The organism is Alteriqipengyuania lutimaris (assembly GCF_003363135.1).
GTDB lineage: Bacteria > Pseudomonadota > Alphaproteobacteria > Sphingomonadales > Sphingomonadaceae > Alteriqipengyuania > Alteriqipengyuania lutimaris.
Window position 1 is genome coordinate 168,068 of sequence record NZ_QRBB01000002.1, and the last position, 56,935, is coordinate 225,002.

General features: G+C 65.0%; 53 protein-coding genes and 1 tRNA gene (2 of these 54 cut by a window edge). 36 read left to right on the forward strand and 18 right to left on the reverse strand.

Annotated elements, in window-relative coordinates; all coding sequences use genetic code 11:
* Positions 1 to 2,697, reverse strand: partial view of a DUF3857 domain-containing protein gene (locus tag DL238_RS14030; protein ID WP_115493075.1) — the 5' portion only. It extends 105 nt beyond the left edge of the window; 2,697 of the gene's 2,802 nt are visible here — the first part of the coding sequence; it begins with the start codon at positions 2,695 to 2,697; its stop codon lies off the left edge, out of view.
* A gap of 181 nt (positions 2,698 to 2,878) precedes the next feature.
* Between DL238_RS14030 and purB the strand changes: the two genes are divergently transcribed.
* The 5 genes from purB to DL238_RS14055 all read left to right on the forward strand — a co-directional run bounded on the left by purB (position 2,879) and on the right by DL238_RS14055 (position 6,675).
* Positions 2,879 to 4,189: an adenylosuccinate lyase gene (purB, locus tag DL238_RS14035; RefSeq protein WP_115493076.1), complete on the forward strand. Its 1,311-nt coding sequence runs from the start codon at positions 2,879 to 2,881 to the stop codon at positions 4,187 to 4,189.
* A 106-nt stretch (positions 4,190 to 4,295) separates the two neighbouring features.
* The gene (locus tag DL238_RS14040; protein WP_234031120.1) at positions 4,296 to 4,790 is read left to right on the forward strand and encodes a LapA family protein; all 495 of its coding nucleotides are present in this window, start codon (positions 4,296 to 4,298) and stop codon (positions 4,788 to 4,790) included.
* On the forward strand, positions 4,787 to 5,458 hold the full coding sequence (gene pyrF / locus DL238_RS14045) for an orotidine-5'-phosphate decarboxylase (RefSeq protein ID WP_115493077.1): 672 nt from the start codon (positions 4,787 to 4,789) through the stop codon (positions 5,456 to 5,458). Before DL238_RS14040 ends, pyrF begins: the two co-directional genes overlap by 4 nt.
* Positions 5,455 to 5,976, forward strand: coding sequence for a hypothetical protein (locus DL238_RS14050; protein ID WP_234031121.1), 522 nt, complete (start codon positions 5,455 to 5,457; stop codon positions 5,974 to 5,976). Before pyrF ends, DL238_RS14050 begins: the two co-directional genes overlap by 4 nt.
* A 66-nt stretch (positions 5,977 to 6,042) precedes the next feature.
* The gene (locus DL238_RS14055) at positions 6,043 to 6,675 is read left to right on the forward strand and encodes a phosphoribosylanthranilate isomerase (RefSeq protein ID WP_115493078.1); all 633 of its coding nucleotides are present in this window, start codon (positions 6,043 to 6,045) and stop codon (positions 6,673 to 6,675) included.
* Positions 6,676 to 6,737: 62 nt separating this feature from the next.
* Here the strand turns inward: DL238_RS14055 and DL238_RS14060 are convergent, their stop codons facing one another.
* Positions 6,738 to 7,202: an outer membrane beta-barrel protein gene (locus DL238_RS14060; RefSeq protein WP_115493079.1), complete on the reverse strand. Its 465-nt coding sequence runs from the start codon at positions 7,200 to 7,202 to the stop codon at positions 6,738 to 6,740.
* Between the two features lie 243 nt (positions 7,203 to 7,445).
* Here DL238_RS14060 and trpB point away from each other — a divergent pair, with 243 nt between their 5' ends.
* From trpB to DL238_RS14085, 5 genes are all read left to right on the forward strand, one after another.
* The gene (gene trpB / locus DL238_RS14065; protein WP_181883963.1) at positions 7,446 to 8,690 is read left to right on the forward strand and encodes a tryptophan synthase subunit beta; all 1,245 of its coding nucleotides are present in this window, start codon (positions 7,446 to 7,448) and stop codon (positions 8,688 to 8,690) included.
* A gap of 4 nt (positions 8,691 to 8,694) precedes the next feature.
* On the forward strand, positions 8,695 to 9,225 hold the full coding sequence (locus tag DL238_RS14070) for a hypothetical protein (protein WP_115493080.1): 531 nt from the start codon (positions 8,695 to 8,697) through the stop codon (positions 9,223 to 9,225).
* Between the two features lie 291 nt (positions 9,226 to 9,516).
* On the forward strand, positions 9,517 to 10,305 hold the full coding sequence (trpA, locus tag DL238_RS14075) for a tryptophan synthase subunit alpha (RefSeq protein ID WP_115493387.1): 789 nt from the start codon (positions 9,517 to 9,519) through the stop codon (positions 10,303 to 10,305).
* A gap of 193 nt (positions 10,306 to 10,498) precedes the next feature.
* Positions 10,499 to 11,347, forward strand: coding sequence for an acetyl-CoA carboxylase, carboxyltransferase subunit beta (gene accD, locus DL238_RS14080; RefSeq protein ID WP_115493081.1), 849 nt, complete (start codon positions 10,499 to 10,501; stop codon positions 11,345 to 11,347).
* 436 nt (positions 11,348 to 11,783) lie between these two features.
* Positions 11,784 to 13,079, forward strand: coding sequence for a bifunctional folylpolyglutamate synthase/dihydrofolate synthase (locus DL238_RS14085; protein ID WP_115493082.1), 1,296 nt, complete (start codon positions 11,784 to 11,786; stop codon positions 13,077 to 13,079).
* Here the strand turns inward: DL238_RS14085 and DL238_RS14090 are convergent, their stop codons facing one another.
* On the reverse strand, positions 13,080 to 14,813 hold the full coding sequence (locus tag DL238_RS14090) for an AmpG family muropeptide MFS transporter (protein ID WP_115493083.1): 1,734 nt from the start codon (positions 14,811 to 14,813) through the stop codon (positions 13,080 to 13,082).
* A gap of 478 nt (positions 14,814 to 15,291) precedes the next feature.
* On the opposite strand from DL238_RS14090, the gene DL238_RS14095 reads away from it, so the two are divergent.
* Positions 15,292 to 16,047, forward strand: a complete 756-nt coding sequence (locus DL238_RS14095; protein ID WP_115493084.1) for a pseudouridine synthase — start codon at positions 15,292 to 15,294, stop codon at positions 16,045 to 16,047.
* On the forward strand, positions 16,047 to 16,592 hold the full coding sequence (gene rsmD, locus DL238_RS14100) for a 16S rRNA (guanine(966)-N(2))-methyltransferase RsmD (RefSeq protein WP_115493085.1): 546 nt from the start codon (positions 16,047 to 16,049) through the stop codon (positions 16,590 to 16,592). The genes DL238_RS14095 and rsmD overlap by 1 nt, the downstream gene beginning before the upstream one ends.
* A gap of 124 nt (positions 16,593 to 16,716) precedes the next feature.
* On the opposite strand, the gene DL238_RS14105 is transcribed toward rsmD, so the two are convergent.
* Both DL238_RS14105 and DL238_RS14110 read right to left on the reverse strand, forming a co-directional pair.
* On the reverse strand, positions 16,717 to 17,010 hold the full coding sequence (locus DL238_RS14105) for a hypothetical protein (RefSeq protein ID WP_115493086.1): 294 nt from the start codon (positions 17,008 to 17,010) through the stop codon (positions 16,717 to 16,719).
* A gap of 83 nt (positions 17,011 to 17,093) precedes the next feature.
* On the reverse strand, positions 17,094 to 17,591 hold the full coding sequence (locus DL238_RS14110; RefSeq protein ID WP_115493087.1) for a hypothetical protein: 498 nt from the start codon (positions 17,589 to 17,591) through the stop codon (positions 17,094 to 17,096).
* 134 nt (positions 17,592 to 17,725) lie between these two features.
* Here DL238_RS14110 and DL238_RS14115 point away from each other — a divergent pair, with 134 nt between their 5' ends.
* Entirely contained in the window at positions 17,726 to 20,035 is a 2,310-nt protein-coding gene (locus DL238_RS14115; RefSeq protein WP_115493088.1) for an ATP-dependent helicase, read from the forward strand.
* Between the two features lie 48 nt (positions 20,036 to 20,083).
* On the opposite strand, the gene DL238_RS14120 is transcribed toward DL238_RS14115, so the two are convergent.
* Positions 20,084 to 21,475: a DEAD/DEAH box helicase gene (locus DL238_RS14120; RefSeq protein WP_115493089.1), complete on the reverse strand. Its 1,392-nt coding sequence runs from the start codon at positions 21,473 to 21,475 to the stop codon at positions 20,084 to 20,086.
* Between the two features lie 109 nt (positions 21,476 to 21,584).
* Positions 21,585 to 22,274: a hypothetical protein gene (locus DL238_RS14125; RefSeq protein ID WP_147291024.1), complete on the reverse strand. Its 690-nt coding sequence runs from the start codon at positions 22,272 to 22,274 to the stop codon at positions 21,585 to 21,587.
* A 45-nt stretch (positions 22,275 to 22,319) separates the two neighbouring features.
* Here DL238_RS14125 and DL238_RS14130 point away from each other — a divergent pair, with 45 nt between their 5' ends.
* Positions 22,320 to 23,762 (forward strand): FAD-binding oxidoreductase, encoded by a 1,443-nt coding sequence (locus DL238_RS14130; protein ID WP_115493388.1) that lies wholly within the window; start codon positions 22,320 to 22,322, stop codon positions 23,760 to 23,762.
* A 76-nt stretch (positions 23,763 to 23,838) separates the two neighbouring features.
* Entirely contained in the window at positions 23,839 to 24,624 is a 786-nt protein-coding gene (locus DL238_RS14135) for a SapC family protein (protein ID WP_115493091.1), read from the forward strand.
* Positions 24,625 to 24,823: 199 nt separating this feature from the next.
* Here the strand turns inward: DL238_RS14135 and DL238_RS14140 are convergent, their stop codons facing one another.
* Positions 24,824 to 25,768, reverse strand: a complete 945-nt coding sequence (locus tag DL238_RS14140; protein ID WP_115493092.1) for an N-formylglutamate amidohydrolase — start codon at positions 25,766 to 25,768, stop codon at positions 24,824 to 24,826.
* Between the two features lie 99 nt (positions 25,769 to 25,867).
* Here DL238_RS14140 and cpdR point away from each other — a divergent pair, with 99 nt between their 5' ends.
* From cpdR to DL238_RS14175, 7 genes are all read left to right on the forward strand, one after another.
* A complete protein-coding gene (gene cpdR / locus DL238_RS14145) occupies positions 25,868 to 26,260 on the forward strand; it encodes a cell cycle two-component system response regulator CpdR (RefSeq protein ID WP_115493093.1) in 393 nt (130 codons plus the stop codon).
* An 82-nt stretch (positions 26,261 to 26,342) separates the two neighbouring features.
* Positions 26,343 to 26,417, forward strand: a tRNA-Val gene (locus DL238_RS14150).
* 127 nt (positions 26,418 to 26,544) lie between these two features.
* Positions 26,545 to 27,237 (forward strand): NAD(P)H-binding protein, encoded by a 693-nt coding sequence (locus DL238_RS14155; protein WP_115493094.1) that lies wholly within the window; start codon positions 26,545 to 26,547, stop codon positions 27,235 to 27,237.
* 103 nt (positions 27,238 to 27,340) lie between these two features.
* Complete coding sequence (locus DL238_RS14160) at positions 27,341 to 28,573, forward strand: NADP-dependent isocitrate dehydrogenase (RefSeq protein ID WP_115493095.1); 1,233 nt, start codon at positions 27,341 to 27,343, stop codon at positions 28,571 to 28,573.
* Between the two features lie 4 nt (positions 28,574 to 28,577).
* Complete coding sequence (locus DL238_RS14165; protein ID WP_115493096.1) at positions 28,578 to 30,233, forward strand: GNAT family N-acetyltransferase; 1,656 nt, start codon at positions 28,578 to 28,580, stop codon at positions 30,231 to 30,233.
* 45 nt (positions 30,234 to 30,278) lie between these two features.
* Entirely contained in the window at positions 30,279 to 32,069 is a 1,791-nt protein-coding gene (locus DL238_RS14170; protein WP_115493097.1) for a cation:proton antiporter domain-containing protein, read from the forward strand.
* Between the two features lie 61 nt (positions 32,070 to 32,130).
* Entirely contained in the window at positions 32,131 to 32,319 is a 189-nt protein-coding gene (locus DL238_RS14175) for a hypothetical protein (protein WP_115493098.1), read from the forward strand.
* Between the two features lie 21 nt (positions 32,320 to 32,340).
* Here DL238_RS14175 and alaS read toward each other — a convergent pair whose 3' ends face one another.
* The 7 genes from alaS to smpB form a co-directional block, all read right to left on the reverse strand.
* Positions 32,341 to 35,004: an alanine--tRNA ligase gene (gene alaS, locus DL238_RS14180; RefSeq protein ID WP_115493099.1), complete on the reverse strand. Its 2,664-nt coding sequence runs from the start codon at positions 35,002 to 35,004 to the stop codon at positions 32,341 to 32,343.
* A gap of 186 nt (positions 35,005 to 35,190) precedes the next feature.
* The gene (gene recA / locus DL238_RS14185) at positions 35,191 to 36,252 is read right to left on the reverse strand and encodes a recombinase RecA (protein WP_115493100.1); all 1,062 of its coding nucleotides are present in this window, start codon (positions 36,250 to 36,252) and stop codon (positions 35,191 to 35,193) included.
* 193 nt (positions 36,253 to 36,445) lie between these two features.
* Entirely contained in the window at positions 36,446 to 37,048 is a 603-nt protein-coding gene (locus DL238_RS14190; protein WP_115493101.1) for a phage tail protein, read from the reverse strand.
* 79 nt (positions 37,049 to 37,127) lie between these two features.
* Entirely contained in the window at positions 37,128 to 37,721 is a 594-nt protein-coding gene (locus DL238_RS14195) for a phage tail protein (RefSeq protein WP_181883964.1), read from the reverse strand.
* A gap of 126 nt (positions 37,722 to 37,847) precedes the next feature.
* Complete coding sequence (locus DL238_RS14200; protein ID WP_115493103.1) at positions 37,848 to 40,307, reverse strand: hybrid sensor histidine kinase/response regulator; 2,460 nt, start codon at positions 40,305 to 40,307, stop codon at positions 37,848 to 37,850.
* Positions 40,304 to 40,912 (reverse strand): DUF2062 domain-containing protein, encoded by a 609-nt coding sequence (locus DL238_RS14205; RefSeq protein ID WP_234031122.1) that lies wholly within the window; start codon positions 40,910 to 40,912, stop codon positions 40,304 to 40,306. Before DL238_RS14205 ends, DL238_RS14200 begins: the two co-directional genes overlap by 4 nt.
* A gap of 178 nt (positions 40,913 to 41,090) precedes the next feature.
* On the reverse strand, positions 41,091 to 41,573 hold the full coding sequence (gene smpB / locus DL238_RS14210; RefSeq protein ID WP_115493104.1) for an SsrA-binding protein SmpB: 483 nt from the start codon (positions 41,571 to 41,573) through the stop codon (positions 41,091 to 41,093).
* A 163-nt stretch (positions 41,574 to 41,736) separates the two neighbouring features.
* On the opposite strand from smpB, the gene DL238_RS14215 reads away from it, so the two are divergent.
* Positions 41,737 to 43,635, forward strand: a complete 1,899-nt coding sequence (locus DL238_RS14215; protein WP_115493390.1) for an alpha/beta hydrolase family protein — start codon at positions 41,737 to 41,739, stop codon at positions 43,633 to 43,635.
* Between the two features lie 60 nt (positions 43,636 to 43,695).
* Positions 43,696 to 44,760 (forward strand): succinylglutamate desuccinylase/aspartoacylase family protein, encoded by a 1,065-nt coding sequence (locus DL238_RS14220; protein WP_115493105.1) that lies wholly within the window; start codon positions 43,696 to 43,698, stop codon positions 44,758 to 44,760.
* 19 nt (positions 44,761 to 44,779) lie between these two features.
* Here the strand turns inward: DL238_RS14220 and DL238_RS15945 are convergent, their stop codons facing one another.
* Positions 44,780 to 45,142 (reverse strand): hypothetical protein, encoded by a 363-nt coding sequence (locus DL238_RS15945; RefSeq protein WP_147291025.1) that lies wholly within the window; start codon positions 45,140 to 45,142, stop codon positions 44,780 to 44,782.
* Positions 45,143 to 45,167: 25 nt separating this feature from the next.
* Positions 45,168 to 46,049, reverse strand: coding sequence for a 4-hydroxy-tetrahydrodipicolinate synthase (dapA, locus tag DL238_RS14225; protein ID WP_115493106.1), 882 nt, complete (start codon positions 46,047 to 46,049; stop codon positions 45,168 to 45,170).
* Between the two features lie 115 nt (positions 46,050 to 46,164).
* On the opposite strand from dapA, the gene DL238_RS14230 reads away from it, so the two are divergent.
* The 3 genes from DL238_RS14230 to DL238_RS14240 are packed head-to-tail and all read left to right on the forward strand — an operon-like array spanning position 46,165 to position 49,123.
* Entirely contained in the window at positions 46,165 to 48,117 is a 1,953-nt protein-coding gene (locus DL238_RS14230) for a lytic transglycosylase domain-containing protein (RefSeq protein ID WP_115493107.1), read from the forward strand.
* A gap of 20 nt (positions 48,118 to 48,137) precedes the next feature.
* A complete protein-coding gene (gene greB, locus DL238_RS14235) occupies positions 48,138 to 48,635 on the forward strand; it encodes a transcription elongation factor GreB (protein WP_115493108.1) in 498 nt (165 codons plus the stop codon).
* A complete protein-coding gene (locus DL238_RS14240) occupies positions 48,632 to 49,123 on the forward strand; it encodes an invasion associated locus B family protein (RefSeq protein WP_115493109.1) in 492 nt (163 codons plus the stop codon). Before greB ends, DL238_RS14240 begins: the two co-directional genes overlap by 4 nt.
* Before the next feature lie 88 nt (positions 49,124 to 49,211).
* Here the strand turns inward: DL238_RS14240 and DL238_RS14245 are convergent, their stop codons facing one another.
* Positions 49,212 to 49,883, reverse strand: a complete 672-nt coding sequence (locus DL238_RS14245) for an outer membrane protein (protein WP_115493110.1) — start codon at positions 49,881 to 49,883, stop codon at positions 49,212 to 49,214.
* 305 nt (positions 49,884 to 50,188) lie between these two features.
* On the opposite strand from DL238_RS14245, the gene DL238_RS14250 reads away from it, so the two are divergent.
* The 9 genes from DL238_RS14250 to DL238_RS14290 form a co-directional block, all read left to right on the forward strand.
* Complete coding sequence (locus DL238_RS14250; RefSeq protein WP_115493111.1) at positions 50,189 to 50,695, forward strand: hypothetical protein; 507 nt, start codon at positions 50,189 to 50,191, stop codon at positions 50,693 to 50,695.
* 26 nt (positions 50,696 to 50,721) lie between these two features.
* A complete protein-coding gene (locus tag DL238_RS14255; RefSeq protein WP_115493112.1) occupies positions 50,722 to 51,039 on the forward strand; it encodes a PRC-barrel domain-containing protein in 318 nt (105 codons plus the stop codon).
* A 145-nt stretch (positions 51,040 to 51,184) separates the two neighbouring features.
* Positions 51,185 to 52,438, forward strand: a complete 1,254-nt coding sequence (rlmN, locus tag DL238_RS14260; RefSeq protein WP_115493113.1) for a 23S rRNA (adenine(2503)-C(2))-methyltransferase RlmN — start codon at positions 51,185 to 51,187, stop codon at positions 52,436 to 52,438.
* The gene (locus DL238_RS14265; protein WP_115493114.1) at positions 52,435 to 53,082 is read left to right on the forward strand and encodes an MOSC domain-containing protein; all 648 of its coding nucleotides are present in this window, start codon (positions 52,435 to 52,437) and stop codon (positions 53,080 to 53,082) included. The genes rlmN and DL238_RS14265 overlap by 4 nt, the downstream gene beginning before the upstream one ends.
* Before the next feature lie 101 nt (positions 53,083 to 53,183).
* Entirely contained in the window at positions 53,184 to 54,164 is a 981-nt protein-coding gene (locus tag DL238_RS14270; RefSeq protein WP_115493115.1) for an acyl-CoA thioester hydrolase/BAAT C-terminal domain-containing protein, read from the forward strand.
* Positions 54,161 to 54,781, forward strand: a complete 621-nt coding sequence (locus DL238_RS14275) for a class I SAM-dependent methyltransferase (RefSeq protein WP_115493116.1) — start codon at positions 54,161 to 54,163, stop codon at positions 54,779 to 54,781. The genes DL238_RS14270 and DL238_RS14275 overlap by 4 nt, the downstream gene beginning before the upstream one ends.
* Before the next feature lie 37 nt (positions 54,782 to 54,818).
* Positions 54,819 to 55,589, forward strand: coding sequence for an SDR family oxidoreductase (locus DL238_RS14280; protein ID WP_115493117.1), 771 nt, complete (start codon positions 54,819 to 54,821; stop codon positions 55,587 to 55,589).
* Positions 55,586 to 56,320 carry a cytochrome b/b6 domain-containing protein gene (locus DL238_RS14285; RefSeq protein WP_115493118.1) on the forward strand — a complete coding sequence of 245 codons (735 nt, stop codon included), beginning with the start codon at positions 55,586 to 55,588 and terminating at the stop codon, positions 56,318 to 56,320. The genes DL238_RS14280 and DL238_RS14285 overlap by 4 nt, the downstream gene beginning before the upstream one ends.
* A protein-coding gene (locus DL238_RS14290; RefSeq protein ID WP_115493119.1) for a molybdopterin-binding protein crosses the window boundary here: on the forward strand, positions 56,317 to 56,935 show its 5' portion. The gene runs 134 nt beyond the window's last position; the window shows 619 of its 753 coding nt (coding positions 1–619); its start codon is at positions 56,317 to 56,319; its stop codon lies off the right edge, out of view. Before DL238_RS14285 ends, DL238_RS14290 begins: the two co-directional genes overlap by 4 nt.

The window sequence follows — 56,935 nt, forward strand, 5'->3', positions numbered from 1 at the left end:
GCGCTTGACGACCCCGCGCAGGTAGCGCGAGCCGTGCTGCGCAGGCTCCCGGGCGAGCGCGACATCGAGATCGCGCAGCGCCTCTTCGTATCGGCCGAGGCGGTAGAGCGCGAGCGCCCTGCTATCGATGGCCCCGGCACCATTGCCCGATTCTTCCACTGCGCGGGTGCAGATCTCCAGCGTCTGCTCGGTCACGCGGTCGAAAATTCCGCTGTCCCAGCATAGCGAGTTGAGCAGCCCCGCATCGTCCGGCTCGATGGCGAGCTCGTCGCGCAGGAGCGCCAGGCCCTCATCCTGACGGTCCGAGAAACCGAGCGTGTAGGAGCGGGCCATCGCCTCGTGCTTGGGCTCTTCGAACAGATACGCATGCTCGTCGAGCAGGGCGATCGCTTCGTCGTTGCGACCGAGCAGCGCAAGAACTTCGAGCCGCGTCCCATTGAGGGAGTAATCCGGATCGATCTGCGCTGCGGCCTCGTAATCGGCCAGCGCGGCCTCCAGATCGCCGAGCTGCCACGATGCAGCGCCGCGCAGGATGTAGCTGTCGGCGGTGGCATCGCGCGCGATCGCCGCGTCCATGTCTGCCCGCGCGCCTTCGAAATCGCCGGTGTAATATCGGAATGTGGAGCGGTTGGCATACACATCCGCATCATCGGGGTCGGCGTCTGCGATCAACTGCGAATAGAGTTCGGCAATCGGTTTGAGCCGTGCGCGATCGGCACCGCGATATTCGAACGCCCTCTTGGCCTCGCCCGAAGCGCGCAGGCGCGGAAGGCCCCTTTCCACGCGGAGCGTCCGGCGACGAACCTCTGGCAGGTCGCTGGCCGGCACTTCCCATGCGAGGCTCTGGACCTCCTCCGCGATGGACAGGCGGCCGTTGCCCAGCTCCGCTTCCGAGAAGAGCCGCGTGCCGCCGACGACTTCGTTCAGCTCGGTCTGGCCCAGCAGCCGGAACTCGCCCTCGCCCTGGGGCAGAAGCCACTCGATATTCCGCCGGAAGAAGACCGGGCCTCGCACCATGACCGGCAGCTCCGCGATTTCCGGTCGCGAACGGTCGACGTCGAAATCGAAGCCTTCGATCACCTGGTACGGTACGCCGAGTTCGAAACGTCCATCGGTCTTTTCCCATGGCGAAGTCACGAGGCCGCGTGCGCTCAGGTTCGCCATGCCGGTGTCGCGATCGAAGGCAAGGTTCATCTCGGCCGGCTGATGATCGCCGATGACGTTGCGTACCGCCTCGGTGAGGACCGCCTCCTTCTGGTCGGCATCTTCGACCAGCGACAGCGATTCGTAACCCTGCGCCGACACGCCGCTGACGCGGATCGTGATGTCGTAGATCGCGGGCACGTCGATCCCCGCAGACTGGTCGATTGTGAGCGCGATCGCCTCGTCCGGGATGGCCTGCGGGCGCATCGCCATTTCCTGCAGGTCCGTGCCGCCGTCGCGCAGCGGCAGAGAATAGCGGAAACGCGGCACCTCGATCATGTTGCTCAGGCGAAGTCCGCCGCTGGTCCCGTCGAGCCAGTAGGCAGTGCCATCAATGTCGGCGCGCACGATCATGTGATCGAAATTGCCCAGCGCAGGCAGCAGCTCGGGCAGCGCATCGCCCGTCTGGCTATGGACCAGCACCGCCTCGGCGGAAATGCCGAGTTCGCGGAGCATGGCAAGCAGCAGCAGCGATTTCGCCTTGCAGTCGCCGGTCCGCGCCTCCCACGTTTCGGCCGGGCTTTGCGGGATGTAGTTCCCGCCATCGAGGCCGTTCAGCAGGTAACCGATCTCGTCCTGCACGAATTGTGTGGCGAGCGCCGCTCGCTCGCGCGGATCGGGGGTGCGCCCCGCAATCTCGGCGACCTTGTCGGCAAGTGCGCCGCCCGGCTCGATGGTGCCGCCGGTTGCGAAGTATGGAGCGATGACGTCGGAAATCTGGGCGTAATTCTCGAATGTCGAGGCCCGGACGGAAGGAGGCAGCCGGAACCGGGCGGGCGCATCCTCCGGAATGTCCTTCGCCTCGTCCACCGGCAGGGAAATCGTCACGTAGCGATAGCCACCACTCTCTCGCGTCGCGGCGTCGGGCGAGACCTTGTCCGTCCGCCAATGCACCGCTTCGTCCACGGGCCAGGAGAGGATCGTGCGGCCCGCTGCGATCGGCGCGGGCTTCGCCTGGACGATACTGGCGAATTCCATATCCTCGTCGAGGATCTGTTCGTCCTTCGAACTGGTAAAGGAATAGCGCAGCACATCGCCGATCTCCGTCCCGGAGACGGACATCGTGGCGGTGAGGACGCCATCGAGGATGCGCTCTTCGAGCCTTTCCTCGCGCCGCAGCACCTCGAACCGGGCGCCGCCCGCAAGCAGGTCGATGACCTCGCCGTCGCGGACCAGCTCGACCCGGTGAACGGTCAGGTCGCCCTTGTCGGGCAGCCATTCGAGCGAGATCGTCCCCAGGGAATTGAGCGCCTCCGGACTGTCGAGCGCGAAGGCGATGTCGCCGTAGGTGGAGACCAAACCGTCCTCCATCCGCGTCTGCGTTTCGATCAGCCGCAGAGGCAGGCCCTGGCTCTCGCTGGCCGGCGGGAGGTCGGCGACATCGACCCATGCGGCCTCGTCTTCGTAGAGGATCGTCTCGCCGGCTTGTGCAGGCACGCTGAGCGCAGCAGCGACCAGCCCGGTCGCTGCCGAGGCGAGATAGATATGACGCATTGTTCCCCCGAGGATCCCTGTCTGTTTGCCGGATCAGGTGTACAATGGCCTGTCGCGCTTTCAATGCCAAGAATGCGCGCCTGAGCCGCCGCAGCAAGGTTGGCGCCATCGCACTTGCCATTGCAGCCGATGCGTTTTAGCCGCGCCCCGTTCCCCACAGCCCGAACCGGAGCCCCCCTCAATGGTCCCCCGCTACGCCCGCCCCGAAATGACCGCCCTGTGGGAGCCGGAGGCGAAATATCGCATCTGGTTCGAGATCGAGGCGCATGCGACGCAAAAGCTCGCCGATCTGGGCGTGGTGCCGCAAAGCGCGGCCAAGGCGCTGTGGGACTGGTGGGAGACCAATCCCGAAATCGACGTCGAGGCGATCGACGCGATCGAAGCCGTGACCAAGCACGACGTTATCGCCTTCCTGACCTGGGTGGCCGAGCATGTGGGCGAGGAAGCGCGCTTCATGCACCAGGGGATGACCAGTTCGGACGTGCTCGACACGACGCTGTCGGTCCAGCTCGTCCGCGCGAGCGACATCCTGCTGGCCGACATGGACGAGCTGCTGGCGGCACTCAAGCGCAGGGCGGAAGAGCACAAGCTCACCCCCACCATCGGACGCAGCCACGGCATCCATGCCGAACCCGTGACCTTCGGGCTCAAGCTTGCCCAGGCCTATGCCGAGTTCGACCGTTGCCGCGCGCGCCTGTGGGACGCCCGCACCGAAATCGCCACCTGCGCGATCAGCGGCGCGGTCGGAACCTTCGCCAATATCGATCCGCAGGTCGAAGCCTATGTGGCGGACAAGCTGGGACTGGTCCCGGAACCCGTGAGCACACAGGTGATCCCGCGCGACCGCCACGCGATGTATTTCGCCACGCTGGCGGTGATTGCAGGCAGCATCGAACGGCTAGCGGTCGAAGTGCGCCACCTGCAGCGCACCGAGGTGCTCGAAGCCGAAGAGTTCTTCTCGAAGGGGCAGAAGGGTAGCTCGGCCATGCCGCATAAGCGCAACCCCGTGCTGACCGAGAACCTGACCGGCCAGGCGCGCATGATCCGCGCCTATGCCATGCCCGCGCTGGAAAACGTCGCGCTGTGGCACGAGCGGGACATCAGCCACTCCTCGGTCGAACGCTTCATCGGGCCCGATGCCACGATCACGCTCGACTTCGCGCTCGCTCGCCTCACCGGCGTGGTCGACAAGCTGCTGGTCTACCCCGAGCGGATGGAGGCCAACATGAACCGGATGGGCGGCCTCATCCACTCGCAGCGCGTATTGCTGGCGCTGACCCAGAACGGTGTCAGCCGCGAGGATGCCTATGCCATCGTCCAGCGCAACGCGATGAAGGTGTGGGAATCGGACGGGCGGCTGCAACTGCTCGACCTGCTGAAGGCGGATGACGACGTCGCCAAGGCGCTGTCCGAAAACGAGCTGACCGCGCTGTTCGACCTCGAATACCACCTGAAGCATGTCGATACGATTTTCGCGCGGGTGTTCGGCTGAGAGTGTAGGCTGGAGGTGTTCGGCTGGACGCCTTGCGCTGGACGGGCCGGATTGCGCGGCCTAGGCTTCCGCTCGTTGCGGCAGGTGCGCTCCAGGGGGGATTGAGATGCAAATTGTACGGACGATTATCTGGGTACTCATCCTGGTGGGCGTGGTCCTGTTCTCGTTCTTCAACTGGCGCGAGGTCGAGGTTACGATCTGGGACAACCTGGTCCTCGAAACCAAGGTGCCCGCGCTCGTCATCATTTCGTTCCTGCTCGGCTTCCTGCCTACCTGGCTTTACGCGCGCGGCGTGATCTGGAGCCTCAACCGCAAGATCCGCAGCCTCGAAATCGCCGCGAAGGCGAACTCCGTTTCCGCAGCCGCACGCGAAAGCGACCGTGAGGAAGCGGCGCGCAGCGATGCAGCCATCTCCGAGCCGGAGCCGGAAGCAGAACCCCAGCCCGAACCCGCAACGCCGTCCGAGGACGAGATGAAGGGACAGGACGCGACCGACGATCGGCTTTCGGCGGACGGCGCAGCTGCGGATGGCACCAACCCGTCGGCCGGCCCGGAAGAAACCGGCGAGTCCGGCTCGCAGGACAAGACGACGACACTGTGAACCCTGTCTATCTCGCCCTCGACCTGCCGCGTATCGAAGCGGCGCGCGCACTGGCCGAGAAGGTCAAGGGGCATGTCGGCGGGCTGAAGCTGGGCCTCGAATTCTTCTGCCAGCACGGCCACCACGGCGTGCACGAGATTGCGCAGGTCGGCCTGCCGATCTTCCTAGATCTCAAGTTCCACGACATTCCGAACACGGTCGCAGGCGCGATGCAGGCGATCCACGTGCTCGAACCCGCGATCGTCACGGTGCATGCCGGGGGCGGACGCGCGATGATGGAAGATGCCAAGGCCGCGGCGGGCGAGCATACCAAAGTGGTTGCCGTGACCATGCTCACCAGCCTCGACGAGCGCGATCTTGCGCGCACCGGGGTTTCGGGCAGCGCCCACGACCAGGTGCTGCGGCTGGCCGAACTGGCGCAGGACGCGGGCCTCGACGGAATCGTGTGCTCGGGCCACGAAGTCGGCGAGGTGCATAAGCGCTGGAAGCACGGCTTTTTCGTCGTCCCCGGTCTGCGCCCTGCGGGTAGCGCGGTGGGCGACCAGAAACGCGTTGTGACGCCGCGCAAGGCGCGCGACGATGGCGCGAGCGTGCTGGTGATCGGGCGGCCCATTTCGAAAGCCGGCGATCCGCTCGCCGCAGCGCGCGCGATCGAGGAAACTCTTTGATCCGCCTGCCGGCCTGCGCCGCGCTCGCAGTGCTGGCAGGCTGCGCGACAACCCCTCCGGCGGGGAACGTCGCCCTGATCGATCCCGCGCTCGGCGCGGCGACCACGCAGACCTGCTCGCGCCCCGGCCCCGAACATCCCGAGCGCTTCTTCCGCCCGAGTCCGCGCGAGGTGACCGCGATCGAAAGCGCCGCGATGCGCGTGCTGCGCGATCATGCGGGCGACTACGCAGCGTCGACGGATCGCGCGCAACCCGGCACGGCAACGCCTTTCGACTGGCCCCACGACCCCTCGCTCTACAAGCGCCAGTATATCGGCTATTACGAGAATGGCCGGCGCATGATCTACGGCAACTACTACCCCGCTGCGAATGGCTTCGAGGGGAGCGAACCATTCTCGATCTGCGACGGCGGATGGCGTTTCTTCGGCGTCGAATATGATGTCGAGGAAATGGCGGTGCGCCGGATCGCCTTCGACGGATCGCTCGGCGGGCCGTTGCTCGCTCCGATCGAACCGTGATCCGGTGATAGCCGTCCGCCTGCGCAGGCTTGGAATCGCACGCGCGCTCGGCCAAGGCTCGCCCGCATGACAACCCAGATCAAGATTTGCGGCCTCTCGACGCCCGAAACCGTCGATGCCGCCGTGGACGCAGGCGCGAGCCATATCGGGCTCGTCCACTACGAACCGAGCGCGCGGCACGTGTCCCTTGAGGATGCGGCCAGGCTGCGCCGCCGCGCGCCCGGGCACGTCAAGGTCGTGCTGCTGACGGTCAACATGCAACCGGCGGAGCTGGAGACGGCCTACCGCGCGGTGCAGCCCGACGTGCTCCAGTTCCACGGGCGCGAGGCGGTCGAGTGGATGAAGATGGTGCGCGATCTGCTCAAGGTCGAAACCTGGCGTGCGGTCGGCCTCAGGGAACGGGAGGCGCTGGACAAATCGGCCAAATATGTCGGCCAGATCGACCGCCTGCTGTTCGACGCGCCCGCGAAGGCCCTGCCCGGCGGCAATGGCGAGGCGTTCCGGTGGGACATCCTGGACGGATACGATCACCCGATGAACTGGGCGCTGGCGGGGGGGCTGACACCCGAAAATGTCGGCGACGCGATTGCGCGCACCGGCGCGCCGCTGGTCGACACCTCGAGCGGGGTCGAAAGCGCGCCGGGCGTCAAGGATGTCGGCCTGATCCGCGCCTTCTGCGAAGCGGTGCGGTCAGCCTGAGCCGGTGCCTCGCGCGAGGGCGGGCGACGAGTTTCGCACTCACCCCCGCGCACCGGCGCACATCAGAAGAATGTGCCGAGACCGATGGTCACTGCGTTGCTCTCGTGGTGGTCCACGAACACGTGCCGATATTCGGCGGCGACGTAGGTGCCGCCGTGGCCGAGGTGGTGTTCGTAACCGAGACCCACGTGCGGCCCGTCGCCGTGATGGGTGAAGGTGTAGCCGCCATTGACGAAGACGCTGCCCTTCTCGCTCACCGCGGTGCCGAGGCGGCCCGTCAGCGCGAGTTCGACATAGGTGTCTTCGGCGAGGATTTTCTCGCCCGAAACCTCTGCGCCGAGGAAGGTGTGGTCGCCGAGGTCGAAATCGTAGCCCGCCGCGATGCCGAGCACGGGGTCGGTGTGCTCTTCCGTCCATGCCACGCCGCCGCGCAGCTCGGCACGGGGGCCGCCGGTCGCTTCTTCGGCGGCCGCGGGGATCGCGGGAAGCGCGACGAGAAGGGTGGCAAGGAGAATACGTGCTCGCATTGGTAGGGATCCTGTCCAAGGAGGCCCCAAGCGCCTGATCGGGCGCAGGGGCCGGGCCAAAATCTCCATCATAGAAAACGCCGCGGTGCCCGTGCCCCCCGGGCCGGATTTTTCTCGCGCACAGCGGCGCGCGCCCGGCATTGCCCCTTCGCCCCCCTTGACCCGCGCGCGCCGACCTTGTCGGGATCGCACTTGGCCGATAGGCCTTTCGCGATTCTCCCCCGGGCCGCACCGCTGCTTCGCATGCGGCCCAGCACGAACGGATTTCCAGTGACCGACGCTGTTCCCAATTCCTACCGCAACCAGCCGGACGATCGCGGCCATTTCGGCGATTTCGGCGGACGCTATGTCGCCGAAACGCTGATGCCGAACATCTTGGCGCTGGAGCAGGCCTACGACGAGGCGCGCAAAGATCCGGCCTTCACCGACCAGTTCGAGGACCTGCTGGAGCATTACGTGGGCCGCCCCAGCCCGCTCTACTTTGCGGAGCGCCTGACCGAAGCGCTGGGCGGCGCGCAGGTCTGGTTCAAGCGCGACGAATTGAATCACACCGGCGCGCACAAGATCAACAACTGCATCGGGCAGATCCTGCTCGCGATCCGCATGGGCAAGACGCGCATCATTGCAGAGACCGGTGCAGGCCAGCACGGCGTCGCCACTGCCACCGTGTGCGCGCGCTTCGGCCTGCCCTGCGTCGTCTACATGGGCGCCGAGGACGTGCGGCGGCAATCGCCCAACGTGTTCCGCATGAAGCTGCTCGGCGCGGAAATCGTCCCCGTCACCAGCGGCCGCGGCACGCTGAAAGACGCGATGAACGAGGCGCTGCGCGACTGGGTCGCGAATGTGGAGGACACGTTCTACATCATCGGCACGGCGGCAGGCCCACATCCCTACCCCGCGATGGTCCGCGACTTCCAGAGCGTGATCGGCACCGAGGCGCGCGCGCAGATGCACAAGCGCGTCGGCCGCCTCCCCGACCTGCTGGTCGCGTGCATCGGCGGTGGCTCCAACGCGCTCGGCCTGTTCCACCCCTTCCTCGACGACGCGGACGTGAAGATGCTCGGCGTCGAAGCGGCGGGGCTAGGCCTCGACGGCGACCAGCACGCCGCCAGCCTGACCGGCGGCGCCCCCGGCATCCTCCACGGCAACAAGACCTTCCTGCTGCAGGACGAGGACGGCCAGATCACCGAGGGCCACTCGATCTCGGCAGGGCTCGACTACCCCGGCATCGGCCCCGAGCATGCATGGCTGAAGGACATCGGCCGCGTCGAATACACCGCCGTCACCGATGACGAGGCTTTGGAGGCGTTTCAGTTGCTGTGCCGGACCGAGGGGATCATTCCTGCGCTCGAGCCTTCGCATGCCATCGCGGCGGTGGCGAAGCGCGCGAAGGAGATGGACAAGGATGCGATCATCCTCGCGAACTTGTGTGGGCGCGGGGACAAGGACATCTTCACCGTGGCGGAGAAGCTGGGGGTGGAGATTTAGGCCAATGGAACCGGATGGCTCATCCAAACGAACTACGGCCATCCTCAGCGTTGGCATTTTGGGCTTTTCGGAAATTCTTTTCCTCTTCACGCATGATATTTTCTACTGGACTCCGCATATTACCAATCTCGAAGAGGGATTTGATTATTATTATTGGAATTCCGTTGGCAACATTTCTGCGGTCGGGCTTTTCGCCTTTCCTATGCTCATATGGCATGTTTCAGATTTACTGACCTTTTCCGAACCCAGAACGAGGCTGGCCTCATTGCTTGGGTCCTACCAACTCGCGCTTTATTCTATGCTGGCAGGAATCGTCGGCTACGCCGTCATCGCGTCAGGGCTCACCGAAAGAATACAATGTTGGGAAATGGAAAAAATGAATTCCAATCCTAACACCGATTTTTTCATAGCTTGTCATCCGAATATTGGATTCGGGATCGAGTTCCTGGTGCTCCCCTTTTTGCTCATTTGTCTGCTTCTCGCTGTCAACAAACTTGCGTTTGCGGCCTTTTCCACGTTCAGACCGGCGGCCTGATGCGCATTTTCGCAGCCAATCTAGAGCGAGTTGCCGCAACGGGTCGCAGACTTGATCCGGGATCCCGCCTCTTCTGGCGCGACCAGAAGCTAGCGGGCTCCCAACTCGGCGGCCGGGGCGACGATTTGGCGGAGGCCTGTCCTACACTCGGCCCCAGAGGCATAATCGCCGCATGATGATCTCCACACCCTTCCCCCTCCAGCCGTTCTTTGCCATGCGCGCGGACAGCAGATTTTTTGACCCTAGGACACTGTGTCAGGTGTGTCAGCGTTCAGCTCCAAAGGACCGCAGGTGAACAACGCAAACCGAATCGCTACTGCCTTTGCCAAGCCACATCCCGCGCTTGTCTGCTTCGTCACCGCGGGCGACGGCGATACCGCCGCGAACCTCGATGCGCTGGTCGATGGCGGGGCGGACGTAATCGAGCTGGGAATGCCCTTCACCGATCCGATGGCCGATGGCCCCGCGATCCAGGCGGCCAATATCCGCGCGCTGAAAGCCGGGACGACCACGGCCGATGTGCTGATGATCGCCAACGAGTTCCGCGATCGCCACCCGCAAGTGCCGCTGGTGCTGATGGGCTATGCCAATCCGATGGTGCGGCGCGGGGCCGAATGGTTCGCGCAAGAGGCTGCAGGCGCTGGCGTCGACGGCGTGATTTGCGTCGACATTCCGCCCGAGGAGGACTCCGCGCTCGGCCCCGCACTGCGCGAGCAGGGTATCGCCCCGATCCGGCTTGCCACGCCCACCACCGACGACTTCCGCCTGCCGACCGTGGTCGAGGGGTCCGAGGGCTTTCTCTACTACGTCTCGGTCGCAGGGATCACCGGCAAGCAGAGCGCGGCGCAGGATTCGATCGATGCGGCGGTGAAGCGCCTGAAGGCGGCGACCGACCTGCCCGTGGCGGTCGGCTTCGGCGTGCGCACGCCCGAACAGGCCGGGGCCATCGCAAAGGTTGCCGATGGCGTGGTGGTCGGCTCCGCACTGGTCGATCTGGTCGCAGAGCATGGCGCGGATGCCCCCGCACACCTGCGCGATCTCACCGCAAGGCTTGCGCAGGCGGTGCATTCGCGGAGTTGATGAACCCCGTCGCCCCTGCCCTTCGACGTCGCCTGCGGCGTCGCTCAGGATAAACTGGCGCGAAGCGGCAGGCGGGGGCCCGGATGACCTTGGTGGGCCGATCCACGGGCGTTATCTGTATCCCTGCCTTCGCAGGGATGACGCGTTAGAGCAGGGATGACGAATTGAAGAAGCCAACCTATAGGAACGCCGCATGAGCTGGTTCAATCGTGTCCGCAATTCGCTGCCCTTCGTCGCCAAGCGCTCCACCGACGAGACGCTGTGGATCAAGTGCAAGGGCTGCGGAGAGATGATCTTCGCGAGCGACTATGCCGACAACCTCTATGTCTGCCCGCGCTGCGAGCACCATGGGCGGATCGGCGCCGACACGCGGATCGCGATCCTGATGGACGAGGGCTTCGACCTGCTGCCCCAGCCCGAAGTGAAGGAAGACCCGCTCAAGTTCCGCGATTCCAAGCGCTATACCGACAGGCTGAAGGCCGCGCGCGCGAACAACCCGCACCGCGATGCCTTCACCGTCGCGAGCGGCGCGATCGAGGGCCAGCCCGCGGTGATGGGGGTGCAGGACTTCCACTTCATGGGCGGATCAATGGGCATGGCGGTGGGCCAGGCCTTCTGCGACGGCGCGGCCGAAGCGCTGCGGCGCAAGTGCGGCTATGTCGTCGTGACCGCGGCTGGCGGCGCGCGCATGCAGGAGGGCATTCTCAGCCTGATGCAGATGCCCAAGGCGACCGTGATGGTGCGCAAGCTGCGCGCAGCGGGCCTGCCCTATATCGTGCTGCTGACCGATCCGACCACCGGCGGCGTCACCGCCAGCTACGCGATGCTCGGCGATGTCCAGCTGGCGGAGCCGGGCGCGCTGATCGGCTTCGCAGGCCAGCGCGTGATCCAGGAAACGATCCGCGAACAGCTGCCCGAAGGCTTCCAGCGCGCCGAATACCTGCACGAACACGGCATGGTTGACCGCGTGGTGAACCGCCACGACCTGAAGGCCGAGCTGGCGATGCTGCTGCGCTATATGGGCGCGAGCGAGGCGGCGTAATGAACATCCTCCCCTCCCCTTCAGGGGAGGGGATCGAGGGGTGGGGGAAAGCTGGGCGCGAGGCCCCTCCCCCAACCCCCTCCCCTGAAGGAGAGGGGGCTTAAATGAAGAAGCGGCGCTTTGAAGGCTCGAAGGTAATGCGGCGAATGACGCCAAAGCGAGACTTTAGGTTGGCGGCCGCCTTAGCCCTCTTGGGAACTTCCGCAATCTTAGGAATATGGCAGTCTGCCATCGTGAAAATGTGGATGACATCCGCCGTAATGGGGGATTGGGAATCGTTCGCGACGACTTTCGGTGTTGAATCGCCCTTCCAGCCCAACAGAGCCTGCTTTGATTACTGTGCAGCCGATCTACCCTTCGTCGTTGGCTGGATCGCTATTGCTTGCTTCGCGTCAGGCTTTGGACTCGTCGCTTGGGCTTGGTGGAGGCCAAAGCCATGAAGGACTTCGCCCGCTCAGACGATCCGGCCGTGCAGGCCCAACTCGACCGGCTGGCCGCGCTCTCGGTGCCCGATGGCCGCTTGGGGCTGGAGACGATCCGCGCTCTATTTGCGCGCCTTGGCGATCCGCAGGACCGCCTCCCGCCGGTGTTCCACGTCGCGGGCACCAATGGCAAGGGATCGACCTGCGCCTTCCTGCGCGCGATGCTGGAGGCGGATGGCAAACGGGTCCACGTCGCGACCAGCCCGCATCTGGTGCGCTATAACGAGCGGATCCGGATCGCCGGGACGCTGATCGAGGACGCGCAGCTCGCCGCGCTGCTGGCCGAAGTGCTCGATGCGGGCGATGATCTGAACCCGAGCTTCTTCGAAGTCACCATCGCCGCGACCTTCCTCGCCTTTGCACGCGAACCGGCGGACGCCTGCGTTATCGAGGTCGGCCTGGGCGGGCGTTTCGATGCGACCAACGTGATGGGGCCGCAGGTGCTCGCCGCCTGCGGAATCGCGGCCCTAGGGCTTGATCATGAGCGGTTCCTGCTCGCGCCCGAGGAGAATGTGCCCGCCGAACCGCTGGCGCGGATCGCGTTCGAGAAGGCGGGCATCGCCAAGCCCGGCGTGCCGCTGGTCACGCTGTCCTACCCCGAAGGCGCCATGCTCGAGATCGAGCGGGCGGCGATAGCACGCGAGGCCCTGCTGGCGATGCGCGGGAGCGGGTGGCACGCAAGCAGCACCGAAACCGGGCTGCACTATGCCGATGATCATGGCGAACTCGCCCTCCCTCTGCCTGCCCTGCAAGGTGCGCACCAGGCGGAGAACGCCGCGCTCGCGATTGCGATGCTGCGGCATCAGGACCGGGTCGACGTCTCGCGCGATGCGATGGCCGAGGGGCTGCGTACCGCCAGCTGGCCCGCGCGGCTCCAGCGTCTGCCCGCCTCGCCGCTGACGGGCGAGCGGATCGTGTGGGTCGATGGCGGCCATAACCCCAGCGCGGGCGAAGCGCTCGCGCTTCACTTCGAGAACGAACGCGTGCACCTCATCCTCGGCATGCTCGCCAACAAGGACCCGCGCGCAATCACCGGCCCGCTGGCGGGCAGCATTGCCAGCATCACCGCCGTGCCCGTGCCGGGGCACGAGTATCACCCGGCCGAAGCGTTCGGCCCGGATGCCCGCGCCGCCGCCGACGTGCCTGATGCCCTGCGCGCGCTGCCCGACGATGGCCTGCCCGTGCTGATCGCAGGCTCGCTCTACCTCGCGGGCGACGTGCTGCGGCTGAGCGGCGCGCTGCCCAACTGACTACTCGGCCGCGACCGCTTCCGATCCGGGCGGCGGCGCGTTCTGCGAGCGGCCCGAGCGGACCACGCGGATCCATTCGAACACGCACAGGACCACCGCCAGCATCCCGATCAGCGTCGTCAGGATGAACACGTCGTAATAGCCCTGCTTCTCGATCATCTCGCCTAGCGCGCCGCGCCCCAGCGTGCCCACGAGCAGGGTCAGCGAAGACAGGAGCGCATACTGGACCGCCGAGTACTTCTTCGAAACGATCGAGCTCAGCCAGGCCACATACGCGGCCCCCGCGATGCCGATCGCGAGGTTCTCCCACATGATCGTGAAGGTCAGCCGTGGCAGCGCCTCGGACCCGAAGGGTGCCATGAAACCGATCAGCGCGGAAAATCCGATCGCATCGCTCGCCGCCTGCATGGTGGCACCGCCCCTCGCCATGTCGGCATAGAGCAGGTTGGTCAGCGCGGCGATCAGCGCGCCGAAAGTCAGCGTGGCCATCCGTCCGATTGCGGTCAGGAGGTAGCCGCCGATCGCCAGCCCGGCGATGATCGCGCCGACGCCGAAGAACTTGGAGGCGAAGGCCACCTCGTCGTTGGTGTACTCCAGCTCTCCGAGGTAGAATGGATAGGCGAAGGTGCCCCAGATCGCGTCGCAGATGCGATAGGTGAGCACCAGCGACAGGATCAGCACGAGCGACCAGCCCATCCGCCCGACGAACTCGACCAGCGGCATCACCAGTGCGCGATACAAGTGGTCGATCGCGTAGGAATTGCCTGCGCGTTCGGGCAAATCTTCGGTCATGACATACTCGCCGCGGTCCTTCTTCGAAGCGAGCCAGCCTGCGATGAGCGCGGGGATCACCACCGTGGCAACGATGATCCACGGGCCATAGTTAAGCGTGAAATCGGTCGGGTTGGGCCGGTCCTCCGGCGCGAAGGCCAACGACATGTACATGAAGGTAAGGACCGTCACGATCGCTAAGGCCCACAGCAGACCGACGGCCACAAGCGCCTTGGCCCGCACCGAAGGACGCAGCTCTCCCTTCCTGCGCAGGCTGAGCAGCAGCTCGTCGTCGACCGTCCCGTCGACATTCTCGCCCGCCTTGCTGTCGGGCGCGAACAGGCCGGCGATCCCGATGGCCAGCAGGATTGCACCCATCATCAGGTAGGTCTGCGGCCAGCCGATCCGCGCCGCGATGATCAGGCCGAGCGCGCCGCCCACCAGCGCCGCCAGACGGTAGCCCATCTGATAGACGGTCGAGAGGATGTCGATCGTCGCCTCTTCGTCGGCCACATCGATGCGCCAGGCGTTGATCGCGATATCCTGCGTCGCGCTGGCCAGCGCTCCGATCCCGGCGAGCAGGCTGAACCAGCCGATCGCTTCATTGGTCGGGTTGGACAGGCTCAGCGCGATCAGGATGACACCGAGCAGGATCTGCGAAGGCACGATCCACTGCTTGCGCCGCCCGAGCTTGCGGAAGCCGGGAATCGAGACCTTGTCGATCAACGGCGACCACAGGAACTGGAAGGCATAAGCAAGCCCGATGAGCGAGAACACGCCCATCGTCTCCAGCTCCACCTCGGCTTCGGACAGCCAGGCGTAGAGCGTGCCGAGGAACAGCGCGAAGGGCAGGCCGCTGGCAAAGCCGAACAGCGCCATGTAGCCGCTCTTGGGATTGCGCAGCGAGCGCGCTAGCGTGCGCCAGCCCGGCTTCTTCTTGGTGTCAGCCGTCGCATCGGCCATGGGCGGCCCTCCTCCTCTGATTGCGGGTGGTGTGTAGCCTCTGGCGGGGCGACCCGCATAGCCCCGTTTGCCGCTTCTGCCCGGCCCAACCTGACTGGCGCTTTAAAACTTCGGATGGAAACCAATGCGATCGTCCCGATACTGCACCGCGGACAATTTGCACCGTGCTTTTCTACGTACGTGATCGTATAGGTTTTCGTGTCGCTTGGACGGGACGACAGACATGCTGGTAGATTTCATCTGCTGTTTCGGCAGGCACAGGGTCGATCGGAAACGAACCTGGCATGACGGGCTGAATTACCGCGCGTCATGCTCTATTTGTCGCAATGCGTTGATCAAGACCGGCGATCGGTGGCGCGTATTCGACAGCCGCAAAGACCATGATGAGCGCCGCAGGCCGCATCCGCGCCACAGCAGGATGTCGCTCTAGTCGCGCAATCGGTTGGAGCTTTGCCGCTGCACCGCTAAGCGGTCCGGAATGAGCGAAAACGAAAGACAGGGCGATCGGATCGCCAAGCTGCTGGCGCGCGCGGGCGTGGCGAGCCGGCGCGAGGTAGAGCGGATGATCGCCGACGGCCGGATCGCCATTGGCGGCAAGGTGGTCGAGACGCCGAACACCGTGCTCGAGCATCTGCGCGGCGTCACCGTCGACGGCAAGCCGGTCGCGGCGCCCGAGCCCACCCGCCTGTTCGCCTTCCACAAGCCCCAGGGCCTGATCGTCGCGGAACGCGATCCGCGCGGTCGTGCCACCATCTACGATGCGCTGCGCAATGCCCTGCCCAAGGATGCGCCGCGCGTGATGCCGATCGGCCGGCTGGACTTCAACACCGAGGGCCTGCTGCTGCTGACCAACGACGGCGGCTTCAAGCGCATGCTCGAACTGCCCGCCAACGCGGTCGAACGGACCTACCGCGCGCGTGCCCTGGGCGAAGTGTCGCAGGCGCAGCTCGAATCGCTGATCGAAGGGATCACGATCGACGGGATCCACTACGGACGGATCGATGCCAATCTGGAACGGCGCACCGGCGCCAACCAGTGGATCGAACTGACGATTACCGAGGGCAAGAACCGCGAGGTCCGCCGCGTGCTCGAACACCTGGGCCTCCAGGTCAACCGGCTGGTGCGCACCGCATTCGGTCCCTTCCTGCTGGGCGACCTGCCGCGCGGTCAGGCGGTCGAAATCAAGAAGCACGACATCGGCAAGCTCCGCTCCTCGATCAAGGGAGCCAGATAGTGCGGATCATCGCTGGCGAATGGCGGGGCCGCAGCATCGTCGCCCCTGCGGGCGAGACCACCCGGCCGACTGCGGACCGCACCCGCGAAACCCTGTTCAACATGCTGGCGAGCCGCCTGGGCACGTTCGAAGGGTTGAGCGTGGCGGACCTGTTTGCGGGGTCGGGTGCCCTGGGCCTCGAAGCGCTTTCACGCGGGTGCGGCGCCTGTCTGTTCGTGGAGGAGGACAAGCGCGCCGTTGACGCGATCCGCGCCAATATCGCGAAGCTCGGCGCCGGCCCGCGCACCTCGATCAACCAGGCGTCGGTGACGCGGCTTGGCCCGGCAAAGCAGCCGCACGACCTTATCATGCTCGATCCGCCCTACGATACGAATGCCGGACCGGTCGCTATCGATCGCCTGCTGCGGCTCGGCTGGATCGGGCCCGCCACCTGGGTCACGCTGGAAGTGGCGGCCAAGGAGGACCCGACGATCCGCGGGATGGAAATCGATGCCGAGCGCAAGGTCGGCAAGGCGAAGCTGCTCTTCCTGCGCCTGCCGTCCTGAAAACGCGCCGTCCTGAAAACGTGCAATCCTGAAAACGTGCACTCCTGGAAACTCGTCTGCACGAAACCGAAAAAGGGCGCCCGCATTGCGGACGCCCCTTCGTCGTAAGAACCTGACCTCGGGATCAGCCCTCCGGCTGGTCGACCGGCAGCGGTTCGTCGATCTCGCTGGCCGGGCGACCGGGCCAGTAATTGATCGGGCGATTGCCCGTACGATTGGCTTCCCAACTGTTGATGCAATTGTCTTCCGCGCCCGCCTCGCAGATCGGAAGTTCGCCTGCTGCGGGCGGCCCGGCGTCGTCGGGTGTCTGCTGCACGACTTCGGCACTACGATACTCGATTGTCGGTGCCTGCGCGGCGGCGGGCAAGGCCAGCGCGGCGCCGAACGCGGCACCGGTGATCATTAGGAACGTACGCATCTTTCAGCTTCCTCTCTCGATAGAAGTGTGGCAGCGCAGGGATCGGTCCCTGCGCTGCCACGCGATTTAGCAATTCGTGCCGGTCAGACCGCGCCGCGATTGATGCAGTTGTCCTGCTCCATCGGCTCGCAGATCGGCAGATCGCCCGTCGGCGGGCCTTCGTCACCCGGGGTCGGCTGGACCACCGCGTTGCTGGAATAGTTGATCGTGGCCCCGCCCGACATGGTCGAACGGGTCGTAGTCGTGGCGGTCGTCGTGCCGCTCAACTGCGTGTTGATCGACTGCCATGCCGCCGTGCGCTGAGCCGGTGCCATCTCGACGATGCGCACGCGCTGTTCGTCGTTCAGGCTGTCCCACCAGATCTTCTGCTGGCTCTCGTTCAGCGTCCAGTAGTACTCCTGGGCTGCGATCGGCCATTCTTGGTAGGTCATGCGGTTTTCCGCCGACCAGTCCATGTACATGGCTTCCTGCGCATCGGTCATCATGTAGGATTCGGCTTCGTTATGATGATCGGCAAGCGCCGGAACGGCGGCGAGAGCCATGCCGCAGGCAGCAGTCGTGGCGAGAATGAGCTTCTTCATAATTTTGTCTCCTTTTTCCCTCGTCCTTGCCACCATAACGGAAAGCCGGGGCCGAGGGTTCCGAAGGCGGTGGACGCATCCGCCCGCGCGCCTTGCCCCGCCACCCTGCGTTCCCTACCTGTTCGGCTATTGTCATGAGTGATGCCTTCCCCCTCGCCACCGCCGCCGGAGATGCGGATATCCCCGCATATGCCGCCCGGCTGAACCCACCCCAGCGCGAGGCAGTCCTGACGACGGAAGGACCGGTGCTGATGCTGGCGGGCGCGGGCACGGGCAAGACCTCCGCGCTCACCGCAAGGCTGGCACATCTCGTCGCGATGCGGCTCGCCTGGCCGAGCGAGATCCTGTGCGTCACCTTCACCAACAAGGCCGCGCGCGAGATGCGCGAGCGCGTTGGCCGCCATATCGGCGACGCGGTCGAAGGCATGCCGTGGCTCGGCACCTTCCACGCGATCGGCGCCAAGATGCTGCGCCGCCACGCCGAACTGGTCGGCCTGCAGAGCAATTTCACGATCATCGATCCGGACGACCAGCTGCGCCTGCTCAAGACGCTGATCTCTGAGGCAGATCTGGACGAGAAGCGCTGGCCCGCGCGCCAGCTCGCCGGGCTGATCGACCGGTGGAAGAACCGCGGGCTCAATCCCGGCGATCTCGATACGGTCGAGAACGAAAGCTACGCCAACGGGCGCGGCAGCCAGCTTTATTCGACTTATCAGAGGCGATTACAGGCACTTAACGCCTGCGACTTCGGCGACCTGCTGCTGCACATGCTGAATGTGTTTCGTCAACATACCGACGTGCTGGCGCAGTACCAGAACCGCTTCAAATACATCCTCGTCGACGAATATCAGGACACCAACCAGGTCCAGTACCTGTGGCTCCGCCTGCTTGCGCAGGAGCGCAAGAACATCTGTGTGGTGGGCGACGACGACCAGTCGATCTACTCCTGGCGCGGCGCGGAAGTGGCGAACATCCTGAAGTTCGAGAAGGACTTTCCCGGCGCCAAGGTCATCAAGCTGGAGCAGAACTATCGCTCCACCCCGCACATCCTCGGCGCGGCATCGGGCCTGATCGGGGAGAACAGCCAGCGGCTCGGCAAGGAATTGTGGACCGAAACCGACACGGGCGAGAAAGTCCGCGTCATCGGCGTGTGGGACGGGCCCGAGGAAGCGCGCCGCGTGGGCGAGGAGATCGAGAGCCTCGAGCGTGGCGGCGTGGGCCTCGACGAGATCGCGATCCTCGTGCGGGCGCAGTATCAGACCCGCGAGTTCGAAGACCGCTTCATCCAGATCGGGATGAACTACCGCATCATCGGCGGCTTCCGCTTTTACGAGCGCGCCGAGATTCGCGATGCCCTCGCCTACCTGCGCGTGATTGCGCAGGCGGCGGACGATCTCGCCTTCGAACGGATCTACAACCAGCCCAAGCGTGGTCTCGGCGCCAAGACGCTGGAGAAGATGTACCAGCACGCGCGGCGCACGGGCATGCCGCTCGCCGCCGCATCGCTCGAACTGGCGGACAGCGACGAACTGCCTGCGCGTGCGCGCGGGACGATCGGCACGCTGCTGCGCCAGTTCCTCAAATGGCGCGAAGAGTCAGACAGTCTTGCCCCCGCCGAACTGCTGCGCACCGTGCTGGAGGAAAGCGGCTACCAGGCGATGCTCGAGAACGAGCGTTCGGTCGAAGCCAAGGGCCGGCTGGAAAACCTCTCCGAACTCGTCCGCGCGATGGAGGATTACGAGACGCTCGGCGATTTCCTCGAACACGTCGCGCTCGTGATGGATAACGAGGCGAATTCCGAAGACGCCAAGGTCACCATCATGACCATCCACGCGGCCAAGGGGCTGGAGTTCGATCACCTCTTCCTGGTCGGGTGGGAAGAAGGCGTCTTCCCGAGCCAGCGTGCGCTCGACGAAGGGGGGCTCGCCAGCCTCGAAGAAGAACGCCGCCTTGCCTACGTGGCGATCACACGCGCGAAGAAGGCGTGCACGATCATCCATGCCGCCAACCGGCGCATCTACGGCCAGTGGACCAGCTCGCTCCCAAGCCGTTTTATCGGCGAGCTGCCCGAAGACCATGTCGACAGCGAAACGACGATGTCGGGCGGCGCATCGCTATGGCGTGCCAACTGGAGCGAGCAGGACGATCCCTTCGCCCATGTCTCGCGCGACCGGCCCGATCGGTCGACCGCTCGCGGGCCGGGATGGCAGCGTGCGCTCGCCACCGGCTACGAGACGAAGCCCGCACGGGTGCAGGAAAGCCGCCGCTCCGCCGCCAGCTTCGCCGCCAAGCCGCGGACCGACGTGGCGCTGGGCGCACGCGTCTTCCACGACAAGTTCGGTTACGGCACGGTGATGAGCCAGGAAGGCAACAAGCTGGAAATCGAGTTCGAGACCAGCGGCACCAAGCGCGTGATCGACAGCTTCGTGAAGCTGGCGGACTAGCGCGCCAGAGCCGCCAGCGCGCCGCATCGCACGCTGGCCCCTTTCAGGTCAGGTCGCGCTGACCGAGAGGAAATCGGGCTTGGGCCCGTTCCATTCGCCAGCGGGGATCACCTCGTTGTCGTCCCTGCGACCGCGGCCGCGAGGAGGTTTGCCTTCGTTGGCGCGGGCAGGCTTCTGCTCGTCGCGCCGCGGCCTGCGCTCGCGCGAGGGCTTGGCCTGCGTTTCGTCATCCTCATCGCGTGACGGCGCTTCGGCCTTGTCGTAGTCGGCGCGCTTCGAGCTCCGCTCGCGCTTCGGCTTCGCGTCGACCAGTTCGACGCGGACGTCTTCCTTGCCGAAAGGCTTGATCTTCGATTCGGTCAGCTTCTCGATATTGGCGAGCGCTTCTTCATCGTCGCTCGTGACGAAGGTGAAGGCGCGGCCCTTGGCCCCGGCGCGGCCGGTACGGCCGATCCGGTGGACGTAATCGTCGGGATGCCACGGCGTGTCGAAGTTGAAGACGTGGCTCACGCCTTTGACGTCGAGTCCGCGCGCCGCCACGTCGCTGGCGACCAGAATGTTGATCTCGCCCGCCTTGAAGCGGTTGAGTTCGGCGATCCGGCTCGACTGGTCCATATCACCGTGGATTTCGCCACTGGCGAAGCCGTGGCTCTGCAGGCTCTTGTTGATCTCGCGAACCGTCGTCTTGCGGTTGGAGAAGATGATCGCGGTCTCGACGTGATCATTCGCGAGCAGCCAACGCAGCGTCTCGGACTTTTCGCGCGGTTTGACCGGAATCTTGAACGCGGTGATATTCTCGTTGGTGGACGCCGCACGGCTGACCTCGATCCGCTTGGGATTGTCGAGGAACTTCTGCGCCAGCTTCTCGATCGGAGGCGGCATCGTCGCGCTGAACAGCAGCGTCTGGCGCGTTTCGGGAAGTTTGGAACAGATATGCTCGATATCGGGAATGAACCCCATGTCGAGCATACGGTCCGCCTCGTCGATCACCAGCAGCTCGCAGCCGTTGAGCAGGATCTTGCCCCGCTCGAACAGGTCCATCAGGCGACCGGGCGTGGCGATAAGCACGTCGACGCCTTCGTTGAGCGCCTTGATCTGGTCGCCCATCTGGACGCCCCCGATCAGCAGGACGAGCGAGAGGTCGTGCTGCGCGCCGTATTTCTCGAAATTCTCCGCCACCTGCGCCGCGAGTTCGCGCGTCGGCGCGAGAATCAGGCTCCGCGGCATCAGTGCGCGGCGCCGGCCCGAGGCGAGAATATCGATCATCGGGAGCACGAAACTGGCAGTCTTGCCGGTCCCGGTCTGTGCGATGCCGATGATGTCCTTCATCATCAGAACGGGCGGAATCGCCTGCGCCTGGATCGGCGTGGGCTCGCTGTAACCGGCGGCTTCCACCGCCTGGAGCAATTTATCGGAGAGGCCGAGATCGGCGAATGTCATTCAGTTTTCCGGATGTGGTGGGCTTATACGGCCGAGTCCTCGCGGGAAAGTCCCCCGACGAGGCGCGCGCGGCTTCGCTCAACTCCGCGCAAATGTCAAGAAAATGCGCCTACTCGGCAGGGACGAGCTGACGGATCGCGCCGATCTTGCAAGTCGCGCCATTGCGTGCCCGCAGGATATCGCGCCCAACGCACAGTTCGCCATCATCGGTCGGTTCGACGTAGAAGCCGAGGTAAAAGTCGCGCGCATTGCACGATTTGCGCAGCTGGGCGCGGATCATCCGGTTGTCCGACAGGTAGAGCACCAGATCGCGCGGCGACACGGTCTGCACCGCGACAATGCTGCGCGCGGGCAGGCATTTCCCGATCTTGCGCTGGTCGTAGCGACGCGGCAGCACCTGCCGCCAGTCAGCCACCATCTCGCGGGTATTGGGCCTGCGGGGCGAGACGCGGATCATGATTTCCTGACGGATGCGCACCTGGTGCGCTTCGCTGTCCTTGCGCCATGCATCTGCGGCGAGCCAGCCGGGTGCGGTCGGCTCCCTCATCTCGATCGGCGCCTCTGTCGCCATGGCATCGAAGTCCAGAATCGAGGATTGCAGACTGGGCCGGGAATAAGGCACATCGCTCTCGCTCACCCCGAGGGGCGTCCATGTGCTGGCCAAGAATGCAGCGATGAAAAGCATGTACGTGCCGATTTCCTCACAGGCGGCGTCAAAACCGCCCCGCTCGATCCCCCCGGAGCGCTCGGAGATAACCCCTTCTTTTGAATGACGGCTTAATTGTAGCAGCCGCCACACTCAATGGGCTGGCAAGACGCAGTCCCAGTGTGGCATGGCGGCAACATGAGCGATGGGTTTCTCGAAGCAGCAAGTGATCTTCTCGGCCCACGCGGGCTGACGCGCGATGCGCAGGTCATAGAGCCGTGGCTGACCGACTGGCGCGGCCGCTATCATGGCAACGCGCTCGCGCTCGCCTCACCCGCAAACACGCGAGAGGTCGCGCAACTGGTGAAGCTATGCGCGCAGCATCGCGTGCCGATCGTGCCGCAAGGCGGCAACAGCGGCATGTCGGGCGGGGCTACGCCCGACGATACCGGGCGCTCGATCCTCCTGTCGCTGCGCCGGATGGACGCCTTCCGCGGCTGGGACGAGGATGCGCGGCAGGTGGTATGCGACGCGGGCGTCGTCCTGCAGACCCTGCACGAGGAGGCGGACAAGCGCGGCCTGCGCTTCCCGCTGACGCTCGGCGGCAAGGGGTCGGCCACCATCGGCGGCCTCGTCTCGACCAATGCGGGGGGCACGCAGGTGCTGCGCCACGGGACGATGCGCGCGCAGGTGCGCGGGCTCGAGGCCGTGCTGCCCGATGGCACCGTCCTCGACACGCTGGCGGCGCTCAAGAAGGACAACCGCGGCTTCGACCTGAAGCAGGTGCTGATCGGCTCGGAAGGCACGCTTGGCATCGTCACTGCCGCCACGCTCAGGCTTCTGCCCCGCATCGCCGCCCGAAGGGTGCTGTTCGTGGGCCTTGCGTCGGTCCAGCAGGCGCGCAGGCTGCTGCTGCTCGCCGCCCGGCAAATGGGCGATGCGCTGGAAGGCTTCGAGATCATGCCGCGCGACGCGCTCGACGCGGTCCTCGCCTACGAGCCGACTGCGCGCGACCCGCTCGAAGCGCGGCATGACTGGTACGCACTGCTCGAACTGGTGGCGGACGAGGCGCAGGCAGGCGAGCTCGAAGGCAGAGCCACGACCCTGCTCGAGAGCGCGCTGGAAAAGGCTCTGGTCGAAGACGCGACGATCGCCGCCAACGAAACCCAGGCCGAAGCTTTGTGGGCGCTGCGCGACGGCATTTCCTCGGCCGAGCGCGCGCATGGCCCGGCGGTACAGCACGATATCTCCGTGCCCCCCGAGGCGATGCCCGATTTCATCGAGCAGGCCAGCACCAAACTGGAGAAAAGCTTCGCAGGCACCCGCGCGGTCGCTTTCGGCCATCTCGGCGACGGCAACGTCCATTTCCACCTGCGGGCGCCCGAAGGGGCCCAAGGTGGCGAGTGGGAGAATGCGGATGGCAAGGCGATCAGCGCTGCGGTCCACGATCTGGTGACACAATGGGGCGGCTCAATCAGCGCCGAGCACGGCATCGGCCAGATGAAGCGCGAAGAACTCGCCCGCCTTGCCGATCCGGCCGCACTGACCATCCTGCGCGGCGTGAAGCAGGCGCTCGATCCGCTGGGCATCATGAATCCGGGCAAGCTCGTCCCGCTTGCCAGCCAGCGGCCCGCCGCCTAAAGGCGCGGTTTCGCGACCAGGGGGCGCGCACCGGCGCTCGTCCCTCGACTTCTTTCAGCCGTTTACGGAGAGACCGATGGCCAGCGCGCCGCAACAGCCCCAGCTTCCGATGTTCTACCAGGACCTGATGCCGCTCAACACGCGGGATCACATGAAGTTCCGCAACCGCTTGAGCGATTCGGCACCGTGGCTTGCGAAGCAGCATGTCGTGCCGCTGACCGCCGACGAATTCATCCAGGCTGCGCGTCACTATCCGATCGTATTCTCCTCCGGCGAAAATCCGCTGCCGCTGGCGCTCATGGGCCTTAACGAAGGCGTGAACACCTTCTTCGACGATTCCGGCAAGCTGATCGATCAGGTCTATGTGCCGGCATACATCCGCCGCTACCCCTTCATCCTCGCGCGCCTTTCGCAGGAAAGCGACGACCTCTCGCTGTGCTTCGACCCGACCTCCGAAGCGGTCGGCGAGTTCGACGAGGGTGAGTTGCTCTTCAACGAAGACGGTTCGACCACCGATCAGACCAAGTCGATCCTCGATTTCTGCGAGAAGTTCGAACAGGCAGGTCTGCGGACCAAGGTCCTGACAGAGGAACTGACCAAGCATGACCTCCTGATGGAAGGCGAAGTCGGTATCCAGCGCGCCGCCGATCCCGACAAGCCTTACGTTTACAAGGGTTTTCGCATGATCGACCAGGAAAAGCTGGCCAATATCGATGGCGAAACGCTGGCCAAGTGGAATCGCGACGGCATGCTGTCGATCATCTACGCCCACCTGACCTCGCTCGAACTGATGCGCGTCATCTTCGGCCGTCAGGAACAGCAGGGCAAGATGCCTGCAGCCAACCAGCAGCCTGCCGGCTGAGGCGACCCGCCGACAGGCGCGCACGCGACACTTCTTGACAATGCTGCAGCGCACCCCAGATTTGTATTGTCCGGGCGGCACTCCCCCCTCTTAGCCGCCCCGGATAGGCACGCTTCCAAGCGTGCTTCCTCCCTGAACCTTGGCCACCTCGTGCAATTGCGCACGGGGTGGTTTTTTTATTCGAGGAGGTGCGCCACGCCTACTCGGCGGCGAGTGGCAGGCCATGTTCGCGCCGTTCGGACAATATCTCATCCGCCAGCGCGCGGACCAGCTCCGCCAGGAGCCGCGCCACTGCGGGCATGCGTGCGCTGGCACTCTCGAAACGCGCATCGAGATAGAGCGAACGACACACTTCGAGCTGGAGCGCATGGATATCGAGCGCCGGCTTGCCGTGCCGGTCGAGCACGTAGCCGCCGGCGTAGGGCCGGTTATGCGCGACCCCGCGATCGTGCTGGCCGAGGAAATGCAAAGCGCGGCCTGACACCGCGTCGCCGCACGATACGCCGAAGCGGTCGCCGACGACGAATTCGACCGCCCTCTCGCCCGGATGGCGTGCGCGCAGGGGCGGCATCGAATGCAGATCGACCAGCAGCGCCACGCCCCATACGCGCCGGATCTCGCCAAGCGCGCGGCTCAGCGCACGATGATAGGGCTCGTGTATCCCCGCGATCCGCGCAGCCACATCGGTTTGCGACAGCGGCCTGCGCCAGATTTCGCCAACGCCGGCGACGCGGCGCGGCACCAGGCCCAGCCCGCTGCGGGCGCGGCGATTGGCGCTCGAATGCACATGCCCGTCGGGGCGCGAATCACCGATCATCGACCAGTCGATATCGTCGGCTGCGCGGTTGAGATCGAGCATGGCGCGCGGCGCATGCGCCACCAGCGACGCCGCGCCCGCCTGGTCCGCGACCGCCAGCGCCAGCTTGTCGACCAGACGATCTTCCAGCCGCAACTTCGCGAGTCCGGGGTTCTGCATGTCTGCATCGAGACTTCGCGGATAGGCGCGGCCGCCGTGGGGGGCAGCCACCAGCACGGGCACCCGCGCCTCGCTCACACCGGACAGAGTAAAGGCGGGCGCGCCGCTTCCCGGGATCATTCCGCCGTCGATTTTCCTGTGCGAATCGCTGTTCACCGGCGTCTCCATCGCGCCGACGCTGGACCGGATGCGGATTTGTGTCAAAGCAGGGCAAGGCTCTGTCTTGCCAAAGATTCCTTAAGCGCTGCCCGCTATGCATGCAGACCTATGAGCAAACTTACACCATTTCGGCGGATCCTCCTCGCGGAGGACGAAGATGCCATGCGGACCTATCTCACCCGTGCTCTCGAAAAAGCAGGCTACGGAGTCGATTCGGTCGATTGCGGGACGGCCGCCCTGCCCCTCCTGGAGGGCGGATCCTACGACCTTCTTCTGTCCGACATCGTGATGCCGGAAATGGACGGGATCGAGCTGGCACAGCGCTGCAACGAGATCAGCCCGGCAACGAAGGTGATGTTCATTACCGGTTTCGCGGCCGTCTCGCTCAAGGCAAGCGCTGACCAGCCGCGGGCCAAAGTGCTGTCCAAGCCGTTTCACCTGCGCGATCTCGTTCTGGAGGTCGACCGGGTATTCGCCGATGCACGCGAGGCTCAATTATAGAGCCTCGCAATTGCCTCTTGTACCATGCGCGAAGCACGGCTAGATGGCGCCTCCGCTGTTTCGACGGCATACCCGATGGTGCGGGCGTATAGCTCAGGGGTAGAGCACTATGTTGACATCGTAGGGGTCCCAAGTTCAAATCTTGGTACGCCCACCATCGAGGGCAGAAGGCGTCGCGTTGCGGCGCCTTTTTTGCATTCGGGCTCGGCGAATCTTCGTCCGGCTGCCCCAAAGGCGGTAGGCCCCCTGCGGCACCATTAGGCGTGCGGCCCGTTTGGCCGGGCATGAGCACCATCCTACTTTTCGGGCCGACCGGCGGCGTCGGGCAGGAAATCCTGCGACAGGCAGCCGACCGCTCGATTACCGTGCGCGCCGCCGAGCGTCACTGGAACGACGACCCCGCGCCCGAGATGGAGTATGAGCGGCGCGAGGCAAACGTGCTGCATGACGACCTCTCCTCCCTCATGGAGGGATGTGACGCCGTGGTCTCGGCGATCGGCCTGCCACGCGAACCGAAAGCTCTCGCGGATCCGCCGCCGCTCTACACCGAAGGCGCGGTGCGCATGGTGCAGGGAATGCGCAAGGCGGGTGTCGCAAGGCTGGTCGTCATCTCGGCAGCTTTTGCCGATCGCGACGCCACGGTGCCCTTCTGGTTCAAGGCCGCGACCACGCCCCTGCGCCGGGTATTTCGCCAAATGGCCGAGATGGAGCGGGTGCTCCGTGTCGTCGAGGATATCGAATGGACCGCCGTGCGCCCCGGCTGGCTGCTCGACCGCGAACTGACGCGCGATTATCAGCTCTCCGAAGACGACCTTCCAAATGGCACCCTGCGCACGCGTCGCGCCGATCTGGCAGATTTCATGCTCGATTGCGCAGAAACCCGCGATTGGATGCATGGATTTCCCTTCATCGCCCGACGCGAAAGCGATGATCTGGAGAGCCCGGGTGCGCTGATCGAGGAGATCAAGGGCGGCTGAGCGTTCCCGGCGCGCCCGCCCTCCTTGCGTGCGCCTCGCCACCTGCTAAAGCCGCGCCATATTTCACCCAATCAGGCAACATCCGGACCAGCAGGGACGAATAATGGCGAAAATTCAGGTCAAGAACCCGGTCGTCGAGCTCGACGGCGACGAAATGACGAAGATCATCTGGCAGTGGATTCGCGAGCGGCTGATCCTGCCCTATCTCGATATCGATCTTAAGTACTACGACCTTTCGATCGAGAAGCGCGACGAGACCGAGGACCAGATCACGGTCGATGCCGCCAACGCGATCAAGCAGTACGGCGTGGGCGTGAAATGCGCCACGATCACCCCCGACGAAGCGCGGGTCGAGGAATTCGACCTCAAGAAGATGTGGGTCTCGCCCAACGGCACGATCCGCAACATCCTGGGCGGCGTGGTCTTCCGCGAGCCGATCGTGATCGACAACGTGCCGCGGCTGGTGCCGGGCTGGACCGACCCGATCGTGGTCGGCCGCCATGCCTTCGGCGACCAGTACCGCGCCAAGGACACGCTGATCCCCGGCAAGGGCAAGCTGCGCCTCGTCTTCGAAGGCGAAGATGGCGAGAATATCGACATCGACGTGTTCGAATTCCCCAGCCCCGGCGTCGCGATGGCGATGTACAATCTCGACGATTCGATCCGCGACTTCGCGCGCGCCAGCTTCCAGTACGGCCTCGACCGCAAGTGGCCGGTGTACCTGAGCACTAAGAACACCATCCTCAAGAAGTACGATGGCCGCTTCAAGGATCTGTTCCAGGAAGTGTTCGACGCCGAATACAAGGCCGATTTCGACAAGGCCGGGATTACCTACGAACACCGCCTGATCGACGACATGGTTGCCGCCGCGCTCAAGTGGAGCGGCAAATTCGTGTGGGCCTGCAAGAACTACGACGGCGACGTGCAGTCGGACATCGTGGCGCAGGGCTTCGGCTCGCTTGGCCTTATGACCTCCGTGCTGATGACGCCCGACGGCAAGACCGTGGAAGCGGAAGCCGCGCACGGCACCGTCACCCGCCACTATCGCCAGCACCAGGAAGGCAAGGCGACCTCGACCAATCCGATCGCCAGCATCTTCGCGTGGACGCGCGGCCTGATGTATCGCGGCAAGTTCGACGACACGCCCGAAGTGGTGAAGTTCGCCGAAACGCTCGAGAAGGTCTGCATCAAGACGGTCGAAAGCGGCCAGATGACCAAGGACCTCGCGCTGCTGATCGGCCCGGGCCAGAGCTGGCTGACGACCGAGCAGTTCTTCGAAGCGATCGTCACCAATCTCGAAGCCGAGATGAAGAAGCAGGGCCTCGCCCCGGCGTAAATCGGTGACGGGTACTGCCAAAACCAAGGCCCGGCTGGAGGTCCGCCAGGCGAAGCTGAACGATGTCCGCGCGATCGCGGACCTCGTTCGGCGCGCCTATGTCGATCTTCCTCCCTACACGCTGGGCGAAATCCGCGGGCAGCTGAACAATTACCGCGAGGGCTGCTTCGTCGCCAAGCTCGATGGCGAGATCGTGGGCTACTGCGCGTCGATGCGCCTGAAGGCCAATGTCGCCTTGTCGGACCACACGTGGGACGAGGTAACCGGCAACGGCTTCGGGTCGCGCCACGACCCGACCGGCGACTGGCTGTACGGCTACGAAATGTGCGTCGATCCCAAGGTGCGTGGCACGCGCCTGGGGCGGCGTCTCTACGAAGAACGTCGCGCTCTGGCCGAGCGGCTGGATCTTGCCGGCATCGTCTTCGGCGGCCGCATGCCCGGCCTTGCCAATGCGATGCGGCGCAAGCGCAACAATGCCGAGGGGCCGGAAGATTACCTCGAGAAGGTAATCGACAACAAGATCCACGATCCCGTGCTGCGCTTCCAGCTCGCCAACGGTTTCGAGCCGCAGGGCATCCTTGAAAACTACCTGCCCGAAGACAAGAAATCGAAGGCCTTCGCGGTCAAGATGGTGTGGCGCAATCCCTACGTGGACGCCGACGCACCACGCAAGCACCGCCTCCCGCGCGACGTCGAAAGCGTTCGGATCGCGACCTGCCAGTTGCAGGCGCGCGCCGTGAGCGGCTTCGACGAGTTCATGCGCCACGTCGAATATTTCGTCGACGTCGCGGCCGACTACGAAAGCGACTTCATCCTTTTCCCCGAACTCTTCACGCTGATGCTGCTGAGCGCGGAGGAAAAGGAACTGAGCCCGATCGAGGCGATCGAGGCGCTGAGTCGCTATACCCCCCGCATCCGCCAGAAGCTGTCCGAGATGGCGCTGGCCTACAACATCAACATCATCGGCGGTTCGCACCCCACGCGGATGGATGACGGCGACATCCACAATGTCGCCTATGTCTGCCTGCGCGACGGATCGATCCACGCGCAGGAGAAGATCCACCCTACGCCCAACGAGGCATACTGGTGGAACATCAAGGGCGGCGATTCGATCGATGCGATCCCGACCGACTGCGGCCCGATCGGCGTGCTGATCTGCTACGACAGCGAATTCCCCGAACTCGCCCGCCGGCTGGTCGACGAAGGCGCACGAATCATCTTCGTGCCCTTCTGCACCGATAGCCGCCAGGGTTACATGCGTGTGCGCTATTGCGCACAGGCTCGGGCGATCGAAAACCAGTGCTTCACCGTGCTCAGCGGTAATGTCGGCAACCTGCCCAATGTCGCGAACATGGACATCCAGTACGCACAGAGCTGTATCCTGACGCCCTGCGATTTCCCCTTCGCGCGCGACGGCATCGCCGCCGAGGCCAGCGAGAATGTCGAAACGCTGACCATCAGCGACGTGAACCTCGCGGACCTCAGCTGGGCGCGCGCCGAAGGCACCGTGCGCAATCTCGCGGATCGCCGCTTCGACCTCTACCAGATCAAGTGGGACAAGCGCGTGGGCCAGGTCTCTCCGCGCATCGGCGAGGACGAGTTCGAGGCTGCGGGCCAGGACACCAAGCCGGTCGGCCCGCACACGCCGGGTGGTGGGTGACGTTCGGGCCTTCATTGTTGCACCGCGCCAGTATAGTCTGCGCCCATGGCGGGTGAACTCGAACCGACGACAGCGATCTCCGACGCGCTGGTGATCCTGGGCGCGGCCGGGATCGTCATCCCCCTCTTCGCGCGCTTTCGCATCACGCCCGTGATCGGCTTCCTGCTGATCGGCATCCTCGTCGGTCCCTACGGCCTCGGCGCACTGACGCCGGAAGTTCAGTGGCTTCGCGCGGTGACGATATCGGAGCCGGATTCGCTCGATATCTTCGCCGAATTCGGCATCATCCTGCTGCTGTTCACCATCGGGCTGGAACTCAGCTTCAACCGGCTGTGGCAGATGCGAAAGCTCGTGTTCGGGCTCGGCGCGGCGGAGCTGCTGATCATCGGATCGTCGATCGGCGTCGTGCTCGCCATGATGGGCCAGTACTGGACCGGCGCGATGGCGCTAGGCCTCGCGCTCGCGCTGTCGTCGACCGCGATCGTGCTGCCGATTTCGGGCACGTCGTCACCGGTCGGCAAGGCAGCGCTGTCGATGCTCCTGTTCGAGGATGTGGCGATCGTGCCGATCATCTTCATGCTGGGCGCGCTGGCTCCCTACGCCCAGGCCGACGGGCTGACAGGCCTGTGGACCACGCTGTGGCAAGGCGCGGCAGTGGTCGCCGTGCTGCTCGTGGCGGGACGCTACGTCCTGCCTATCCTGTTCGCACAGGCCGCGCGGACCAAGAGCCCCGAGGTATTCCTTGCCGCTACGCTAGTGGTCGTGATCGGCGCGAGCCTTGCCACCGGCATGGCAGGCCTTTCCCCTATCGTGGGTGCGATGATTGCGGGCCTGCTGATTGCCGAGACCGATTTCCACGGCGAGGTCGAGACCATTATCGAGCCGTTCAAGGGCCTCGCGCTCGGTATCTTCCTCATCACCATCGGGATGAGCATCGACCTTGAGGCCCTGCGCGACAATCTGGCCATGATCCTGACCGCCGTCATTCTGGTGTTGACGTTCAAGGCGGTCGTCACGGGCGTGCTGCTGCGGATGATGGGGGCCCGCCGCAACACCGCCACGGAAACCGGCATCCTGATGGCCAGCCCGTCCGAAACCACGCTCATCGTGCTTTCGGCGGCCAGCACGGCCATGCTGATCCAGCCCGGTACCGTGCAGTTCTGGCAGATCGTTACCGCGATCGGTCTGACAATCACGCCGATTCTCGCCTTCGTCGGCCGTGCGGTCGCGCGCCGCGTCGATCCCGTACCCGATGTCGCACAGGACGATTCGGCGCCGGCCGGCCGCGTGATCGTCGTCGGCGGGGGGCGCGTGGGCCGCCTCGTGTCGGACATGCTGCGGGTGCATGATCAGCCCTACATCACGATCGAATCGGACGCCGATCTCGCGATGCAGGACAAGCGCGATGGCTATAATGTAATCTTCGGCAATGCGGCGCGGCTGGAGACGCTGCGCGCCCTGCGGGTGGAGGATGCCGCCGCGATCGTCCTCACGATGGATGCGCCGGTTCTGGCCCAGCGGCTCGTCTCGCGCTTGCGCAAGACCTACCCGGATCTCCTGATCGTCAGCCGTGCGCGCGACGCGGCCCACGCAGCGGCGCTGTACAAGGCAGGCGCGAGCCACGCGGTGCCAGAGACGCTCGAAAGTTCGCTGCAGTTATCCGAAGCGGTGCTGGTCGATGTCGGCGTCGCCATGGGGCCGGTGATCGCGTCGATCCACGAGAAGCGGGACGAGATGCGCAAGCAGATCCAGACCGACGGCGCGCTCGACCATGTGCCCAAGCTGCGCACCAGCACCGCGCCACCCAGCTCGTCGGCCACGGCACCCGCCGAATAGCTGGGGCGGGTTTCGGACCTTCTGCCCTGCCCAACCGTTGGTGGGAAAAGGAGAAAATCTTATGTCCGATATCGATCCGACCAAGCCGCTTCCGAATGACGAGAAGTTCAAGCCGCAGAATGTGCAGGGTCAAGGCAAAGCCAAACCCTCCGCGCGCCGTGACGCGTCACGGCCAGCAGATACCGGCGGCGAAGATCTCGGCAAGGGGTCCAGCGGCGACACCCGGCGGGCAGCCAAGGGCGCCCGCTAAACGCTCGGCCACGATCGGCGTTTAGGCGCCGATGGTCTCACGCAGCATATTTCGTACTGCATCCAGAGCGGCCTCGGCGCGCGTTGCGTCGGGGCCGCCTCCCTGTGCCATGTCCGGGCGACCGCCGCCGCCCTTCCCACCCAGTTCAGCTACGCCCGCACGCACCAGATCGACCGCGCTGAAGCGCGATGTCAGGTCTTCGGTAACTGCAACCGCGAAGGCCGCCTTGCCTTCGTTCGTCGCGCAGATCGCGGCCACGCCTGAGCCCAGGCGCTGCTTTGCCTCGTCCAGCAGCGGGCGCAGCTCTTTGGGATCGAGCCCGTCGACGATCTGGCCCGAGAAGGCGACGTCGCCGATCGTTTCGCTACCGGCTTCTGGCGCAGCCCCTCCCCCGCCGAGCGCGAGCTGCTTCTTCGCCGCCGCAAGATCCTTCTCGAGCCGCTTGCGCTCATCGAGCAAGGCTTCGACCCGCGAGGCCACCTCGTCCGGCGTAGTCCGCAGGACGGCTGCGGCCGACTTGAGCATTTCCTCGCGCTCGACCAGCCATTGGCGCGCGGCATCGCCAGTAAGCGCTTCGATCCGGCGCACGCCGGAGCTGACCGCGCTTTCCGACACGATCCGGAAGAGCTGAATGTCGCCGGTGGCGTCGACATGGGTGCCTCCGCACAATTCGACCGAATAGGTACGGCCCTCGTCGGCCGCGCGGCCCATCGAGAGCACGCGGACCTCGTCGCCATACTTTTCGCCGAACAGCGCGAGCGCACCCGCCGCAACCGCATCGTCAGGCGTCATCAGGCGGGTCGACACCTGCTGGTTTGCGCGAATCTCGGCATTCACCTCGTCTTCGATCGCGACGATATCCTCGTCGGTCAGCGGGGTCGGCTGCGAGAAGTCGAACCGCAGGCGATCTTCTGCAACCAATGAGCCCTTCTGCGTGACGTGACCGCCAAGGCGATTGCGCAGCGCGGTGTGGACGAGGTGCGTGGCGGAATGGTTGGCACGGATGCGGTCGCGCCGCTCCGCATCGATCGAAAGCTTTACCTCGTCGCCGACTTCAACCGATCCCGCTTCGACGCGGGCATGGTGAGCGTGCAGTCGGCCGAGCGGCTTGCCCGTGTCGCGTACGGCAATGCGCAAGCCTTCATGCGTCGAAATCGTGCCGCTATCGCCCGATTGCCCGCCGCTCTCGCCGTAGAACGGTGTCTGGTTGGTGAGAATGGTGACCTCGTCGCCCGGCTCCGCGCGTGCGACTTCTTCACCGTCCTTCACGATGGCCACGACGCGCCCTTCGCCATGGGTGGCGGAATAACCGATGAACTCGGTGGCGCCTTCGCGCTCCGCAATCGTGAACCAAACTTCGCTGTCGGCGGCTTCGCCGCTGCCTTTCCATGCTGCACGCGCGGCTTCGCGCTGTTGCTGCATCGCCGCGTCGAAGCCCTCGCGATCGACGGAGATACCCTGGGCGCGCAGCGCGTCCTCGGTCAGGTCGTAGGGGAAGCCATAGGTGTCATAGAGCTTGAAGGCGACCTCGCCGTCGAGACGATCGCCTTCGGACAGGGTCCCGGTCGCGTCGTCGAGCAGGCGCAGGCCTTTCTCGAGGGTCTCGCGAAAGCGCGTTTCCTCGCGCTCCAGCGTTTCCTCGATTAGGGCTTGGCCGCGGTTGAGCTCCGGATAGGCCTGGCCCATTTCGCCGACCAGCGTCGGGACGAGCCGGTGCATCAGCGGCGTCTTCGCGCCCAGCAGGTGCGCGTGGCGCATGGCGCGGCGCATGATCCGTCGCAGGACGTAGCCGCGCCCTTCGTTGGAAGGAAGCACGCCGTCGGCAATCAGGAAACCCGTGGCACGAAGGTGGTCCGCGATGACGCGGTGGCTCGCCAGAGTATCGTCGTTTGCGCTTTCGTGAAGCTGGGCCTCGGCCGCCGCGATCAGCGTCTTGAATGTGTCGGTGTCGTAATTGTTGTGAACGCCCTGCATGACGGCAGCAATGCGTTCCAGCCCCATGCCCGTATCGATGTTCTGGTTGGGCAGGTCGCCGACGATCTCGCCCGCGCGCTGCTCGTTCTGCATGAAGACGAGGTTCCAGATTTCGACGAAGCGATCCCCGTCCTCCTCGGGCGTGCCCGGAGGCCCCCCAGCAATGTGATCGCCATGGTCCCAGAATACCTCTGAGCACGGGCCGCACGGGCCGTCATCGCCCATCGCCCAGAAATTGTCCTTGGTGGCGATCCGGATGATGCGATCATCGGGCAGTCCGGCGATCCTCTTCCAGAGGGAATAGGCCTCGTCGTCGGTGTGATAGACCGTGGCGAGCAGCCGGTCGGGGTCGAGGCCGAATTCGCGCGTCAGCAGGTTCCAGGCATGTTCGATCGCCTGTTCCTTGAAATAATCGCCGAACGAGAAATTGCCGAGCATCTCGAAGAAGGTGTGGTGGCGCGCGGTATAGCCGACATTGTCGAGATCGTTATGCTTCCCGCCTGCGCGAACGCACTTCTGCGCGCTCACGGCCCTTGGGGCCGGCGGCGTCTCGAGGCCGGTGAAAACGTTCTTGAATGGCACCATGCCCGCATTGACGAACATCAGGGTGGGATCATTGTGTGGGACCAGCGGCGCGGAGGCCACGGGCAGGTGGCCATTGCCTTCGAAGAACTCGATGAAAGTCCGGCGGATATCGTTGGTGCTCGTCATAGGACTTGCGAGTTAGGCAAAAGCGGTGCGACCGACAAGCTTTCGCGATCGCTCTTTGCGCCTGAATGGCGAACAAAGGCGCCGGATACGAAAAACCGGTCGCGATGCAGCCCGGGAAGGCATGCACGGCGACCGGTCTTCCGGGTTTCCGGGCGCAAGTCGCGGCGCCCGCTTGAGAAGAAGCGATCAGTCCTCCGCGTCAGGGCCGACCATCATCTCCTCGGCGACATCGTCGGTCTTGCCGCGGATCGCAGCCTCCAGCTTGTCGCAAATCTCGGGGTTTTCCTTCAGGAAGGTCTTCGCATTCTCGCGTCCCTGGCCGATCCGGGTGCTGTCGTAGGAGAACCAGGAACCCGACTTCTCCACCAGGCCCGCCTTGACGCCCAGATCGAGGATCTCGCCGATCTTGGAAATCCCCTGTCCGTACATGATGTCGAATTCGACCTGCTTGAACGGGGGCGCGACCTTGTTCTTGACCACTTTTACCCGTGTGGAGTTGCCGATAATTTCGTCGCGATCCTTGATCTGGCCGGTGCGACGGATGTCGAGCCGGACGGAAGCGTAGAATTTCAATGCGTTACCGCCGGTGGTCGTCTCCGGATTGCCGTACATGACGCCGATCTTCATGCGCAGCTGGTTGATGAAGATCACCATACACTTGGAACGGTTGATCGACCCGGTGAGCTTGCGCAGCGATTGGGACATCAGGCGCGCCTGAAGGCCGACGTGGCTGTCGCCCATCTCGCCTTCGATTTCGGCGCGCGGGACAAGCGCAGCCACCGAGTCGACCACCAGCACGTCGATCGCGTTGGATCGGACCAGCGTGTCGACGATTTCGAGCGCCTGCTCGCCCGTATCGGGCTGGGAGACGATCAGTTCGTCGATATCGACGCCCAGCTTGCGGGCGTAGACCGGATCGAGCGCGTGTTCGGCGTCGACGAATGCAACCGTTCCCCCAGCCTTTTGGCATTCGGCCAGCACATGCAGCGCCAGCGTCGTCTTGCCCGAGCTTTCCGGCCCGTAAACTTCGATCACCCGGCCCTTGGGCAGGCCGCCGACGCCGAGCGCGATGTCGAGCCCCAGCGAGCCGGTCGAGATCGATTCGACATTCATCGCCTCCTTCGAGCCCAGTTTCATGGCCGAGCCCTTGCCGAAGGCCCGGTCGATCTGCGCGAGTGCGGCGTCGAGCGCCTTTTGACGGTCCACGTTGCTTTCCTTGTCTACCAGCTTGAGTTTCGCAGCAGCCATCGCACGCTCTCCTTTTTGTGCCTAGGGCAACCAACCGGTTTTGCCCCGAGGCCCGTTCGACAGCGACGGATGTACACTCTATGTTCTTTCGGAACAAGAGGGGAACGCGAGTTTTTCGAGCGGGGCCTGCCGGCGACGAAAAAGGGGCGCACCGAACGACGCGCCCCAGGCTTTCGAAATTGGGCGTCGCGGATCAGTTACGCGAGGGGAAGATGCCGTACAAAGCGACGCAATAGCGCATTACCTGGAAAGGCTGCATGTTGTTGACGGGTACCCCCTGGCCCACGTTCGAGGACACGATCGTGCCCTGATGCATCAGGTCGGTTCCAGGCGCCTGTTCGGTATAGGCATTCTGGGCGGCGCGCGCGAAGGAATTGTTGATCGGATTGGGCTGATCGGCCGACACCCTCGCGATCGCGACCTGCGGGGTATGATTATGCGGCGGAAGATTGGAGGTCGTCAGCGTAGTTGTTTCCGTGCCGGCCATCTGCCCTATCGGGCGCGGCGTCAGGCCGGAGCCATTACCTTGACCGATCGGGGCCCGCCCCCGCAGATCGGGCAAACCGAAGGTGGTGCTCCCATTACCGCCGTAGGTCGTGCCGTAAAGCGCGAAGAGCGCGGAGTTCTGGGAAATCGACAAGAGCTGTCCCGCCGCCTCCATGGTGTTGCGGGGGCAGAAGTTGTAGCCGGTCTGGATGATCTCGCCGATATAGAGCTCCTGTGCGGCGACCGGCGCCGGAAGCGTGGCGGCCGCAATCACGAGCGAGCTGGCAGCAAGCGAAAACTTGTAGGTCATGGTTTGCACCTTTCGAATCTGGAAACAGGCAGAATGCGCGGTGCCGGAATGACGATAAGCGCCGTCGGCACCGATTTGCTCAGTTGCGCGATGGGAACACGCCCGCGGTCGTTACGCAGAACCGCACGGCGAGGAATGGCTGCATGTTCGAAAACGGGATCCCCTGGCCAACGGTCTGCGAGACGATCGTACCCTGATGCATCCGGTCCATGCCGGGGGCCTGCGCCGCATATCCGTTGTAGGCCGCTTCGGCCAAGCTGTTGTTGATCGGATTCGGATTGTCTGCCGGGACCGCGGCGACCGCCATGCGGGGGTCGTGGTTGTGCGGGGGAAGGTTGTTGAGGGTCAGCCCTACAGTCTCCGCACCGCCCATCGCGCCCGGCTCAGGGTTACCATTCATCAGGCCGATGGGGATGCGCCCGCGCAGATCCGGAAGGGCGAAGGTGCTGGTCCCGTTGCCGCCGAAATTGGTGCCGTAGAGCGAGAAAAGTGCCTCATTGCCCGAGATCGGCAGGATCTGCCCCTCGGCGGACATGGTCCACCTTGGGCAGAAGTCGAAGCCCACCATCTGGACCTGGCCGAGATATTCCTCTGGTCCGGCAAATGCCGGCGCCGGTGCCATCGCTGCCGCCATGGCAAGCGACGACACCACGACTGGTAGTGTCTTTTTCATGCGCGATCCTCCCCCCCTTATTCGGGAATTGCGCGACCCCTCGCCGCGGCACATCGGACAAGCCGACGACCGCTGCGGGCGCGATATTACCCATGCATACGGGAAAAGGAAGAGGAACTTCGGTCTTTACGAATTTGTACTATTGCCCTGCAAGACGAGACCGACCTTGCGCGAAATCTGTTCGACGCTGAAGGGCTTCGCGATGAAGTGCATGTTTTCGATGCTGATCTCGTTGCGGAGCGTTTCTTCGGCATAGCCCGACATGAACAGGATCGGGATCTCCGGGCGGATCTTGCGGATCGCCCGCGCCATCGCCGGGCCGTCCATCCCCGGCATGACGACGTCGGACACGATCAGATCGAACGCGGCACCATTGGCGATCTCGGCAAGCCCGTCCTCGCCGTCGGGCCGGGCGGTGACGGTGAAGCCGGCGCGCACCAGCGCCCGTTCGGCGACGGCGCGGACCATGTCCTCGTCCTCGACCAGCAGAATTCGCCCACCGTTCGACCATTCGAGCGCAGGTTCGGCCTGATCTCCGTCGTCCCGCCTGCCATCGCCGACCGAAGCGCCGTGGTGGACCGGCAGGTAGATCGCGAAACGCGCCCCCGGACCGAGACCGTCGCCGCCCTCGACATTTTCGACATAGATATACCCGCCCGACTGGCGGATGATTCCGTACACGGTCGAGAGGCCCAGACCGGTGCCCTTCCCCTGTTCCTTGGTGGTGAAGAAGGGATCGAAAATCTTGCTCATGACGGCGGGGGGGATTCCGCCACCGGTATCGCGCACGATCAGTGCGGTATAATCGCCGGGCGGCATGTCGGCGACGTGGTTGCGGGTCTCTTTGAGCGAGACCTTGCGGGTCGACATCACCAGCGTCCCCGTACCCTCGCCCATGCTCCCCCCCTGGGAGGCAATGGCATCGCGCGCGTTGACCGCCAGGTTGACGATGACCTGTTCGAGCTGCCCGGGGTCTGCCCTTACAGGACCGAGATCGCGATCGTGGCGCACGTGGAATTCGATCTTCTCGCCCAGCAGGCGCTTCAGCAACTGGCTGACTTCGGAGACCACGTCGGGCAGCTGCACCACTTCGGGCCGCAGCGTCTGCTGGCGGCTGAAAGCGAGCAATTGGCGGGTCAGACTGGCGGCGCGGTTCGAATTTGCGCGAATCTGCTGGATGTCGTCGTAATCGCTGTCGCCAGGCATGTGCCGCAGCAGCATGAGATCGCAATAGCCGATGATCGCGGTGAGCACATTGTTGAAATCATGCGCGACGCCGCCCGCGAGTTGTCCGATCGCCTGCATCTTCGTGGCCTGCGCGATCTGGCGCTTGAGCTCGGTTTCCTCCCTCGAGTCCGCCAGGGTGAGCAGCACCGCAGGTTCGCCAAGGCCGCGCACGCTGGCGAGGCCGAGCGATACCGGCTCTTCGGGAGAGGACGCCAGCCGCACGGCGACGTCGCCGCTCGCCGCTCCGCCCTTGCCGAAACGGCGGACGGCATCGGAAATCGCGCTCTTGTCCTCGCGCACGACGAGGTCTGAGGGGAAGGTCGGCAGGCCGCTGTCGGTGCGACCGATGGCGCGCAGGAAAGACGGGTTGGCGAAGAGGAAGCGCCCATCGCGATCGGTCATTGCAAGACCCAGCGGCAAGGCGCCAATCAGGGCCTCCAGCTTGGGAATCGTATCGATCGCGGCATTATCGGCCAGCGCGGCGTGCGCCTCTATCAGAAGCATCAGCGAGGGCGCGTCCTCGGGCCCGGCCGCCCAGTCGTCGTCGAGATCGTTCAGCGAGACATGGATCAGCTGGAAGGGCTCGCCCTCGCGGCCCGAGCGCGCGAAGAAAATCCGCTCTCGCTCGTCCAGCCGGAGGAAATCGGCGAATTCGCGGCCCGCAAGAGTGGCGGAACTGTCGCCCGTGGCACGCTCAGCAAAGGTCGGCGATGCGGCGCGCACGGTGCCCTCGGGCGAGGTCAGCGCGGCGACCACGCCTGCGCGATCGAGCATGCGGCCAAGCGGCCCGGCGAGCAGCTGGCCGACGTCCGAGGCCAGGTCCTCGCTCGACTCGCGGCGAAAGCGCCAGACGAGGTGGTCCTCGCCCCGCCCGGCTCGCTGCGCCTCGACCTCCCAGCGCACGTCGTCCTTGTCCAGCGACAGGTGCGAGGCATGCGATCGCCCGTCGCGCCAGGCCTCGCGCGCCGCCCTTAGCAGCGCTTCGGAGGCCTCGTCCTCACTCAGAGCAAGGTTCGGCGGAGCTTTCTCGGTCCCGAAGCGCGCGGAAAAAGCGCCACTTGCGCACACCAGCCGGTTGGCGCGGTCGGTGATCGCGACCAGCGCGCCCGGCTGGTCGATGGCGGCGAGAGTCACGCTCCAGTCGGGTGGTGCCAGTGCATCGGCCTGCCCACCGCTTGCCTTGTCGCGCAGGAGCAGCAGAAGCGCCATCAGTGTTGCAAGGCCGCCGGCATAGGCCGCAGTCAGGATGGGGAGCTCGCTCAGCAGCCAGACTGCGCCGATACTGACGATCAGCGCCACCAGCAGCACCAGCCATCCAATGGGCGTGCCGCTGGGTACCGCTTCGTCGAATTGCCTCACGCCTCGGCACCGTCGCGCGAAGCCTCGATGTCCGCTCGCCTGCGTGCGGCACGGATGAGACGGTTCTTGCGCCGGCGCCCCATCGCCAGACGCCAGAAACCCTTCGTGACGATATAGCCGAGGGGCGGAAACAGCGTGGCGAACAGCAGGAAGCCGAGCACGGTCGCGCCTGCGGCATCGAAAAGGCCGGCAAGCGACATGATGCTGTGATCCTCCAGCATCACGGCGCTGGTCTCCGGCGCGAAAGTCAGCACCTTGTGGCCCACCCGGTTGGCGGCCCAGACCCAGAACGGGAAGGTCAGCGGGTTGGTGACCAGCGTCACGCCGCTGGCGATCGGCACGTTGGCGCGAACGGTGAAGGCGAGGACCAGCGCCAGGAAGATCTGGCCGATCGGGATCACGAAGCCCGCAAAGAGCCCCAGTGCAACCCCGCGCGGGACGTTGCGACGCGTGAAACGCCACAGCTCGGGGCTCAGGAACCGGTGTGCCATCGGCTTGAGAAAACGGTGTTCGGCCAGCCATTCGCGGTCGGTGTACCGACGCAGGTAGCCCCGAAACGCCGAACGCGAGGTCGGCTTGGTGAGGCTGTCTGTCGGCTGGCTCATGGTGCTCGTTCGATGATGGTGTCGGGCAGCCCGCGGGGCAAGGAGTGTGCGTCGAATCTGGCCCTCTCCCGCAGGAGTGTTCCACCTAGGCAATATAGAATGGCCGCTTCCTTAATCGCCCACATTGATCGATGCGATCCGCCTTAAAATTCGCGCTACCCGGCCATCGCCTGTGGACCTAGCCGCGCTCGCGAAGAATCCGCGCCTTGTCGCGCTGCCAGTCGCGATCCTTGAGATAATCGCGCTTGTCCTTGGTCTGGCGCCCCTTTGCCAGCGCCAGTTCGACCTTCGCCCGACCCTGTCCGTTGAAATACACACAAAGGGGAACAAGCGTCATTCCCTTGCGCTCAACGGCACCCAAGAGCTTCTGAATCTCGCGTTCATGAAGCAGCAGCTTGCGTGGCCGCTTGGGCTCGTGGTTCAGACGGTTGCCGTGCGTGTATTCGGGAATGTTGGCATTGATCAGCCATGCCTCGCCATCGCGCACCTCGGCGTAGGATTCGGCGATCGCCGCCTCGCCCGAGCGGAGCGATTTGACCTCGGTGCCCTGCAGCGCGATGCCGGCTTCGAATTTCTCCTCCACCTCGTAATCGAAACGCGCGCGCCGGTTTTCGGCGACGACCTTGCGCTTGTCGAAGGTGGCGGGTTTGGGACGAGGCATAAGGGGGCGCGATGTAGGCTGCCGCGGGCCAAAGGGAAAGGGGCGGCGCGAATCAATTGTCTTCACTGCGTTTTCTGGCAGGTTAGGAAGCAGGGGTTGGTTTCCGGGGGTTTATATGCCGCGTGTCGCGCAAATCGGGTCGCTGTGTGCGGCACTGTTCATCATGTTCGCCACCGGGGCGCTGCAGGCCCGCGAACCCGCTCCCCTCTCCGCCTATGGCGCGCTGCCCGATGTCGAGGATGCCGCAATTTCTCCCAGCGGAGCCAATATCGTCTTCTTGGCGACGATCGATGGCCAGCGTCAGTTGGTATTCCTCGGCCCGGACCGGAACGTCATCGATCGGACCGGTGTGGGCGATGCGAAGATCCGCTATTTCGACTGGATCGGCGACGATCGCCTGCTGCTGGTGCTCAGCCAGACGCAGGATGTGTACGGCTTCACGGTCGACAAGCTCGAAATCGCGAGCGCGCGAATTATCACGGTCGGCTCCGATGGCGGGGTCGAGACGGTGTTCTCGGACGACCGGCGACTGCTGGACGCGGTTTTCGGCAGTCACGGAGTACGGCGGGTGGGTGGACATTGGGTCGCCTATTTCGGAGCGCTCGAGTTGAAGCGCGACAGTACCGGGCCAGGCTATGTCTTCGATCATGGCAGGCCGTTCCTCTACGCCTTCGACATCGACGCGACCAAATCGACCCGGGTCGCCAACGCCCCGGGCGAAGACACATCGCGCGACTGGCTGGTCGATCGCGACGGCAAGGTGGCGACAACTTTTGATATCGATAGCGACAATGGCCGCTGGGAAATTCGCAATGCGGACAACAAACGCATTGCCGAAGGCCGCGACGAGGCCGGTCGCGCCGGACTGATCGGCCTCGGGCACGACGGGACCTCGGTGATCTATTACCAGCGTGACGAGGAAGGCGGTACGGACTGGTTCGAGGTGCCGCTGGCCGGGGGCACCGCCCTGCCTTTCCTTGCCGAGGCCGATGTCGACCGTCTCTATTTCGACGAGTTGAGCGGTCGGTTGATCGGCTATCTCGATGCAAAAGAGGGCCCGGTCTTCGCCGACAAAGAACAGCAGGATGCAGCGCGCAAGATCCGCCGCGCCTTCGCCAAGCTGGACATGCAGATGGTCGACTGGACCCCGGAGCTGGATAAGGTGCTCGTCCGGAGCAGCGGCAACGCCGACAGCGGTTCCTATTACGTCGTCGATCTCACCACGATGCGCGGGCAAGTCTTCGCATGGGAACGTCTGGCTATCGAACCCGACATGGTCGGCCCTATCTCGACTTTCCAATACACCGCCGCCGACGGGCTGGAGATGGATGGCATCCTGACTTTGCCGCCGGAGCGTGAGGCAAAGGCCCTGCCGCTGGTCATGCTCCCGCATGGCGGGCCACATTCCGCGGATCGCGAGCAGTTCGACTGGTGGGCGCAGGCCTTCGCTTCGCGCGGCTTTGCCGTGTTCCAGCCCAATTTCCGCGGCTCCACCAATCGCGATCAGACTTTCAAGATCGCCGGGTACGGCGAGTGGGGCCGGAAGATGCAGACCGACATTTCGGACGGGCTCAGGGCACTGGCGGAAAGCGGTATCGTAGACCCGAACCGCGCGTGCATCGTTGGTGCGAGCTACGGCGGGTATGCCGCACTTGCCGGGGTGACGCTCCAGCAGGGCCTGTATCGCTGCGCGGTGGCGGTTGCACCGGTCAGCGATATCAAGGCGATGTACAACGAGGAGGATCGCGCCGCGGACGGACGGAAGATCACCAGGGCTTCGCTGCTGACCCAGCTGGGCCCTCGCGATGGCTGGGATTCGGTATCGCCCCGCCGTTTCGCAGACCGCGCGGACGCGCCGATCATGCTTATTCACGGGCGTGAAGACACCGTCGTCCCCTTTCTGCATTCGCACAAGATGGCCGATGCGCTGAAGGACGCGGGCAAGCCATACGAGCTGGTCGCGCTGGATGGCGAGGATCACTGGCTGTCGCTCTCGACCACCCGGCTCCAGATGCTCGAGGCAGCGGTCGGCTTCGTCCAGAAGCACAATCCTGCGGACTAATGCATCGGCAGCGACGCCGCGCGCTTGTCGCGCTGCCGATGCAGGTCGATAGGTAGGCAGGTGAGCGACACCGAACCTTTCGTGATCCATGACCGGCGCATCGCGCCCGGCACGTCCGCGATCCTCAAGATCCCCGTCAGCCAGCAGGTCACCGGCCTCGACGCGTCGCTGGCGCTCAAGGTGCTCCACGGCGCGAAGCCCGGGCCGGCGGTGTTCGTGAGCGCGGCGATCCATGGCGACGAGATCGTGGGCACGGCGATCATCCAGCGGCTGCTCGACCACCTGATGCCCAGCGAGATGGCGGGCACGCTGATCCTTGCCCCTGCGGTGAATATCTACGGCTTCGCCTCGCACAGCCGCTACCTGCCCGACCGGCGCGATCTCAACCGGAGCTTTCCCGGTTACGAACACGGCAGCCTCGCCGCGCAGCTGGCGCATACCTTCCTCGAGCATGTGATCGACCGCTGTTCGCTCGGCATCGACCTGCACACGGCCGCCGTCCACCGCTACAACCTGCCGCAGATCCGGATTGCGTCGGACAGCCCGCACCTCACCGGACTGGCGATGGCCTTCGCCCCGCCGATCATCATCGAAAGCCCGCTGCGCCCCGGATCGATGCGCGCGCTCGCGGCCGATCGAGATGTGCCGATGCTGCTGCTGGAAGCAGGCGAGGCGCTGCGGTTCGACCGCTATTCGATCAAGGTCGGCGTGGCGGGCGTGCTGCGAGTCCTGACGCATATCGGGATGATCGAGCGGTACGGCAGGGCGGAAGAAGTGGAGGTGCCGGTCCGCGCCAACCGCTCGACCTGGGTTCGCGCGCCGAGGGGCGGCGTCTCGCGCCGCGTGCGAAAGTCGGGTGACATCGTGAAGCAGGGCGGCCTGCTGGCGGTGGTCGGAGGCCTGTTCGGCGAGGACGGGATGGAGATGGTGAGCCCGGTCGAGGGCGTGGTGATCGGCCATGCGACCTTGCCCATCGTGAACCAGGGCGATGCGATGTTCCACATCGCGGAGGTCGAAACGCGGGAGAATGCCGGCAAAGGGGCGCGCAGTATCGTCGACGCGATTGCGGTCAGCCAGCCGCCTCACCCGCCGACGACGCTGCTGGACGAGGACGAGGTGATTTAAAGAAAGCGAACGCTAGACTTTAGTTTTCTCGATCCCTCTCTTTGATCCCCGATATCCAGTGCAGGAAAAGACCAATTAAAACCCCTGCGGCTGGAAAGAGCATGACCCATGGCCCCCACGGGGCAAGTCTTCCAGCCGATTTCTCGACCACTCTGCTCGCTTCGGTCCAGTTTTCCACCCCTTCAGTCCTCAAGGCGGCGCGAGCGTTTATAGACGAAATTTCCACTCCGAACGTCCAGCCTATCAATATTGCACAGAGGGCAAAAAATAGGATCGCAACAGGCATCCTAATGCGGCGAAACTCACTGGGATGATTGTAGGCTAGCCAACCGATTCCTGGAACTGCGGCGGCAGTTATAGCGATGATGAGTTCGTTAATCACCTTTGCCCCAAACCCCTCCTAGAGTTCACACCAGCCCCGCATGCTCCAGCGCCTTGTCGACCGCGCGGCGGGCGGGTTCGGAGCATTCGGTCAGCGGCAGGCGGACCTCGTCGGTCATCCAGCTCTGCGTCCGCGATAGCGCGTATTTCACCGGCGCGGGGCTCGAATCCTCGAACATCGCATAGTGCAGCGGATAAAGCCGGTCGTTAAGTTCGCGCGCGCGGACCAGATCATTGTCAGCGCAGGCCTTCTGGAATTCGGCGCACAGCGCGGGGGCAACATTGGCGGTCACCGAAATGCAGCCCGATCCCCCCGCCGCATTGAACGGCAGCGCGAGTTCGTCATTGCCCGAAAGCTGGCAGAAATCGCGGCTGATGCCCATGCGATGGTCCGAAACGCGCGACAGATCTTCGCTCGCATCCTTGATGGCGATGATCACGTCGGGGAATTTCTCCGCCAGCTCGCAGACCGTTTCGGGCAGGATGTCGGTCACCGTGCGGCCCGGCACGTTGTAGAGCACGATCGGCAGCTCGCCATGCTCGGCCAGATGGCTGAAATGCGCGATCAGCCCCGCCTGGCTCGGCTTGTTGTAATAGGGCGCGACGCACAGACCTGCGGTCACCCCCGCCTTCTTGGCGAACTTGAGATGCAGCAGCGCGTTGTTGGTGTCGTTGCTGCCGCAGCCCGCGATGATCGGCACGCGGCCCGCCGCCTGTTCCACGCACATCTCGATCACCCGGTGATGCTCGGCATTGGAGAGCGTCGAGGCTTCGCCCGTCGTTCCGCAGGGCACCAGCGCGGCGCTGCCCTGCTCGATCTGCCAGTCGACCAGCGTGCGAAAGGCCGCCTCGTCCAGCTTGCCGTCCCGAAACGGGGTCACCAGCGCCGGGATAGAGCCTGAGAACATTTGAAGCGCTCCTGCATTGATATTATGTACGGGGCGGCAAACGGGGGAGTTTCCGCCCCGATTTCCAAGCACCCCGCCCATTCGTTCAGAGCCTGATAAGGAGCCTGTGGCCACAATGTCCAGTATGACCCGACTTCCCTTTCTGGCCCTCGCCCTCGTTTCCACCACCTCCATCACGCCCCCCGCCTTCGCGCAGGACGCGGCGAGCTGGGACCGCGCCCGGGCGGAGCTGATCGCCAGCGCGCCCACGCAGATGACGCAGGCGGTCAACCGGTGGGAATATCTGATCGGGCAGGACGACCTGCCCTTCACCGAATATGCAGGCTTCCTGCTCGCCTATCCCGATTTCCCGCAGGCCGACCGCCTGCGCACCCGCGCCGAGGATGCGCTGGATGAGAGCACGGCATCGCCCGAAAGCCTCGTCGCATACTTCGATGCGCTGCCACCGGTCACTAATGCGGGCAAGGCGCGCTACGCGCTGGCGCTGTCCTCCGTCTCGCGCCCCGAAGCCGCTGCAATGGCGCGCGAGGCATGGCGCAACGGCGAAATGAGCGCGACGAGCGAACCCTACCTCCTCTCGCTGTTCGGCAACCAGTTCACGCCCGAGGATGACGATGCGCGGATGAACGCGCTGCTGTGGCAGGGCGCGACCGAGGCCGCGCAGCGCCAGATCCGCCGCGTGTCGCCTGCCGCGCGCGACCGGTTCAGCCTGCGCCTTGCGATGATCCAGGGCTACGATCCGTCGAGCGCGGAAGTGCCCATCCCCGCCGATGCAACCCGCGATGCGGGCTATGTCTACAACCTCGCCAAATATTACCGCCAGAACGGCCAGCTGCCGCAGGCGATCGCGCTGCTGGCGAACCGGCCATCCTTCGACTCCCCGGCGCATGATCCGGAAGCGTTCATCGGCGAAGCGCTCCGGATCGCGCGCGGCGCAGGCTCCGACCCATCGGCGAGCATCGCGGCCAAGGTCGACGATCTGTTCGCTCCCGGCACCGATGTCAGCAAGGGTGCCTATCGCCTGCGCGACGATTACACCTCGCTGATGTGGCTGGGCGGCACGAACGCCTACTGGAACCTCGGCCAGCCGGGTCGCGCGGCGCCGCTGTTCTATCGCTATGGCGCGGCGGCGCAGACGCCGCAGACCCGCTCCAAGGGCTTATACTGGGCGGGCCTCGCGTCCGAACGCGCGGGCGACCGCAGCGAAGCGAACCGCTATTACGAAATGGCCGCGCGCTATGCCGACCGCTTCTACGGCCAGCTCTCGCTCGCGAAGCTGGGCCGCGAGGTTCCGGCGCTGGGCGGCAACAACGTCGCCCTGCCGAGCACGCAACAGCGTACCGAGTTCGAGAATGCGGCCCTGACCAATGCGGTGCGCGAAGTCGCACGCGGTGCACCCTGGCAGGTCGGCATCCAGTTCTATCAGGCGATTTCCGACCGGGCCGAGACGCCCGAGGAACACGCACTGGTCGCCGAACTCGCACGCGAGACCGGGCGGCGCGATCTGGCGGTCAATGTCGCCGAAGCGGCAGCCGCCGACGGCCACCGCGGCTTCGTGAGCCAGGGCTTCCCCACGGTGACGCCGCCGGGCGGGGCCAACTGGACGATGGTGCACGCGATCGCGCGGCAGGAAAGCCAGTTCGCGGCCAATGCGATCAGTCATGCGGGCGCGCGCGGGCTGATGCAGCTGATGCCCGCGACCGCGCGCGAGCAGGCCGGACAGCTCGGCCTTGGCTATAACCGCGACAACCTGATCGCCGACACATCCTACAACATGCGGCTGGGCGACGCCTATTTCGCGCGCATGCTCGACTATTACGGCGGCGCCTATCCGCTGGCGATCGCGGCCTATAATGCGGGCCCGGGGAACGTGAACCGCTGGCTGCGCGCCAATGGCGACCCGCGAACCGGCGGGATCGACTACGTGACCTGGATCGAACGGATTCCGATCTACGAGACCAAGAACTACGTCCAGCGCGTGATCGAGAATGCGGCCGTCTACGAGCAGCTCAATCCGAACCGTGCGATGACGGGGCGGCCCCGGATGGTGGGTGACTTCCTGCGCTGATCCGCGCTAACCGGGTCGGCATGAAAGGCGACAACCCCATCACGCCCGCGGGCTACGCCGCGATGAAGGCGCGTTACGACCACCTGCTCGGCACCGCCCGGCCCGAGATCGTCGAGATCGTCAGCTGGGCGGCAGGCAATGGCGACCGCTCCGAAAACGGCGACTACCTCTATGGCCGCAAGAAAATGCGCGAGATCGACCGAGAACTGGCGCATCTCGCGCGCCGGATGAAATCCGCGCGGGTGATCGACCCCGCCGACCAGCCCAACCGGGAGCGGGTGTTCTTCGGCGCGACCGTGACGCTCGTCGACGAGGATGACCGCGAAAAGACGCTGACGCTGGTGGGCAACGACGAGGCCGAGGCAAGCGAGGGCCGGATCGGCTGGGGTTCGCCCATGGCCCGCGCGCTGCGTGGTGCCGAAGTCGGCGATACGCGAATGGTGAAAGGCCCCACGGGCCTGCGCGAATGGGAGGTGCTGGGCATTTCCTATCCCGAAAAGACGAGCCGGGCAGCATGAAGCGCGCTGCGCTGATGCTCGCGACGCTCGCGATGGCCTCGACCGCGCCCGCACTGGCGCGCTCTTCATTGGGCGTGTTCGACGATTGGGGCGCCTTCCGCGATCCGCGCCTGCCGCGATGCTATGCCATCGCCAAGGGCGAGCGCAGCAACGGCGCGCGCGATTTCGAGCCCTATGCGACCATCGGCACGTGGCCCAACCGCAAGATCCGCAACCAGGTTCACGTGCGCCTGTCGCGCCGGCTTGCTCCCAATGGCGCGGTGACCTTGCGCGTGGGCGGCGACAGCTACGATCTGACGGCTGGCGAAGCCGATGCCTGGGCGCTCGACCGGCGGATGGATGCGGCCATCGTCGCCGCGATGCGCGCAGGCAGCCGGATGAGCGTGAGTGCTACCGACCGGGGCGGCAACCGCTTCACCGATCGCTACAGCCTCGCGGGCGTCGCCACCGCGATCGACGCGGCGACCATCGCCTGCGCGCGCGACTGAGCCGACCTCCGCCAATCGCAGCTCCGAACAATAAAAGGGCGCGGCCCGCCAAGGCCACGCCCTCCTTTTTTAGTCGGTCTGGCGTCGCTTAGAAGCGTGCGCCGACACCCACGGTCACCTGGTGGCGATCGGTGTCGACATCGAAGCGTTCGCTGTCGGCCACGTCGTCCGCGAAATCGCCTTCCGCCCTCGAGTAGTTGGAATAGCGATACTCGATGTTCGTGAACAGATTGTTCCCGAAGGCATATTCGAGACCGCCACCGACGCGATAGCCGTCGAGGTCGTAGTCGGTTTCGAGTTCGGTCGTGCCGTCATTCGTGCGCAGGTCCAGCTTGGCGTTGGTGTAACCGCCCTTGGCGTAGAACATCATGTTCTCGTTGGCCTTCACGCCGACGCGCGCGCCGAGGTACAGGTCACGGCCCGCCGACACGTTGCCGAAGCCGAAGCCTTCGAAATCGCCATTTTCGAAATCGGTGTCCGCGGTCGAGCCGGTCAGCTCTGCTTCGGGACCGATCACGACACTGCCGAGATCGACGTCGTAACCGATCGCGCCGCCATACAGGAAGCCTTCGGCCGACTGGTCGTTGTTGTCTTCGTTGACATCGTCGTCGATGCTGCTGCCGGCGCGGAGCTGGTCGTAGCCGCCGGTGGCCTGCACGCGGAAACCGGAGAACGGCGAGTCCGTATCCACCTGCGCAGCGGCAGGCGTAGCGAGCGCGGCCATCGAAGCGGTGGCGAGAATTGCAAATGCAGTTTTCATTTCAGATACTTCCTTCTTCATGGGTGCCGTCTGCGATGCGGCACACAGCGGAAGAATGGCCGACGGGCGACGAAGTTTCATGAATGTGACACAACAAGGATGTGTGGCATTACGGTAACATTCTTGCGCCGAGTTGCCCCGGGCGCAAGACGGATTTCCGGAACGACCAGCGGCATATCCAAACGGCACCAATACCAACCTTAGTGAGTTTGGGGCCGCAGGCACCCCTGCCGTCCGCTCGTAGGACATCACGTAAAAACAGGAGGATGTTCGTGGCTGAGATACCCGTAGAAAAGAAATCCAATATGAAATGGCTATGGATCGTGCTGCTGGCGCTGCTGGCAGCGCTGGTGCTGTGGTGGCTGCTGGCGGACGACGACGGCGAACAGGCGGCTGGCGAGCCCGTCGCGGTCGAACAGGGAACCGATCCTGAGATCGCCGACACCACGGCGGCTGCCGGGGCCATGACGATCGGCGCGATCCTCGCCAATCCGGAAGCTTTCTACGGCGAGGAAGGTTTCGAGGGCACGGTGACCGTCGGCGGACCGCTGACCGATCGCGGTTTCTGGATCGAGAACGATGGCGCGCGCATGTTCGCCCTGGTGATCGACGATCCCATCGATCGCACGATCGACATCAATACCGGTGCGACCCTGCGCCTCGATGGCGGAACCATCCGCGAGGGTTCGACCATTGCCGCCGATGAGATCGAAGGCGACGGGCTCGATCAGGATACGATGGATGTTATCGCCGATCAGGACGCCGTCCTCGTGATCGACGAATCCAACATCACCATCGAAGACGAAGCCTGAGCCAGCTCACACAACGGAGAACGCAAATGTCATCCAAATACGAAAATCTTCGCGAGCTGGACGATTACCAGCTGGTCCACGAAGACCAGGACCTGCGCGGCCACTCGCTCATGACCCATGACGGGCTGCATCTGGGAACGATCAAGCGCATGCTCGTCGATCCCGATCATGATCATGTCGCCGGCCTCGTCCTCGAAGACAATCGCATCGTCCCGGTCTCGGAAATCGAGGTGAAAGACGGCAATGCGCTGATCGATCCTGTCGACGCCGACGGCTTCGAACTCGCGCCGACCCCCAAACGCAACTTGTCGCGCGGGAGGGTCGCCGTTCGCCGCAGAGGCTGATCGGCCAAATCCTGATGCTGAATGCGGCGGCCTTTCCGGTTGAAGGAAGGGCCGCCGCAGTTTTTTGAGGCTTGGCGGATTGCCTGCCGGAAGCCAATCGAGCGAGTTGGAATCTGTCCCAAACGCTCTATATACGCCCCTTCCCATGGCCGACACAGACCTCATGACCACGCCCGGACCGATCGACCCGGTGCCGACCCCGCGCGATATCACGCCGCGGGCGGACGGACGCGTGGACCTGATTGGGCTGCCGAAGGCGCGCATCGCCGAGCTTTTCGAAGCGGCGGGGCTGGACGCGAAGGCGGCCAAGCTGCGCTCCAAACAGGTGTTCCACTGGCTCTATCATCGCGGCGTAACCGAATTCGACGCGATGACCGACATCGCCAAGACGATGCGCCCGTGGCTGACCGAACGCTTCGTGATCGGGCGGCCCGAAGTGGTCGAAGCGCACCACTCGACCGACGGCACGCGCAAATGGGTGCTGCGGACCAGCGACGGCAATGATTTCGAGATGGTCTTCATCCCCGATGCCGATCGCGGGACGCTGTGCATCTCCAGCCAGGTCGGCTGCACGCTCAACTGCCGCTTTTGCCACACCGGCACGATGCGGCTCGTGCGCAACCTGACGCCGGGCGAGATCGTCGGCCAGGTCATGCTCGCGCGCGACAGCCTGGGCGAATGGCCCAAGGGATCGATGGCCGGACTGGAGGACGTCGAGGACAGTTCGGAATATACCTCTGACGGGCGCCTGCTGACTAACATCGTGCTGATGGGCATGGGCGAGCCCCTCTACAATTTCGACAATGTCCGCGACGCGATGAAGCTCGTCATGGACGGCGACGGACTTGCGCTGTCCAAGCGCCGCATCACGCTGTCGACCAGCGGCGTCGTCCCGATGATGGAGCGCTGCGGCGAGGAGATCGGCGTCAATCTGGCGGTCTCGCTCCATGCCGTGCGCAAGGACATCCGCGACGAGATCGTGCCGCTCAACAAGAAGTACGGCATCGAGGATCTGCTGCAGGCCTGCGCCGACTATCCGGGTGCGAGCAATGCGCGCCGGATCACCTTCGAGTACATCATGCTCAAGGACAAGAACGACAGCGACGAGGATGCGCGCGAGCTCGTACGCCTGCTGCGCCAGTACGACCTGCCCGCCAAGGTGAACCTGATCCCGTTCAACCCGTGGCCCGGCAGCGACTACGAAACCTCCACGCCGGAACGTATCCGCGCTTTCTCGGACATCGTCTTCGAAGGCGGAATCAGCGCGCCGGTCCGCACCCCGCGCGGGCGCGATATCGGCGCGGCCTGCGGCCAGCTGAAGACCGCTGCGGAGAAGAAGAGCCGCGCCCAGCGGGATCGCGAAGCCGCGGAAGCTGCCGAGGAAAAAAGCCCCGCGTGAGCCTGACGGTCGAAGCAATCTGCGCCGGACGCGCAGCCCTGCTTCCCGGCGACAAACGCAGCGCCATCTCCAAATCGCCAATCGACGGCCCGGTGGACATCGGGCCGCGCGGTGTGGCGGGCGACGAGCAGGTCGACCGCAGGCATCACGGCTTCCCGGCCATGGCCGTGCATCTCTACCCGGCAGACCACTACGCATGGCTGCGCGATCTGTTCGGTGATCGCCCCGCGCTGGCCGGGCCGGGCGGCATGGGCGAGAACCTGTTCGTGCACGGGGTCGACGAAACCGCAGTCTGCATCGGCGACCGGTTCCGCCTTGGCACCGCGATCATCGAGGTTTCCCAGCCGCGCCAGCCCTGCGCCACGATCGAACGCCATCTGGGCCGCAAGGGCATCGTCAAGGCGATCGTCGAGAGCGGGCGCTGCGGCATGTTCTTTCGCGTGATCGAGCCCGGCTTGGCCCAAGCGGGAGACACGCTGGACCCGATAGAGCAAGGGGCAGCCGACTGGACGGTGCGGCGCGCCTTCTGCCTAGTCTATAGGGGCGGCAAGCCGGATCGCGGCGAGCTGGAAGAACTGGCCAGCCTCCCTCGCGTATCGGATCGGCTGGTCCACGACATTCGCCGCAAGCATCCGGCCACCTGATCGTGGCGGTCGGACGGTCATCCCTGACCGCCAGCCAGCCACCGCTTGAAACGAGCGCGCAGAGGTGTAACACCCCGATAACACACCAAGGGAGGTTTTGCTTGCGCACATTTCTGACGATTTTCGCCGCGTTCGGCCTAGGGCTCTCGACCAGCGCCGCGGCCGATCCCGGCCCGCCGGTCGCCCCGACCGAGATCATGGTCGGCGAGCAACTGCCCTATGCCTTTTTCGCGACGCCCGAGGGTGAGGGTCCCTTCCCCGTCGTGATCGTCCTGGGCGGAAGCGAAGGCGGCGACATGGGTTCGCGCGGCTCGGCCCCGCGCTTCATCGATGAGGGCTATGCCGTGCTCGGCCTGCCCTACTACTCCCCGGGCTACCTCCCGCCCGAACGGCGGCTGCCCGACCTGCCCGAAGCATTCGATTCGATCCCGCTCGAAAAGCTCGCCATCGCGCGCGACTGGCTTCGTGCGCGCAAGGATGTGAGGGCCGACGCGATCGGGCTCTACGGCGTCTCCAAGGGAGCCGAATTCGTCCTCGCCGGTGCCAGCCGGATCGACGGCTTCGCCGCGGTCGTCGCCATCGTGCCGAGCGACGTGATCTGGGAAGGCTGGGGCCCTCGCGCCGCGCCGGGCGAGGTCAGCAGCTTCTCATGGAACGGCGAACCGCTGCCCTTCGTGCCCTATCTCGGCATGGAAGAGGAATTCGCGAAGTATGCGATCCCCGGCGCAGTCGTGCGTCTGCGTACCCCGCAGGATGCCGGACGCCGCGCCAATCCCGATCGCGTACCCGCCGCGCGCATCCGGGTGGAGGAGATCGACGAGCCCGTGCTGGTCGCGGGCGGCGATGCCGACAATACCTGGGCCTCGGGCGCAATGGCGCAGAACATCGCCGAACGGCGCGCCGAAGCAGGCGGGCTCGAGACGGTCGCGATGATCTATCCCGAAGCCGGCCATGCACTGTCGGGCACTGGCGTCCAGCGTAACGAGGGCACGTTTCGCTACGACGAGGCGACGCTCGCCGCGCAACAGGAAATCTGGCCCGCGACCCTCGCCTTCCTAGCCGAGCATCTGAAGGGCGAATGAGCACCGATCGCGCGACGATTGCTTACTACGAGCAGGCCGCTCCGCACTACACCGCCAGCACCGCGCAGGACTGGCACCGGCACCTCGACCCGTTCCTCGACAGGCTCGAGCCGGGCGCGTGGCTGCTGGAACTGGGCTGCGGGTGCGGAGCGGACGCCGCGCATATGGCGAAGCGCGGGTTCCGGGTCGATGCGACCGACGGCACCCGCGCCATGACCCGCAAGGCAAACGAACGCTTCGGAATCGACGCGCGCGTCATGCTGTTCGAAGAGCTAGACGCCTCGGCGCGGTACGACGCGGTGTGGGCCCATGCCTCGCTCCTGCACGCGCCGCGCGCGGACCTGCCCGGTATTTTCGGGCGGATCCATACGGCGCTCAAACCCGGCGGCTGGCATTTCGCCAACTTCAAGCTGGGCGATGCCGATCATCCCGACGAAGGCCGCGATCCTCTGGGCCGGTGGACCAACCTGCCCGACGAGGCGGGGCTTGAGGCGGCCTATGTGCAAGCCGGCTTCGCGGTCGTCGAGACCGAACGCTATCGCGGCAATGGCTCGGACGGCGTCCAGCGTGACTGGCTGGCGCTCACTTTGCGCACGCGTTCCGGAATTCACCTTTAATCCAGCGCGCCAGTGTGGTCTTATCGGGCCCGTGAAAATGCGTGCCGTACTCGTAACCGGAGGCGCCCAGCGCGTCGGCGCGGCGTTCTCGCGGGCATTCGCCGCTGCGGGCTGGCACGTCGTCATCCATTATCGCTCGTCGCAGGAAGCGGCGGCGAAGCTCGCGGCCGAGCTTCCCTCGGCCGAGACCGTGCAGGCGGATTTCTCGCAAGGCGATGCGCCCGACCGGCTGGCGCGCAGCATTGCCGCGCGGCTCGACGACTGGCGTTGCCTCGTCAACTCGGCGTCGGTTTTCAAACCGGACGATGTAACCGCCCTCGATCCGGCGACGTACGACAAGGCCATGAGTGTCAACGCCCGCGCCCCTGCCCTGCTCGCCCAGAGCTATCTCGCCCATGCGAAGGCGCGCGCGGGCCGTCGCGTGATCCAGGTGACCGACCAGAAGCTCGCCAACCCCAACCCCGATTTCTTCAGCTACACCATGAGCAAGCACGCGCTCGATTCGACGATCCGGATGCTCGCGCAGACGCGTGACAACGGGGGCGCCGCCCGGCTGGAGGATCGCGTCTACGGCCTCGCGCCCGGCGCCATCCTCGCCAGCCACGACCAGAGCGAGGAGGAGGCGGAGCGATCCCACCTACTCAACCTGCGCCGCCGCAGGACCATGCCGCATGACGTGGCGGAGGCGGCGGTGTTCCTCGCGGGCGGGGACCTCGCCAGCGGCGAGACGCTGTTCGTGGACAATGGCCAGCACCTGCTGAGCCAGCCGCGCGATGTCATCTATCTCGAACGGGAGGGCGCGCGATGAGCGGTTCGCACAAGGGGACCCGGCACTTCGTCTCGACCCGGATCTGGCACTGGATCAACCTGGTGGCGATCGTCTTTCTGTTCATGAGCGGCCTCAACATCTCCAACGCGCACCCCTACCTCTACTGGGGCCACTGGGGCTTCGCGCCCGAACAGGCATGGCTGGCGGTGCCGCGCTTTCCCGGCTGGATGACGATCCCCGGATTCTACAGCCTCGCCAAGGCGCGCGACTGGCATCTTCTCATGGCCTTTCCCTTCGCCTTCGGCCTCCTTTTCATATGGGTCGCGATGCTGTGGAACGGCCATTTCCGGCGCGACCTCAAGACCGGCAGGCGCGAATGGCGCTGGCCCGCCATCAAAGCGGACATCGTCCAGCACCTGCGCTTCGATTTCAGCCACGAGGGTGCCAAGTACAATTTCCTGCAGAAGCTCGCCTACGGCGGCGTGCTTGGCGTATTGCTGCCGGGCATGATCCTGACCGGCCTCGCGATCAGTCCGGGAATGGAGCCGACCCTATGGTGGCTGGTCGATATCCTCGGCGGGCGGCAGAGTGCGCGCTCGATCCATTTTCTCTTCGCATGGGGGCTGATCGGCTTCTTCATCGTCCATGTCGCGCTGGTTCTGCTGACCGGGCCGATCGGCCATTTGCGATCGATGACGCTGGGCGGCGATCACCAACCGACCAACCCGCCTTTCGCGAAGGACGCAGACAGGACGAGAGACGCCGCATGAGCATCCTGATGAAACGCCGCACCGTCCTGCTCGGCTCGGGCGCGCTAATGCTCGGCGCATGTTCGAAGGTGCAGCAGAGCGAAAGCGGGCGCCGAGTCTTCGAGGGCGTCGAAAACTGGCACCAGGGCCTGCAACGCGCGCTCACCGCGCGCAATGCCCTGGCCCCCGAATTCGCGCCCGAGCATATCTCGCCCTTCTTCCGCGGCAACGGCTCCACCGACCCGCAGAACGACGGCTATCCCGAACACGCCGCCAGCAATTTCGTTGACTGGCGCTTCACCGTGACCGGCCTCGTCGAACGGGAACTGTCGTTCTCGATGGACCAGATCATGCGGCTGCCCCAGCGCACGCAGATCACGCGCCATGACTGCGTGGAGGGGTGGAGCGCGATCGGCCAGTGGACGGGGCCGCAACTTTCGACCTTCCTCGATCTGGCGCGGGTTCGCGACGGCGCGAACTACATCGTCTTTCGCTGCGCCGACGACTACACGCAGGGCCGCTATTACGAGAGCGTGGACATGATCGATGCCTTGCATCCGCAGACGATCATCGCGCACCGCCTCAACGGCCAGCCACTGCCGATCCGCAACGGTGCGCCGCTTCGCGCGCGGGTCG

Coding starts and splice junctions, on each gene's coding strand:
- smpB (WP_115493104.1), bottom strand. CDS start 41,573: ATGCCTCGTCCCAAACCCGCCACCTTCGACAAGCGCAAGGTCGTCGCC.
- DL238_RS14240 (WP_115493109.1), top strand. CDS start 48,632: ATGAAGCGCGCTGCGCTGATGCTCGCGACGCTCGCGATGGCCTCGACC.
- trpB (WP_181883963.1), top strand. CDS start 7,446: ATGCGGCCCAGCACGAACGGATTTCCAGTGACCGACGCTGTTCCCAAT.
- DL238_RS14275 (WP_115493116.1), top strand. CDS start 54,161: ATGAGCACCGATCGCGCGACGATTGCTTACTACGAGCAGGCCGCTCCG.
- DL238_RS14245 (WP_115493110.1), bottom strand. CDS start 49,883: ATGAAAACTGCATTTGCAATTCTCGCCACCGCTTCGATGGCCGCGCTC.
- DL238_RS14105 (WP_115493086.1), bottom strand. CDS start 17,010: ATGCGTACGTTCCTAATGATCACCGGTGCCGCGTTCGGCGCCGCGCTG.
- DL238_RS14255 (WP_115493112.1), top strand. CDS start 50,722: ATGTCATCCAAATACGAAAATCTTCGCGAGCTGGACGATTACCAGCTG.
- DL238_RS14085 (WP_115493082.1), top strand. CDS start 11,784: ATGAAGGACTTCGCCCGCTCAGACGATCCGGCCGTGCAGGCCCAACTC.
- DL238_RS14170 (WP_115493097.1), top strand. CDS start 30,279: ATGGCGGGTGAACTCGAACCGACGACAGCGATCTCCGACGCGCTGGTG.
- DL238_RS14135 (WP_115493091.1), top strand. CDS start 23,839: ATGGCCAGCGCGCCGCAACAGCCCCAGCTTCCGATGTTCTACCAGGAC.
- DL238_RS14230 (WP_115493107.1), top strand. CDS start 46,165: ATGTCCAGTATGACCCGACTTCCCTTTCTGGCCCTCGCCCTCGTTTCC.
- greB (WP_115493108.1), top strand. CDS start 48,138: ATGAAAGGCGACAACCCCATCACGCCCGCGGGCTACGCCGCGATGAAG.
- DL238_RS14070 (WP_115493080.1), top strand. CDS start 8,695: ATGGAACCGGATGGCTCATCCAAACGAACTACGGCCATCCTCAGCGTT.
- DL238_RS14215 (WP_115493390.1), top strand. CDS start 41,737: ATGTTCGCCACCGGGGCGCTGCAGGCCCGCGAACCCGCTCCCCTCTCC.
- DL238_RS14060 (WP_115493079.1), bottom strand. CDS start 7,202: ATGCGAGCACGTATTCTCCTTGCCACCCTTCTCGTCGCGCTTCCCGCG.
- DL238_RS14110 (WP_115493087.1), bottom strand. CDS start 17,591: ATGAAGAAGCTCATTCTCGCCACGACTGCTGCCTGCGGCATGGCTCTC.
- DL238_RS14140 (WP_115493092.1), bottom strand. CDS start 25,768: ATGGAGACGCCGGTGAACAGCGATTCGCACAGGAAAATCGACGGCGGA.
- DL238_RS14205 (WP_234031122.1), bottom strand. CDS start 40,912: ATGAGCCAGCCGACAGACAGCCTCACCAAGCCGACCTCGCGTTCGGCG.
- dapA (WP_115493106.1), bottom strand. CDS start 46,049: ATGTTCTCAGGCTCTATCCCGGCGCTGGTGACCCCGTTTCGGGACGGC.
- rlmN (WP_115493113.1), top strand. CDS start 51,185: ATGGCCGACACAGACCTCATGACCACGCCCGGACCGATCGACCCGGTG.
- DL238_RS14280 (WP_115493117.1), top strand. CDS start 54,819: ATGCGTGCCGTACTCGTAACCGGAGGCGCCCAGCGCGTCGGCGCGGCG.
- DL238_RS14130 (WP_115493388.1), top strand. CDS start 22,320: ATGAGCGATGGGTTTCTCGAAGCAGCAAGTGATCTTCTCGGCCCACGC.
- accD (WP_115493081.1), top strand. CDS start 10,499: ATGAGCTGGTTCAATCGTGTCCGCAATTCGCTGCCCTTCGTCGCCAAG.
- DL238_RS14095 (WP_115493084.1), top strand. CDS start 15,292: ATGAGCGAAAACGAAAGACAGGGCGATCGGATCGCCAAGCTGCTGGCG.
- DL238_RS14120 (WP_115493089.1), bottom strand. CDS start 21,475: ATGACATTCGCCGATCTCGGCCTCTCCGATAAATTGCTCCAGGCGGTG.
- DL238_RS14055 (WP_115493078.1), top strand. CDS start 6,043: ATGACAACCCAGATCAAGATTTGCGGCCTCTCGACGCCCGAAACCGTC.
- DL238_RS14155 (WP_115493094.1), top strand. CDS start 26,545: ATGAGCACCATCCTACTTTTCGGGCCGACCGGCGGCGTCGGGCAGGAA.
- DL238_RS14160 (WP_115493095.1), top strand. CDS start 27,341: ATGGCGAAAATTCAGGTCAAGAACCCGGTCGTCGAGCTCGACGGCGAC.
- DL238_RS14090 (WP_115493083.1), bottom strand. CDS start 14,813: ATGGCCGATGCGACGGCTGACACCAAGAAGAAGCCGGGCTGGCGCACG.
- alaS (WP_115493099.1), bottom strand. CDS start 35,004: ATGACGAGCACCAACGATATCCGCCGGACTTTCATCGAGTTCTTCGAA.
- DL238_RS14195 (WP_181883964.1), bottom strand. CDS start 37,721: ATGAAAAAGACACTACCAGTCGTGGTGTCGTCGCTTGCCATGGCGGCA.
- purB (WP_115493076.1), top strand. CDS start 2,879: ATGGTCCCCCGCTACGCCCGCCCCGAAATGACCGCCCTGTGGGAGCCG.
- DL238_RS14250 (WP_115493111.1), top strand. CDS start 50,189: ATGAAATGGCTATGGATCGTGCTGCTGGCGCTGCTGGCAGCGCTGGTG.
- DL238_RS14040 (WP_234031120.1), top strand. CDS start 4,296: ATGCAAATTGTACGGACGATTATCTGGGTACTCATCCTGGTGGGCGTG.
- DL238_RS14190 (WP_115493101.1), bottom strand. CDS start 37,048: ATGACCTACAAGTTTTCGCTTGCTGCCAGCTCGCTCGTGATTGCGGCC.
- cpdR (WP_115493093.1), top strand. CDS start 25,868: ATGAGCAAACTTACACCATTTCGGCGGATCCTCCTCGCGGAGGACGAA.
- DL238_RS14285 (WP_115493118.1), top strand. CDS start 55,586: ATGAGCGGTTCGCACAAGGGGACCCGGCACTTCGTCTCGACCCGGATC.
- DL238_RS14115 (WP_115493088.1), top strand. CDS start 17,726: ATGAGTGATGCCTTCCCCCTCGCCACCGCCGCCGGAGATGCGGATATC.
- recA (WP_115493100.1), bottom strand. CDS start 36,252: ATGGCTGCTGCGAAACTCAAGCTGGTAGACAAGGAAAGCAACGTGGAC.
- DL238_RS14175 (WP_115493098.1), top strand. CDS start 32,131: ATGTCCGATATCGATCCGACCAAGCCGCTTCCGAATGACGAGAAGTTC.